The 56,813-nt window shown below is 57.8% G+C and carries 55 protein-coding genes (1 of these 55 running past the window's edge); 23 read left to right on the top strand and 32 right to left on the bottom strand.

Annotated elements, in window-relative coordinates; translation table 11 throughout:
• The 5 genes from BQ7486_RS08775 to BQ7486_RS08795 all read right to left on the bottom strand — a co-directional run.
• Positions 1-366, bottom strand: a 366-nt coding sequence (locus tag BQ7486_RS08775; protein WP_074009745.1) for a single-stranded DNA-binding protein, incomplete at its 3' end; no start/stop codon positions are given.
• Between the two features lie 130 nt (positions 367-496).
• Positions 497-871: an SLC5/6 family protein gene (locus BQ7486_RS08780; RefSeq protein WP_074009746.1), complete on the bottom strand. Its 375-nt coding sequence runs from the start codon at positions 869-871 to the stop codon at positions 497-499.
• Positions 872-942: 71 nt separating this feature from the next.
• Complete coding sequence (locus BQ7486_RS08785) at positions 943-2,274, bottom strand: sodium-dependent transporter (protein ID WP_074009747.1); 1,332 nt, start codon at positions 2,272-2,274, stop codon at positions 943-945.
• 93 nt (positions 2,275-2,367) lie between these two features.
• A complete protein-coding gene (locus tag BQ7486_RS08790; protein ID WP_022372637.1) occupies positions 2,368-2,817 on the bottom strand; it encodes a single-stranded DNA-binding protein in 450 nt (149 codons plus the stop codon).
• Positions 2,818-2,842: 25 nt separating this feature from the next.
• A complete protein-coding gene (locus tag BQ7486_RS08795) occupies positions 2,843-4,063 on the bottom strand; it encodes an MFS transporter (RefSeq protein WP_074009748.1) in 1,221 nt (406 codons plus the stop codon).
• 143 nt (positions 4,064-4,206) lie between these two features.
• Here BQ7486_RS08795 and uvrA point away from each other — a divergent pair, with 143 nt between their 5' ends.
• Complete coding sequence (uvrA, locus tag BQ7486_RS08800; RefSeq protein ID WP_074009749.1) at positions 4,207-7,047, top strand: excinuclease ABC subunit UvrA; 2,841 nt, start codon at positions 4,207-4,209, stop codon at positions 7,045-7,047.
• Complete coding sequence (rfbD, locus tag BQ7486_RS08805) at positions 7,044-7,925, top strand: dTDP-4-dehydrorhamnose reductase (RefSeq protein ID WP_074009750.1); 882 nt, start codon at positions 7,044-7,046, stop codon at positions 7,923-7,925. Before uvrA ends, rfbD begins: the two co-directional genes overlap by 4 nt.
• Positions 7,926-7,970: 45 nt before the next feature.
• On the opposite strand, the gene BQ7486_RS08810 is transcribed toward rfbD, so the two are convergent.
• The 6 genes from BQ7486_RS08810 to BQ7486_RS08835 all read right to left on the bottom strand — a co-directional run bounded on the left by BQ7486_RS08810 (position 7,971) and on the right by BQ7486_RS08835 (position 13,895).
• Entirely contained in the window at positions 7,971-9,518 is a 1,548-nt protein-coding gene (locus tag BQ7486_RS08810) for an SLC13 family permease (RefSeq protein WP_074009751.1), read from the bottom strand.
• A gap of 243 nt (positions 9,519-9,761) precedes the next feature.
• Positions 9,762-10,352, bottom strand: a complete 591-nt coding sequence (locus BQ7486_RS08815) for a TMEM165/GDT1 family protein (protein ID WP_074009752.1) — start codon at positions 10,350-10,352, stop codon at positions 9,762-9,764.
• Positions 10,353-10,711: 359 nt separating this feature from the next.
• Complete coding sequence (locus BQ7486_RS08820) at positions 10,712-11,500, bottom strand: succinate dehydrogenase/fumarate reductase transmembrane subunit (RefSeq protein WP_074009753.1); 789 nt, start codon at positions 11,498-11,500, stop codon at positions 10,712-10,714.
• 243 nt (positions 11,501-11,743) lie between these two features.
• Positions 11,744-12,670: a LysR family transcriptional regulator gene (locus tag BQ7486_RS08825; protein ID WP_022372644.1), complete on the bottom strand. Its 927-nt coding sequence runs from the start codon at positions 12,668-12,670 to the stop codon at positions 11,744-11,746.
• 11 nt (positions 12,671-12,681) lie between these two features.
• Positions 12,682-13,335, bottom strand: coding sequence for a MerR family transcriptional regulator (locus tag BQ7486_RS08830; RefSeq protein WP_162272258.1), 654 nt, complete (start codon positions 13,333-13,335; stop codon positions 12,682-12,684).
• Between the two features lie 122 nt (positions 13,336-13,457).
• Entirely contained in the window at positions 13,458-13,895 is a 438-nt protein-coding gene (locus BQ7486_RS08835; protein WP_084765863.1) for a phosphate-starvation-inducible PsiE family protein, read from the bottom strand.
• Positions 13,896-14,067: 172 nt separating this feature from the next.
• On the opposite strand from BQ7486_RS08835, the gene upp reads away from it, so the two are divergent.
• A complete protein-coding gene (upp, locus tag BQ7486_RS08840; protein ID WP_022372647.1) occupies positions 14,068-14,715 on the top strand; it encodes a uracil phosphoribosyltransferase in 648 nt (215 codons plus the stop codon).
• A 69-nt stretch (positions 14,716-14,784) separates the two neighbouring features.
• Here upp and BQ7486_RS08845 read toward each other — a convergent pair whose 3' ends face one another.
• From BQ7486_RS08845 to BQ7486_RS08865, 5 genes are all read right to left on the bottom strand, one after another.
• Positions 14,785-15,159 (bottom strand): hypothetical protein, encoded by a 375-nt coding sequence (locus tag BQ7486_RS08845; RefSeq protein ID WP_022372648.1) that lies wholly within the window; start codon positions 15,157-15,159, stop codon positions 14,785-14,787.
• Between the two features lie 11 nt (positions 15,160-15,170).
• The gene (locus BQ7486_RS08850) at positions 15,171-16,172 is read right to left on the bottom strand and encodes a class 1 fructose-bisphosphatase (protein ID WP_022373228.1); all 1,002 of its coding nucleotides are present in this window, start codon (positions 16,170-16,172) and stop codon (positions 15,171-15,173) included.
• 23 nt (positions 16,173-16,195) lie between these two features.
• The gene (gene pepN, locus BQ7486_RS08855; protein WP_074009755.1) at positions 16,196-18,868 is read right to left on the bottom strand and encodes an aminopeptidase N; all 2,673 of its coding nucleotides are present in this window, start codon (positions 18,866-18,868) and stop codon (positions 16,196-16,198) included.
• 171 nt (positions 18,869-19,039) lie between these two features.
• A complete protein-coding gene (locus BQ7486_RS08860; RefSeq protein WP_074009756.1) occupies positions 19,040-19,657 on the bottom strand; it encodes a cytochrome c3 family protein in 618 nt (205 codons plus the stop codon).
• Between the two features lie 270 nt (positions 19,658-19,927).
• On the bottom strand, positions 19,928-20,740 hold the full coding sequence (locus tag BQ7486_RS08865) for a TOBE domain-containing protein (protein WP_074009757.1): 813 nt from the start codon (positions 20,738-20,740) through the stop codon (positions 19,928-19,930).
• A 197-nt stretch (positions 20,741-20,937) separates the two neighbouring features.
• On the opposite strand from BQ7486_RS08865, the gene modA reads away from it, so the two are divergent.
• The 6 genes from modA (at position 20,938) to greB (ending at position 25,871) form a co-directional block, all read left to right on the top strand.
• Positions 20,938-21,696 (top strand): molybdate ABC transporter substrate-binding protein, encoded by a 759-nt coding sequence (gene modA, locus BQ7486_RS08870; protein ID WP_022373224.1) that lies wholly within the window; start codon positions 20,938-20,940, stop codon positions 21,694-21,696.
• A 38-nt stretch (positions 21,697-21,734) separates the two neighbouring features.
• Positions 21,735-22,415 (top strand): molybdate ABC transporter permease subunit, encoded by a 681-nt coding sequence (gene modB / locus BQ7486_RS08875; RefSeq protein ID WP_022373223.1) that lies wholly within the window; start codon positions 21,735-21,737, stop codon positions 22,413-22,415.
• Positions 22,412-23,251: a molybdenum ABC transporter ATP-binding protein gene (gene modC / locus BQ7486_RS08880; protein ID WP_074009758.1), complete on the top strand. Its 840-nt coding sequence runs from the start codon at positions 22,412-22,414 to the stop codon at positions 23,249-23,251. The genes modB and modC overlap by 4 nt, the downstream gene beginning before the upstream one ends.
• Positions 23,252-23,390: 139 nt before the next feature.
• Positions 23,391-24,305, top strand: a complete 915-nt coding sequence (gene argF, locus BQ7486_RS08885) for an ornithine carbamoyltransferase (protein ID WP_074009759.1) — start codon at positions 23,391-23,393, stop codon at positions 24,303-24,305.
• A gap of 186 nt (positions 24,306-24,491) precedes the next feature.
• Positions 24,492-25,214, top strand: a complete 723-nt coding sequence (locus BQ7486_RS08890; RefSeq protein WP_084765957.1) for a pseudouridine synthase — start codon at positions 24,492-24,494, stop codon at positions 25,212-25,214.
• 75 nt (positions 25,215-25,289) lie between these two features.
• Entirely contained in the window at positions 25,290-25,871 is a 582-nt protein-coding gene (gene greB / locus BQ7486_RS08895; protein WP_074009760.1) for a transcription elongation factor GreB, read from the top strand.
• Between the two features lie 70 nt (positions 25,872-25,941).
• On the opposite strand, the gene BQ7486_RS08900 is transcribed toward greB, so the two are convergent.
• From BQ7486_RS08900 to BQ7486_RS08915, 4 genes are all read right to left on the bottom strand, one after another.
• Positions 25,942-28,269 (bottom strand): RelA/SpoT family protein, encoded by a 2,328-nt coding sequence (locus tag BQ7486_RS08900; protein ID WP_074009761.1) that lies wholly within the window; start codon positions 28,267-28,269, stop codon positions 25,942-25,944.
• Between the two features lie 129 nt (positions 28,270-28,398).
• Positions 28,399-28,602 carry a DNA-directed RNA polymerase subunit omega gene (gene rpoZ / locus BQ7486_RS08905; protein ID WP_022373217.1) on the bottom strand — a complete coding sequence of 68 codons (204 nt, stop codon included), beginning with the start codon at positions 28,600-28,602 and terminating at the stop codon, positions 28,399-28,401.
• Positions 28,603-28,650: 48 nt separating this feature from the next.
• Positions 28,651-29,295, bottom strand: a complete 645-nt coding sequence (gene gmk / locus BQ7486_RS08910; protein WP_074009762.1) for a guanylate kinase — start codon at positions 29,293-29,295, stop codon at positions 28,651-28,653.
• A gap of 55 nt (positions 29,296-29,350) precedes the next feature.
• Positions 29,351-29,995, bottom strand: a complete 645-nt coding sequence (locus tag BQ7486_RS08915) for a LysE family translocator (protein ID WP_074009763.1) — start codon at positions 29,993-29,995, stop codon at positions 29,351-29,353.
• A gap of 163 nt (positions 29,996-30,158) precedes the next feature.
• Between BQ7486_RS08915 and BQ7486_RS08920 the strand changes: the two genes are divergently transcribed.
• Genes BQ7486_RS08920 through BQ7486_RS08930 form a run of 3 tightly spaced genes read left to right on the top strand, consistent with a single transcriptional unit; the run spans position 30,159 to position 34,757 of the window.
• Positions 30,159-32,402, top strand: a complete 2,244-nt coding sequence (locus BQ7486_RS08920; RefSeq protein WP_022373214.1) for an arginine/lysine/ornithine decarboxylase — start codon at positions 30,159-30,161, stop codon at positions 32,400-32,402.
• Positions 32,403-32,430: 28 nt separating this feature from the next.
• Positions 32,431-33,336, top strand: coding sequence for an aminomethyltransferase family protein (locus BQ7486_RS08925; protein WP_074009764.1), 906 nt, complete (start codon positions 32,431-32,433; stop codon positions 33,334-33,336).
• Between the two features lie 23 nt (positions 33,337-33,359).
• A complete protein-coding gene (locus BQ7486_RS08930) occupies positions 33,360-34,757 on the top strand; it encodes an L-serine ammonia-lyase (RefSeq protein ID WP_022373212.1) in 1,398 nt (465 codons plus the stop codon).
• Between the two features lie 66 nt (positions 34,758-34,823).
• Here the strand turns inward: BQ7486_RS08930 and BQ7486_RS08935 are convergent, their stop codons facing one another.
• Positions 34,824-35,588: a basic amino acid ABC transporter substrate-binding protein gene (locus BQ7486_RS08935; protein ID WP_074009765.1), complete on the bottom strand. Its 765-nt coding sequence runs from the start codon at positions 35,586-35,588 to the stop codon at positions 34,824-34,826.
• Positions 35,589-35,960: 372 nt separating this feature from the next.
• Here BQ7486_RS08935 and BQ7486_RS08940 point away from each other — a divergent pair, with 372 nt between their 5' ends.
• On the top strand, positions 35,961-36,749 hold the full coding sequence (locus BQ7486_RS08940; protein WP_022373210.1) for a MetQ/NlpA family ABC transporter substrate-binding protein: 789 nt from the start codon (positions 35,961-35,963) through the stop codon (positions 36,747-36,749).
• Between the two features lie 175 nt (positions 36,750-36,924).
• Here BQ7486_RS08940 and purB read toward each other — a convergent pair whose 3' ends face one another.
• The gene (gene purB / locus BQ7486_RS08945; RefSeq protein WP_074009766.1) at positions 36,925-38,295 is read right to left on the bottom strand and encodes an adenylosuccinate lyase; all 1,371 of its coding nucleotides are present in this window, start codon (positions 38,293-38,295) and stop codon (positions 36,925-36,927) included.
• A 290-nt stretch (positions 38,296-38,585) separates the two neighbouring features.
• Between purB and BQ7486_RS08950 the strand changes: the two genes are divergently transcribed.
• Positions 38,586-39,185, top strand: a complete 600-nt coding sequence (locus BQ7486_RS08950) for a hypothetical protein (RefSeq protein ID WP_022373208.1) — start codon at positions 38,586-38,588, stop codon at positions 39,183-39,185.
• A 51-nt stretch (positions 39,186-39,236) separates the two neighbouring features.
• Entirely contained in the window at positions 39,237-40,343 is a 1,107-nt protein-coding gene (locus BQ7486_RS08955; protein ID WP_074009767.1) for a DUF72 domain-containing protein, read from the top strand.
• Here BQ7486_RS08955 and BQ7486_RS08960 read toward each other — a convergent pair.
• The 9 genes from BQ7486_RS08960 to fnr form a co-directional block, all read right to left on the bottom strand.
• Positions 40,340-40,921 (bottom strand): nitroreductase family protein, encoded by a 582-nt coding sequence (locus tag BQ7486_RS08960; RefSeq protein ID WP_074009768.1) that lies wholly within the window; start codon positions 40,919-40,921, stop codon positions 40,340-40,342. The genes BQ7486_RS08955 and BQ7486_RS08960 overlap by 4 nt on opposite strands.
• Before the next feature lie 5 nt (positions 40,922-40,926).
• A complete protein-coding gene (locus tag BQ7486_RS08965) occupies positions 40,927-41,541 on the bottom strand; it encodes a glutamate racemase (protein WP_162272259.1) in 615 nt (204 codons plus the stop codon).
• A gap of 228 nt (positions 41,542-41,769) precedes the next feature.
• Positions 41,770-42,777, bottom strand: coding sequence for an L-threonylcarbamoyladenylate synthase (locus BQ7486_RS08970; protein WP_074009769.1), 1,008 nt, complete (start codon positions 42,775-42,777; stop codon positions 41,770-41,772).
• Positions 42,778-42,789: 12 nt separating this feature from the next.
• Entirely contained in the window at positions 42,790-43,965 is a 1,176-nt protein-coding gene (locus BQ7486_RS08975) for a 5-(carboxyamino)imidazole ribonucleotide synthase (RefSeq protein WP_074009770.1), read from the bottom strand.
• 14 nt (positions 43,966-43,979) lie between these two features.
• Positions 43,980-44,483 (bottom strand): 5-(carboxyamino)imidazole ribonucleotide mutase, encoded by a 504-nt coding sequence (gene purE, locus BQ7486_RS08980; RefSeq protein ID WP_074009771.1) that lies wholly within the window; start codon positions 44,481-44,483, stop codon positions 43,980-43,982.
• Between the two features lie 114 nt (positions 44,484-44,597).
• The gene (locus BQ7486_RS08985; protein WP_022373202.1) at positions 44,598-45,488 is read right to left on the bottom strand and encodes a phosphoribosylaminoimidazolesuccinocarboxamide synthase; all 891 of its coding nucleotides are present in this window, start codon (positions 45,486-45,488) and stop codon (positions 44,598-44,600) included.
• Between the two features lie 69 nt (positions 45,489-45,557).
• Positions 45,558-45,950, bottom strand: a complete 393-nt coding sequence (locus BQ7486_RS08990; RefSeq protein ID WP_074009772.1) for a diacylglycerol kinase — start codon at positions 45,948-45,950, stop codon at positions 45,558-45,560.
• Between the two features lie 78 nt (positions 45,951-46,028).
• Positions 46,029-47,093, bottom strand: coding sequence for a class II fructose-bisphosphate aldolase (gene fba / locus BQ7486_RS08995; RefSeq protein ID WP_022373200.1), 1,065 nt, complete (start codon positions 47,091-47,093; stop codon positions 46,029-46,031).
• Positions 47,094-47,321: 228 nt separating this feature from the next.
• Entirely contained in the window at positions 47,322-48,143 is an 822-nt protein-coding gene (gene fnr / locus BQ7486_RS09000) for a fumarate/nitrate reduction transcriptional regulator Fnr (protein ID WP_022373199.1), read from the bottom strand.
• Between the two features lie 316 nt (positions 48,144-48,459).
• Between fnr and hemN the strand changes: the two genes are divergently transcribed.
• The 8 genes from hemN (at position 48,460) to BQ7486_RS09040 (ending at position 56,477) form a co-directional block, all read left to right on the top strand.
• Entirely contained in the window at positions 48,460-49,860 is a 1,401-nt protein-coding gene (hemN, locus tag BQ7486_RS09005) for an oxygen-independent coproporphyrinogen III oxidase (protein ID WP_074009773.1), read from the top strand.
• Between the two features lie 151 nt (positions 49,861-50,011).
• Positions 50,012-51,577, top strand: a complete 1,566-nt coding sequence (gene sbcB / locus BQ7486_RS09010) for an exodeoxyribonuclease I (protein WP_074009774.1) — start codon at positions 50,012-50,014, stop codon at positions 51,575-51,577.
• 11 nt (positions 51,578-51,588) lie between these two features.
• Positions 51,589-52,497, top strand: coding sequence for an NAD(P)-dependent oxidoreductase (locus BQ7486_RS09015; protein WP_074010116.1), 909 nt, complete (start codon positions 51,589-51,591; stop codon positions 52,495-52,497).
• A 238-nt stretch (positions 52,498-52,735) separates the two neighbouring features.
• Positions 52,736-52,978 (top strand): FeoA family protein, encoded by a 243-nt coding sequence (locus tag BQ7486_RS09020; protein WP_074009775.1) that lies wholly within the window; start codon positions 52,736-52,738, stop codon positions 52,976-52,978.
• 9 nt (positions 52,979-52,987) lie between these two features.
• Positions 52,988-53,215, top strand: coding sequence for a FeoA family protein (locus BQ7486_RS09025; protein ID WP_022373194.1), 228 nt, complete (start codon positions 52,988-52,990; stop codon positions 53,213-53,215).
• A 46-nt stretch (positions 53,216-53,261) separates the two neighbouring features.
• Positions 53,262-55,625 (top strand): Fe(2+) transporter permease subunit FeoB, encoded by a 2,364-nt coding sequence (gene feoB, locus BQ7486_RS09030; protein WP_074009776.1) that lies wholly within the window; start codon positions 53,262-53,264, stop codon positions 55,623-55,625.
• 110 nt (positions 55,626-55,735) lie between these two features.
• On the top strand, positions 55,736-55,978 hold the full coding sequence (locus BQ7486_RS09035) for a FeoC-like transcriptional regulator (protein ID WP_022373191.1): 243 nt from the start codon (positions 55,736-55,738) through the stop codon (positions 55,976-55,978).
• Between the two features lie 70 nt (positions 55,979-56,048).
• Positions 56,049-56,477 (top strand): YbaK/EbsC family protein, encoded by a 429-nt coding sequence (locus BQ7486_RS09040; protein ID WP_074009777.1) that lies wholly within the window; start codon positions 56,049-56,051, stop codon positions 56,475-56,477.
• Positions 56,478-56,527: 50 nt separating this feature from the next.
• Here BQ7486_RS09040 and BQ7486_RS09045 read toward each other — a convergent pair whose 3' ends face one another.
• Positions 56,528-56,813, bottom strand: the end of a protein-coding gene (locus BQ7486_RS09045) for an RNA-guided endonuclease InsQ/TnpB family protein (RefSeq protein ID WP_235836729.1). Its footprint extends 782 nt past the window's final position; 286 of the gene's 1,068 nt are visible here — the last part of the coding sequence; its start codon lies beyond the right edge, outside the window; its stop codon occupies positions 56,528-56,530.

Raw genomic sequence — 56,813 nt, forward strand, 5'->3', positions numbered from 1 at the left:
GCCGCCCGGCTGGGACTGGCCGCCTGCGGCGGTGTTGCGGCTGCCTAAAAGCTGCATGGATTCGGCGATGATGCCCGTGCTCCAGCGCTCGATACCGTCCTTGTCGGTGTAGCGGTTCGTGCGGATGCGACCTTCGATGTAGACGGGGTTGCCCTTTTTGAGGTACTGCTGGGCCACTTCAGCCTGGCGCCCGAAAAGCGTCACGCGGTGCCATTCGGTTTCTTCCTGCAGTGCGCCCTGGCTGTCCTTGTAGCGGCGCGTGGTGGCAAGCGCCAGAGAGCAGATGGGACGGCCGTCGGCGGTCATGCGGGTTTCGGGGTCGCGCCCCAGGTTACCGATCAGAATTACTTTATTAACAGAAGCCATAGCGGCAAAAATCTCGAAAAATCAAAAATCAAATGTTCGTTGCGACGACGATGAGAATCATCAGCGGAGCAAGGATACCCATAAAGAAGCGAATTGTACCGAGCTCAAAAGGCGTTAACGTTCTTACGGTCTAAAGCTGTCTGACGGTGTGCTTTTTCCAGGCAACCCACGCGGCGGCAATCAGAAAGCCCATGGCCGACAAGGGCATCCCGACGTTACTCGTGAGCGCCGCAAACACAAGGCACAGATAGAAGGCAACGGCAAAGAACTGGCCCGCCGGGAGCTGCGCAAAAATTGCGGTCATCGTGACGAAGGTAAGGCCCGAACCGGCGTTGGGGTCAAGGCCGAAGGCAAAGACCGTGGGCATCACCATGAGGCCGCCCAGGAGTGCTGAGAAGATCGCGAGCACCGCAACCCACGCGGTGGATGTGACGAGGTTTGATTTTTCCGAGAGGTAGCCCGCATAGGTCACCATGACGCCGGCGCTGAGCGAGAGCAAACCCATGGCGTTACTGACGACCGCAGAAAAACCTAACGGAAGACGTCTTTCTGCGGTCCGGTGTGGTTTCAGCTGCCTCAGATGTTTGTCGCAACCACGATCACGATCATGAGCGGAGCGAGAATGCCCATGAAGAAGCGGATCGTGTTGAGCTGCAGGGCGCTTAAGGGCTTAACGGTCTGCAGCTGATGCGCGGTGTAGTTTTTCCACGCAACCCAGGCGGCAGCGATCAAAAAGCCCAAGGCCGACAAGGGCATTCCCACGTTACTCGTGAGGTAATCGAGCAGATCAAAGACGGTCTTGCCGAAGATCTTGAAGTCAGCGAGGGCGCCGAAACTTAAGTCGCAGAAAAGGCCCACAATCATTGCAACGATCGTGCCGCCCACCACAATGCTGCGGCGGGTAAAGTGCAGTTCGTTGCTCACGGTGCCCACAACGGCCTCAAGCATCGAAACGGAGCTTGTGAGAGCCGCAAACACCAGGCACAGATAGAAGGCAATGGCAAAGAACTGACCCGCCGGAAGCTGCGCAAAAATTGCGGGCATCGTGACGAAGGTGAGACCGGGGCCCGCGTTGGGGTCAAGCCCGAACGCAAAGACCGTGGGCATTACCATGAGGCCGCCCAAGAGTGCTGAGAAGATCGCGAGCACCGCGACCCACGCGGTGGAAGTCACAAGGTTGGATTTTTCCGAGAGGTAGCAGGCGTAGGTCACCATGGTGCCCGCGCCAAGTGACAGCGAAAAGAACGCAAACCCCATGGCGTTAAAGGCCGAGGACGACGTGAACTGATCCCAGCGCGGCAAAAAGAGATATTCAAGCCCCTTGACGGCACCGGGAAGCGTGAGTCCCCTCACGATGAGAATGAGCATCAGGATAAAAAGCAGCGGCATCAGGACCTTGGAGAGTCGCTCAAGCCCGGTGTTGACGCCGCCCAAAACAACGACAGCGTTTAAAATCAGAAAGACCGCCTGGTAGGCAAAACTCACCGGGCCGTTACTCACAAAGGCACCGAAATGGGAATTTAAAAGTGCGGCATCCTTAATGAGGCCGTTACCGAGCACGGCGTCCACAAGATACTTAAGGCACCAGCCGCCCACGGCCGAGTAAAAGCAGAGGATTGTAAAGCCCGTGAGCATCCCGATAAAGCCGAAAATACCCCACCAGCGGCCCGCGACCTTCTTTAAGGACCCGACGGCGCCTGCGCGTCCCGCGCGGCCCACGGCGTATTCGGCCAGAAGCATCGCCACGCCGATAGTGAGCGTAAAGAGAATGTACGGAATCATGAAGGCGGCGCCGCCGTTACTGCCCGACATATACGGGAACTTCCAGATGGCCCCGAGGCCCACGGCGGAGCCGGCGCTGGCGAGAATAAATCCGAGGCGAGACCCCCAGGATGCTGTTGCTGACATAAAAAACCTCTGTTTTCTTCTTGTCTTTGGTACAGGATTAAAGAACCGGACAAAGCTCAGATGAGGGGAGAGCCGTCCGGTCGGTTTTTGCGATTAAAACGGCACGTCGTCTTCAGAGAGCGATTGCGCCGAAGCCGCGGGCTGAGCGCTTTGCGCGGCAGGTGCGGCGTGCGGCTGAGATGCCGTATGCGACGGAGGCGTTGCGGCATTTCTTGCGCCTAAAAACTGCAGGGATTCGGCAACGATTTCGGTGCTGAAGCGCTCCACACCCTGCTTGTCGGTGTATTTGCGGGTTCTCAGACGCCCTTCAATGTAGACGGGATTACCCTTTTTAAGGTAGGTTTGGGCGACTTCGGCCTGGCGCCCGAAAAGAACGACGCGGTGCCATTCGGTTTCTTCCTGCAGGGCACCCTGGGCATCTTTGTAGCGGCGGGATGTGGCGACTGTGATCGAGCAGATCGCAAGTCCCCCTTCGGCGGTGTAGCGGGTCTCGGGATCACGCCCGAGGTTGCCGATCAGAATGACTTTGTTGACTGATGCCATGGTAAATCGTTCCTAAAAAATATCGTCAGATTTTGATTTCCTCACCGGGTTCGCGGGCCTTCGCCGCAGGGGGCGTCATACCTCGGGCGATGAAAAACCAGACAAGCGTCATCACCAGACAAAACGCATAAACACCCGTGCGGCCGAATGTCTGCGACAGCCATCCGCCCAAGGCGCCTCCGACAAAAAGACCGATGCTCTGCGTGGTGTTGTAAACGCCCAGGGCCAGGCCCTTGGCAGACGCATCAGCGGTTCTTGACACAAAGGAGGGCAGTGTTGCCTCCAGAATGTTAAAGCCGCAGAAAAACGCAAACAACAGCACGCCGATGGCGGCAAGACTATCGTCGGCAGCGGCAAAACCCGCGAAAACACACGCGAGCAGCAAAACGGCTGCGAGAAAAAGCGTTTTCATTTTACCTGCCCGCTCAGCCCTTGAGATAGACGGCATCAACACGCCAAAGCTCAGGATCACGGCGGGCAGATACACCTTCCAGTGCTCAGACACCGGAAGGTCCAGGCGGCTCATCTCCACCGGAATCACGACAAAGACGGCCATCATCGCCATGTGAAGGATAAAAATTCCGGCATTTAACCGCAGCAGATCCGGGTTAAAGACGGTAGCTTTCCAGTCAGAGCCAGTGCCGGCTTCTTTTCTTACGAGAGGCGCATCGGGTACCACGCGGTACGTGACCCAGACGGCGGCAAGCGACAAGACGGCCGTAAGCCAGAAAAGGCCGCTCACGCCGATGTAGTGCGCAAGAACCGGAGAGGCTACAAGCGAAAATGCAAAGGTAAGGCCGATCGAAGAGCCCACAATGGCCATGGCCTTGGTGAGCACCCGGTCACGGACCGAGTCGGAAATCATGGCGGTGACGGCGGCTGAGACCGCTCCCATCCCCTGCAGCGCCCGGCCGGCCATCACGGTCCAGATGTCGCTGCCCAGGGCGGCAAGGATGCTACCTGCGGCAAAAATCAGAAGCCCCGCGGCGATCACGGGTTTTCGCCCCCAGCGGTCGCTTGCCGCCCCGAAGGGAATCTGCAGAATCCCCTGAGTGAGCCCGTAAATACCGAGCGTGAGTCCCACGGCAAAGGCGCTTTCCCCGCCGGGCAGGTGCCGTGCATAAACGGCAAAGACCGGAAGAATCAGGAAAAGCCCGAGCATTCTCAGGGCAAAAATTGAGCCCAGCGACAGGGCGGAACGGCGTTCAACGGGGGTAAAGCGACGGGGATCAGCGGGCAAGGTCATCTTAAGACGGTCCTTCTGGCACGTCTGTCTGAATGGCTGACGTGTGTTTTTTCGTTGTGCGGGCTATATTAGTAGGTTCTTTCTTTCTGAGCCTTAAGAGAAAGCTTCTGACCGCTTTTTTCGTTCCGGCACTGTGAAACGCTATGGCAAACGACTGGATCCGTATCCGCGGCGCACGCACGCACAACCTGAAAAATGTGAACGTCGATATTCCCCGCAACAAGCTCACGGTAATCACGGGGCTTTCGGGGTCCGGCAAAAGTTCGCTTGCCTTCGATACCCTTTACGCCGAAGGCCAGAGGCGCTACGCCGAAAGTGTGAGCTCCTACGCACGGCGCTTTATGGACGTTCTGGATAAGCCCGACGTTGATAGCATCGAGGGGCTCTCCCCTTCGATTTCCATTGAACAGCACACGGGAACGCTCGGTTCACGCTCCACGGTCGCAACCGTTACGGAAGCAGCCGACTATCTGAGGCTTTTGTTTGCCCGCGCAGGGCGCCCGTACTGCCCCGAGCACCATGTGCCGTTGTCGCGCTGCGGCATTCATGATATGGTGGACGCCGCGTTAAAGCTTCCCGAAGGGACGAAAGTCATGATTCTGGCGCCCGTTTCCCGCGACACGCGCCTAGTGGTGGGGCAGGCGGCAGCGGAAATGAGCCGCCGGGGCTTTGTGCGCGTAAGGCTTGACGGAGTAGTGACCGCGACCGAAGAGCTTTTAGGCGACAAAACCGACGGCGTTCACACGCTTGAAGCCGTCGTCGACCGCCTCAAAATCAGCGATCAGTCACGCTCGCGCCTTGCCGAAAGCTTTGAGGCGGCGGTGCGGTTAAGTGACGGCCAAGCCCTTCTTGCGCCGATGGAAGGCAACTTCCCGGAGCAAAGCTTTTCCACCCGCTACGGCTGCCCGGTGTGCGGCTACAGTGCCGCAGAACCCACGCCCCCGATGTTTTCCTTTAATAACGCGCTCGGGGCCTGCCCCAAGTGTGAGGGCACCGGGCGCGTGGATCAGTTTGATCCGCACCTTGTGGTCCGCGATCCGGAGCTCTCCTTGGGCGAAGGCGCCGTGTGCGGATGGTCTCCGAAAAGCCGCGCCAACTGGCAGATTCTGGAGCGCCTTGCCGACAAAATGGGCTTTAACCTCGCGGCGCCCTGGAAAAAACTCTCGCCCGAGGTGCAGCACTTCATTTTGTACGGTGACGGCAGGGAAGGCGGTTTTACGGGCGTGATCGGCGCGTTGGACCACGACTGGGAGCGTAAAAGAAGTGAAGCTGCCCGCGTGGGGCTGAAACAAATGCGCACCGTGTCGGTGTGCCCGGAGTGCGGGGGAGCCCGCTACAGGAAAGAAGTGCTGGACGTTTATCTCGGTGAAGGTGACACGCGCGTCAATATTGCCGAACTCACGGCCATGAGTCTAACGGACGCACGCGACACACTCAGAGAGCTCACCTTTTCGCCCGAGCGCAAGGCCGTCGCAGAGGGGCCCGTTGCCGAACTTTTAAAGCGCCTCGCGTTTCTCTGTGACGTGGGCCTGGGGTATCTGACGTTAAACCGTGAGGCTTCCACCCTTTCAGGGGGCGAAATGCAGCGTATCCGTCTTGCCGGTCAGATCGGTTCGGGCCTCACAGGCGTTACGTATGTGCTGGATGAACCCACGATCGGGCTGCATCAGAGAGACAACGAAAAACTGATTGCCATGATGAAGCGGCTCTCTGAAGCCGGCAACACCGTGGTAGCGGTTGAACACGACATCGATGTAATCCGCGCCGCCGACTACATCGTGGATATCGGGCCGGGCGCCGGCGAACACGGCGGCGAAGTGATCGCGCAGGGGACGCCCGCAGAGGTGGCTCAAAACCCCGCCTCCAAAACCGGCGCCTACCTCTCGGGGCGCGCCCGCGTGGAAGACGACGGCAAGGGGCGTCCGAAAGAAATGACTCAGTTTCTGACACTGGAAGGCGCGCGTGGGCACAACCTCAAAAACCTCACCTGTCACTTCCCGGTGGGGGCGGTGACGGTGGTGACCGGGGTGTCGGGCTCAGGGAAGTCAACGCTTGTGAACGACACGCTGGGCGCCGCGCTCAGACGGCACTTTAACCACACGAAAGAGCGGCCGCTTGAATACGACCGCATCGACGGGCTGGATCTCATTGACAAGGTGATCGACGTGGATCAGAGCCCGATCGGAAAGACGCCGCGCTCCAACCCCGCAACCTACACGGGGCTTTTCACGAGTATCCGCGATATCTTTGCGCAGACGCCTGCGGCGATTGAACGCGGCTACGACTCAGGGCGTTTTTCCTTTAATACGCCGGGCGGGCGCTGCGAAGCCTGTGAGGGCGACGGCGTCATCAAAATTGAGATGGGATTTCTGCCGCCCGTTTACGTCACCTGCAGCACCTGTCAGGGACGGCGCTACAACCGCGAAACGCTGGAAGTAAAGTACAAGGGGAAAAACATCTGTGACGTGCTCAATATGACGGCTTCGGAGGCGGCGGACTTTTTCTCGGCCTTTCCGGCGGTTTCAAGAAAATTGAGAACGCTTGAAGAAGTGGGCCTCGGCTACATCCGCCTGGGGCAAAGCGCGGTGACTTTCTCAGGCGGTGAAGCCCAGCGCATCAAGATTGCCGAAGAACTTTCAAGGCGCGATACGGGAAGCACGCTCTACATTTTGGACGAACCCACCACGGGGCTGCACTTTGATGACGTGGCGGCCTTAATGAAGGTGCTTCGCAAACTCACGGCGCTCGGCAACACGGTGATTGTCATTGAACACAATCTGGACGTGATCCGCCTTGCCGACTGGATCGTGGATATCGGCCCGGACGGAGGCGCCAGGGGAGGGGAACTCGTTGTCGAAGGCCCGGCAGACGTGATTGCCGCGTGCCCTGCAAGCCTTACCGGAAAGTATCTGAGGGAAGAACTTGCACGCACCGGTGTAAAGCCCGCCAAAAAGAGTGCGTCCCGCAAAAAGGCGGCGGCATGACGGTCCTGGTCTTGGGCGCGGGAGGCCAGATCGGAAAAAGCCTCATGCAGCGTGTGCCGCCGGGCGTGAAGGCCGTGGGTCTCACGCACGCGGCGCTTGATCTTACGGACGAAAGCGCTCTTTGGTCGGCACTTGAGTCGTACAGTCCTGAAGCAGTCATTAACGCCGCGGCATACACGGCGGTGGATCGGGCGGAAACAGAATCCGCGGCCGCCTTTGCCGTCAATGCCCGGGCGCCGGAGCTCATCGCGCACTGGTGCCGCATGCGGGTCGTGCCCTTCATTCATTTCGGCACCGACTACGTTTTTGATGGCACAAAAAACGGGGCCTATACGGAAGCCGATCCCGTTTCGCCCGTTAACGTCTACGGCCGCAGTAAAGCCGAAGGCGAAGCGGCCGTCATCCGTGAAGGCGGCGCCGTACTGCGCGTGGGCTGGGTGCACGCAAGTACCGTGAGGGGCTTTGTCCCCTGGGTTGTGAAAGGCCTTTTGGCCGGAGGTGACCTGCGTGTCGCCGGTGATCAGAAGGGGGCTCCCACCGCAGCCCGCACGGCAGCGGAAATTGCCTGGCAGGTGCTTTCCGCCGTCGGGCAGAACCGGGCGGCAGGCGGCCTTTATCACGCAGCGTCCTCAGGCGTTACAACGCGCTTTGAGGCAGCCTGCTTTATCCGGGACTGCCTCACGCAGGAAGGCTTGGCCGTGCGGGGAAAACTGACTGAGGTAAAAACAAAGGACATTGCCTTTGCGGCCGCCAGGCCCTTAAATTGTGTCCTCGCAACAGATCGCCTTCACCGCGTCTTCGGCATTGAGGCAGGGCCCTGGCAGACAGGGCTCTCGCAGACCGTGAGAAGAATCCTCTCAGAAATCTCCGTGCGGTAAAAAACGGCCGAACGTAAAGTCCGGCCGTTTGCTCAGGTGCGTGTTTTAGAGCGGTGCCTGGAGGCTACTCAGAATCCCCGGCGCAATGAGGATGCAAAGCAGCGGAATCAGGATGATTGCGACGATGTTAAGCCAGATACCCGCGCGGATCATTTCGCCGATCCGGATTTTGCCTGTGCCGAAGACCATGGCGTTCGGAGGCGTACCCACCGGCATCATGAACGCGCAGGAGGCGCCGAACGTGGTGCAGAGAAGCAGCGTCTCAGGATTGATCTTTAGCGACTCAGAAATCGCGGCCACAAGCGGCATCATCGTGGCGGCGAGCGCCGTGTTGGAGGTAAATTCCGAAGCCATGACGGCAATGGCTGTCACGCCCGTCGTGATCCCCCAGTCCGGAAGGCCCGAAAGCCCCATGGCGGCAGAGCCTACGACCTGTGCGGCACCGGTACTCTGAATGGCTGCAGCCATCGAGAGACCGCCCCCGAAGAGAAGCAGCACGTCCCAGCTGATCGCTTCCGAAGCGCTTGACCAGTCAAGCGCGTGGATGCCTTTTTTGTAGTCAACAGGAATAATGAAGAGGATGATGCCCGCGCCCATGGCAATCACGGCGTCGCTCATGGGCTTAAGAGGCTTCATGCCGCCGATTTCAAGGGCTCTCAGGTAGGGCCCGAACACCCAGAGAAGCGCCGCGCAGACAAAGACCGTGAGGACGATCTTTTCGCCGCGGGAGAGTTTGCCGAGCGAAGCAAGTTCCGCCGACACCCATTGGCGCCCACCTTCGATCGCATCAATCTGCTGACGGAAGAGAAACTTCGTCATGATGATGTACGTGGCGGCCAGAAGCCCGATGCCCACGGGCAGCGAAATCTTGAGCCACTCAAGAAAGCTCACCTGTTCGTTGTAGGTCTGTTCCACAAACCGCACGAAGATGCCGTTCGGAGGCGTACCGATCAGGGTGATCATACCGCCGAGGCTGGCGCCGTAAGCAATGGACAGCAAAAGGCAGACATTAAAGTTGTGTTCCCGCACATCGGGCGCATCGAGCTTACTTTTGCGGCGCACCACACCCATGATGGCAATGGCAATCGGCAGCATCATGGCGGCGGTGGCGGTGTTGCTCACCCAAGCCGACAGAAACGCCGTTGCCAGCATCACGCCTAGAATGATCTGCTGCGGGCGCGTGCCCACGATGCGGATCGTGAGAAGCGCAATGCGGCGGTCAAGACCCCAGCGGGCAATACCTGCGGCAATCAGAAAGCCGCCCATAAAGAGGTAGATCGTGCTGTTGGCGTAGTTCTTCAGCGCTTCAGCGGGCGTGGTGATCCCGAAAAGCGGAAAGATCACGATGGGCAGAAGCGCTGTGACGGCAATCGGCACGGCTTCGGTAAACCACCAGATGCCCATCCAGAGCACGACGGAAGCACAGGCGCGGCCCGCATGGGAAAACTGTGCGGTCTCGCCCGCGGGCGTCGTGTACGTTTCCGGCAGGATGAAGTAAAAGGCGAGCGCCAGTAGCGGGCCCAGAATGAGGGGTATGAGCTTGGTCTTGTTGCTTAACGCACCAATCTCAATGCTCGATTCGTGTTGGGACATTTTATTTGTCTCCCCGTGGTGGAGCAGGCGACGCAAGGGTTTGCCTGCTGCGGTTATCGGTTCAGCCCCGTCCGGTTTTTATTTTTGTAAACGAGACCTCTCACTTTTGATACTAGTCAAGCTTTTAGGGTGAGACAACCCCGGGATATCCGTAGATACCCTTAAAAATAAACCGCCGCTTTTCGTTTGAGAGTCAATCTCAATGAAGTAGCGGCGGATTTCCCGTAGGCAAAACGGGAGGGATCAGACGTCGGGAGCGTCGGCAACGGCCGCCAAAACCGCAAGAAGCACAAAGATGGCGGCAGCGATCCGGCGCATCCACTTCATGGAGAGTTTCTCGGAGAGTTTGCTGCCGATAAAGACCGCGGGGACGTCCGCAAGCAGCATGCCGAGCGTGGTGCCGGTAACGACGGAAATCACGCTCGTGGCGTAGCTTGCACCCAGGGCCACTGTGGCAATCTGCGTTTTATCCCCCATTTCCGCAAGGAAAAAGAGTACGCACGTCGTACCGAACACGCCGAAGCGGTTGTGTGCAAAGACGCAGGAATCTTCTTCCATTTTGTCGGGAATGAGAATCCAGACGGCCATTGCGAGAAAGGCCGCCACCAGGATCCAGTGCAGAACCTCCGGATCGATGAAGGAGGCAACGGAGGCGCCTAAAAGTCCGGCTATGGCATGGTTGGCGACGGTAGCGGCGAGTATGCCCAGACAGATGGGCATCGGCGCACGAAAGCGCGCCGCAAGGAAAAACGCAAGCAGCTGCGTTTTATCCCCGATTTCAGCGGCCGTGACGACAGCCGTGGAGATGCCGATAAGCTGAAGTGATTCAAACATGGGTTCAGGCGAAGTTGACGGGACAAAACACGTACGAAGGACGGACCGGATGTCAACTTCTTCGGGTTAGAGAAGCCGGGCAGTCTTTCGCAGGTCTTGCTGTCGGACGGAGTTTTGTTTCGGGACTCTCCTGTCGTAGTCTGCACCACAAAGGCCGGGCTTTTGTTCGTCCGGTCTCTGAGTCTGTTGATGCAGACGCTGTTTGCTTCGGAACCGCGCCGCAAAACGCGTTCCCGGAAGTTTTCAGCCAACTACTCCCCTGAAAAGGAGGCGGCATCTTATCAAAGGCAGATACAAAAAAGGCGCCGGACTTAACCGACGCCTTTGGGTAACCTTAAGCTGATAGTTTCAGCAAAGGATTACTTGGCAAACCAGTTGTTCTGGGGCACGTAGCGGACAGCGGCCTGGTCGCTTTCAACGAGCTGCTTGCCGTTCATGTAGAAGGTCGTGGCAGTGAAGGCACCGCAGACGATCATGAGAAGGGCAACCACGAGCATCGTCGTACGGAAGCCGTGAGCGCGGCCCTTGATGACGTCCCACTTAACACCGAGACGGTACAGACCGATCATGCCGTGCAGTTCCGTGGCAACGAGGAAGATGAACGTCCAAATGAGACCCATGTGATAGGTGTGAACGGAGGAGAGGTTGGGGTCGATTTCAGACGGAGCCGTGAGCATGCCCATCACGTGCGGGAAGACCGTGGCGGTGAGGATGATGGCGGTCACGAACTGGATGACCCACAGACGCGTATCCGTGTGATGCACAAACTTGTTGTGTGCGAAGATGTCGCGCAGCTGCTTATAAGAGGTCGGGAAGCGGCGCAGGGCGCACAGAGCGTGGATGATGACGAGCACCGTGATCACAGCCACGAAGATGAAGTGAGCCCAAACCTGTTCATGCCCGAAGATCGGGGTAAGGCCGGAGCACTGGATGAGGTTCCAGAAGAGGTCCTTGCCGAATTGAATGGAGCTCGTAAAGGCCATGTGGCAGAAGAGGAACAGACCGAGCAGCAGGCCCGTAACGGACTGAGCCACGTCAAAGTAGGCCGTCCACTTGCTTGCGCGCTTGGCGTCCTTGAGCGTAACACCGGCGATCACTTCGTCCGAAGTCGGCGTATGAGCGAACTTGATTTGTTCAGGAGTCGTCATGACTGATTTCCTTTGTTTGAGATTGGGGTCCCGGACGCACTGAAAACTCACCGCGCACCGGTCGTCTTTCTTGTTGAGCGAATCATGCTCCCTTAAGGAAATTTAAGGATTGATTTTTGTCAATATTCGTTACTGAAAACGAAAGGAAATCGAAGAATTTTTCGAATAAATTACGTGTTAACCCTGAATAACGAATGAAGTATCACTCTTAAATAAAGGGTTAACCCGTAATTTTTGAAAAAATTAACCGTGGCGGAATTCACGTTCGCCGACGGTGTGCATCACATCAATGAGACTTTGGGCGGCTTTGCTGAGATAGGTGTCCTTGCGCCGGGCCGCGACGACCTGACGCGGGGGAACGAGCGGCGCAATTTCAAAAAAGCGCACGGGCTGAGCGGTGGGGCAGCGCCGGGCGAGTGTTTCGGTGACAAAGGTGGCACCGAGTCCGGCGCTTGCGAGCATCAGCGCCGCAATCGGGGATTCACTCTCAAGCACAATGCGCGGGGAAACCGAGCAGCGCGAGGAGAGGTTCCAGAAAAGCCGGTGAAATTTCTGGCCGCGCCGCAAGGTGATGAAGGGTTCCGCATCAAGCCGCGAGAAATCGAGCTTGTCAAATTCGGCCTTGGTTTCAGGGACGGACTTTGCCAGAGCACTGTCCGCTGCCGTGGCGATGAGGATTTTCTCGTCGTAAAGCGCTGTGTAGGTGAGTTCGTTGTTGAGAACCGGCGCAAGCACAATGGAGACGTCGGTTGTGCCGTCGGCGGCACAGGTCTCGAGTGCGTCGTTGGTGGCTTCCACCAGCGTAATGTCAATGGCGGGGAAAAGGCTTCTGAACCGAGGCAGCACCAGCGGCAGAAAGTAGCTTGAGCGGTACTGGGAGACTCCGAGCCTCACGTGCCCGCGGATGCCGGCGCCGATATCGGCGATCTCTTTGGTTCTGAGGTCCCGGAGCTGCTCAATGCGCCGCTCGGTCTGCAGAAAACAGTCCCCGGCGGCCGTAAGCCTTAAAGGGCGGCTCGTGCGGTCAATGAGTTCGGTGCCGGCTTCGGCTTCCAGGCGCTGAATGAACTGTGACAGCGACGGCTGCGAAATATCGAGGTAGCGCGCAGCCTGCGAAAAACTCCCCTGTGACACCAGGGCTGAGAGGTAGCGGTAGGTATGGTCTGCCATCGTCCGGATTCTCAGCGTTGCTGTTCTTGTGCCGGCTCTTTTTCAGCTGTTCCGGTGTTGCCCGGCAACTCTTTTACCGGTGTCTTTTCAACGGCCATGATGGGTTTGGCCGGTTCCTTTTCGCGGTGACCGAGAAAACCGAAGAAGCCGCCCTTAGCCTTTTTCTCAGTGGGAGCCGCGGGTTTAAATTCCACGCCGTTTTTCTCGGCGACCGCGTCGATTTTGACGTCAAGCGCGGCAAGCGTTGACTGCAGCGCTGCAATCTGCGTGAGAAGCTTTTCGCGGAAGGCGTCCCGGTCCTTTATTTTCTGCGCTTCAGTGTCCGCAAACTTCTGTTCCAGTGCGGCAAGTTCTTCGTGAAAGGCTTTCTTACTTTCTTCAAAGCGGGACTTTTCGGCGCTGTCGGCAAGCCCGCGGCTTGAATCGGCTTCTTTGTAGGCCTTGCGGATTTCAAGCAGGGTGGCTGCCTGCTGCAGCAGCGCCCAGATGATGCCCGCAATCCAAAGCACGCCCAAAACCAGCAGGAGAATGAGGCCGAGCGGCGCTTCCGTGTCGGTGTACAGGAGATTCACCGGGACCGGCGCCGTGATGCCCGGCCAGTTGAGAATCAGAAAGACCGCGGCAACAATGCAGAGAAAAACAAGAACAACGGTTCGAATCGGCATGACGGCAAACCTCCGCGCCAGTAAGGTTGGTTTGCCTTTCATTATAGGTGGCGGGCTATGGAAAAATGTCTTGCCGCAGGAAATCGTTACAGACTCCGGCAGTTTTCCGGAGTCTGTGCCTCTTAACCTTCAGTGGTCATGGAGTTCGAGGTTTTCTTCACGATCCAGAGCGCTGCGACGAGAATCAGAATCGCCAGGGCTGTAAAGAGCATGTATTCGGGCGAAATGTGCTTATAGTCCACCACGAGGTAGCGCGACACCGCAACGATTGCCAGAGCAATCGGCGTGTGAATCGGAATTTCGCGGGTGCCGAAGCAGGCCCCTTTAACCATCGAAATCACGGCGATGTAAAGAAAGAGCATCAAGAGGTCGCCCAGACTGATGTTGCGCGAGAGACTCATCTCCCAGATGGACTGCGCGATGCCGGCGACGGCCGCAAGTGCGATCGCAACAAGCGCCACAGCCTGCGCATAGGTGAGCCACTTATTGAAAATGATGCCCGGACCCTCAAGAAAGTGAGGCGAGTTGGGGTTTTCGGGCGTTTTGTCGGATTCAGACATGTTTGAATAAAACCGTGGGACTTAACGGAAAAAGTCGTGCGATCTTAGGGGAAAACGGCGTGAAACACATGTCTTTTTTGCAAGCGGTTGCAAGATTTCATGAGGCTTAAGAATTTGCCTGACACGAGTATCATTACCAGCAGTCTGCAACCGATCTTGGGAATAAATTTATATGAAAACCGACGCCCGTTTCCCGCGACTTCATATCGTTGATCATCCGCTGATTCAGCACAAACTCACCATCATGCGTCAGAAAGAGACGAGTACCAACGTGTTTCGTCAGCTGCTGCATGAAATCACCGTGCTGATGGGCTACGAACTCACGCGTGATCTGCCGCTTTCGCACCGTCATATTGAAACCCCGATCGGACCGATGCAGGCGCCGACTCTTGCCGGCAAAAAGCAGGTGATCGTGCCGGTGCTGCGTGCCGGGCTCGGAATGAGTGACGGCCTTCTGCAGCTCATGCCTTCGGCGCGTGTGGGGCATATCGGCATGTACCGCGATGAAAACCACCGGCCGGTGGAGTACCTCGTGCGGCTTCCTGACGTCACCGACCGCCTCTTTATCATCTGTGATCCGATGATGGCGACCGGCTACTCGGCCGTGCATGCCGCAGATGTTCTGAAAAAACGCGGTGTGGCGGGAAATTCCATCCGCTTCCTTGCGCTTGTGGCAGCTCCCGAAGGCGTTGAGGTGTTCCAGAAGAACCACCCCGATATTGATGTGTATGTCGCTTCGCTTGATGAAAAACTCAATGAAAAGGCCTACATCGTGCCGGGCCTGGGCGACGCCGGTGACCGGCTCTTCGGCACCAAATAAACGGTAATGACGCCAAAACGGGCTGCCTTTTTGAAGCAGCCCGTCTTTTTTAATCCTTGGGGTAAACCGTTACTCAGCCAGCCAGTTTCTGAGTTTCTCTTTGCCGGCCTTGTAGCCTTCCTTCGTTTTTTCCTTGGCGGCGGCCCACCCTTCGGCAGACAACTCTTTGGTTTTATCCCAGCTGTCGGAAGTGATGTCCTTGGCCTTGTCCCAGCCTTCAGACGCGGACTTTTTTGCGTCAGACCACGCGTCAGAGGCTTTGTCAGCGGACTTCTCCCGTGTTTCAGCGGTGGCGTCCTTGGCCTTTTCCCAGGTGTCTGCAGCCGCTTCTTTGGTGGCCTGCCAGCTCTTTTTCAGATCATCGGTAAACGACGACTGGGCGCTCACGGAGCTGACGGCCAAAAGGGCCGTTACGGCGGTAAGAACGGCTGCAGTTTTTTTCATGAGAAGATGCCTTAATTTTTGTGGTAGGACGTGACGAGTTCCACCTCGTTTTTCGCTCCGAGAAATACTGCCACACGCTGGTGTAATTTTTCCGGGGCAATTGAAAGAATGCGTTGCCGTCCGTCAGTCGAGGCGCCGCCCGACTGCTCAATGAGCCAGCTCATGGGATTGGCTTCGTACATAAGGCGCAGTTTCCCGGGCTTGGCCGGATCGCGGTCGTCCCTCGGATACATAAAGATACCGCCGCGGGAAAGAATGCGGTGCACTTCGGCGACCATCGCCGCCACCCAGCGCATGTTGAAGTCCTTGCCGCGCACGCCCGTTGTGCCCTGCAGCAGTTCAGCGACATAGCGCTTCACCGGTTCCTGCCAGTGGCGCATGTTGGACATGTTGATGGCAAATTCCTTGGTGTCGGCAGCGAGCGTCACAACCGGGGTCGTGAGGATAAAGTCGCCGCTGTCGGGATCAAGCGTAAACATCGCCACGCCCCGGCCAACGGTAAAGACAAGCTGCGTCTGCGGGCCGTAGATCACGTAGCCGGCGGCCAGCTGATTGTCGCCTGACTGCAGAAAATCATCATCGGTGATGTCGCGGGAAGCGCCCTTCGGACTCGGCAGCACCGAGAAAATCGTGCCGATCGAGACATTGATGTCGATGTTGCTTGAGCCGTCCAGGGGGTCAAAGCAGATGAGGTAGGGACCAACGGGCTTATCGGCCGGAACCAAGAGGGCGTGATCCATTTCTTCGCTAGCCATGGCGCTCACGGCTCCCGTGGCAATGCAGCCTTCCACCATCAGGCGGTTACTGATGACGTCAAGCTTTTTCTGATCCTCACCCTGAATGTTTTCGGTACCGGCCATGCCGAGAACGCCGGCAAGCGCGCCGCGGCTTACTTCGTAACTGATTTCCTTACTCGTTTCAGCCACTCCGGTGATAAGGTCGGCAAGTTTCTGCGGCAGGCCGTTTTTTGTGACTTCCGCTTCAAGGTAATGCTTCAGTGTTGTGTGCGTCATAACTAAAAATTCCTGATAAACGGTTAACGGCAGTTCAACGCCTTGTCGACGACTTCACGCACGCCCGAAGAAAGCGTGGTGTTTTGGGCGACCTCAGTAAGCGCCGCATGCATGAGTTTGGCGCGTGCCGGGTCAAACCGGCGCCAGTTGTCAAGAGCTCTTGCAAGGCGCGCGGCCACATGGGTATTAATTTTGTCCACGGCCTGCACGGTCTCCGCCCAGAAGCGGTAGCCCGAGCCGTCGGCACGGTGAAATTCGCCCGGATTGCGGGTAAAGAAGGCGTTTACAAGGGCGTAGACGTTGTTCGGATTTTTAATGGAAAAGACCTTGCTTGCCATCAGAGCCCGCACGCGGTCCACGACCGGGCATTCGTTGGCGCGCGCAACGGCCGTTGCCTGCACCGTAAACCACTTGTTCATCAGCAGCGGTTCGCTTACCCAGAGGCGTGCGGCGGCATCGAGCACGTCGACCTTTGCGGGGCTTTGGCTGTTGACAACCATCTGCAGCGCTGCGAGCCGGTCGGTGAGGTTGTCGCTGTTGTCAAACTGATCGCGTGCGGTTAAAAGCGCCTTGGCGCTGCCGCCCGCAAGCCAATAGTCAAGCGCCGTGTTTTTAAGTGCCCGCTTTCCGGCCTCAACCGCGTCGGGCGAATAGTCCGCCGCGGAGAAGTTCTTCAAAACGGTGGAAGAGAAGTCCTGGCTTAAGTGGCGTCCGAAAAAGGCCTGCGCGGAAAGCCAGGCCGTGCGCACGGCGTCCGGGTTAATCATGGCGCGCGTCATCGCAACCGTCATTTCGTCGGGCAGCTGCAGTGCTGCTGCCCTGAAGGCGGGCGAGAGACCATCGTCGTTAAGCACTGAGCGGAAGGTCGTTGACCAGGCGTCGTTCACTTCAGGCTCTTCGCCTGCCTCCACCATGTCGATCATGGTGTTTAAGCCGTCAACAGCCAGGCGCTGCATCGCTTCATAGCGGTTGAAGGGATCGCTGTCGTGGCAGGCCAGAAACGCGAGTTCTTCGCGGCTGTAGGGGTAGTCAAAGATCACAGGCGCGGAAAAGCCGCGGCCCAGAGAAAGCACGGGATTACATTCCACGTTTTTAAAGACCCACTCGTCGCTTTCGTCTTCAAGTATCAGGGTGCGCGTGGTCTGCGGTACGGCTGCTTCGTTGTCATCGGCGAGCTTCAGCGTCATGTCGCGGCCTTCGGTGTCGAGCAGCCCCACGGAAATCGGAATGACGAGCGGCGCCTTTTCCTTCTGGTCTGCCGTCGCCGGCGTTGCCTGCGAGGCTCTGAGCGTTAAGGTCTGATGAACTTCGTCGTAGCTTGTTTCCACCGACACGCGGGGGGTGCCTGACTGCGACCACCAGAGCGCAAAGTGTCCGAGATCGCGGTTGTTGGCTTCCGCCATCGCGGCAATGAAGTCATCGCACGTCACGGCGTTGCCGTCATGCAGCATGATGTAGCGGTCAAGCCCCTTGCGGAAACCGTCTTTACCGAGCATGGTCTGCAGCATGCGGATTACTTCCGCGCCCTTTTCATACACGGTCATCGTGTAGAAATTGTTGATCTCGCGGTAGCTGTCCGGACGGATCGGATGCGACATGGGGCCCGCGTCTTCCGGGAACTGCGCGGTTCTTAAGGCCTTCACGTCTTTGATGCGCTTGATGGCACGGGACGTGCTGTCCGGGGCCATGTCCATCGAGAACTCCTGGTCACGGAATACCGTGAGGCCTTCCTTTAAGGTGAGCTGGAACCAGTCTCTGAGCGTGACGCGGTCACCGGTCCAGTTATGGAAATACTCGTGCCCCACCACGGACTCAACGGCGGCGTAGTCGGCGTCCGTTGCAATGTCGGGCGTTGCCATCACGTAGCGGGAATTAAAGATGTTGAGGCCCTTATTTTCCATGGCGCCGAAGTTAAAGTCATCGGTTGCCACGATCATGAAGCGGTCAAGATCAAGTTCCAGACCCCAGCGCTCCTCATCCCAGAAAATGGCCTTTTTCAGACACTGCAGCGCCCAGGCGCTCTTGTCGAAATTCTTCTCTTCGGTCCAGACCTGCAGCAGGCACTCGTGCCCGTTTTTAAGCGTGATTTTGTCGCCGCGCACGGAAAAGCGGCCGGCCACCAGGGCAAAGAGGTAGCAGGGCTTTTTAAAGGGATCTTCCCAGCGCGCCCAGTGGCGCCCTTCGCTTTCATCGCCGCTAGCCACAAGGTTGCCGTTGGAAAGAAGCACCGGGTAGGCGGACTTGTCCGCGTGCATTGTCACCGTAAAGCGGCTCATCACGTCGGGGCGGTCGGGCCAGTAGGTGATCGCCCGGAACCCCTCGGCCTCGCACTGGCTCATAAAGGACCCCGCCGACATGTAGATGCCCGAGAGATCCGTGTTTTCGGCCGGGCTGAAGCGGGTTACGATCGTGATGTCGGTCTGGTGGCTTACGCCGTAGACCGTGAGCGAGTCTTCGGTGAGGCTGTATTCGTTGTCCTTGGCCTCACGGTCATTGATTCTGAGGCTTTCAAACGTGAGGTTGTGCCCGTTTAAGACGAGGTCATCGGTTTCGGCATCGCGCTTGGGTGTGACCTTCATGCGGCTTGTGACAAGCGTGCTCTGCGGGTCGAGAACAAAGTCAAGCTCCACCGAGTCAATCGAGTGGGTGTAGGGCTTGTAGTCCTTTCGGAAAATGGTACGGGGGGAATCAGTCACTTTGAAAAATTCCGAAGCTCAAAGTCTGAGCGTTAAAAAACAAAGGTTGCCGGGCATTCTAGCGCCGGCATCGGGGTTTTCGGCGCAGTGTGCGGACACAATTTTCAGACAAAGAAAAAGCCCGGGAAATTCTCTCCGGGCTTTATGCCTGATCAGCTGATTACAGACCGATTAATTGGCGCTTTCCTTGGCGGCAGCTGCGGGTTTGGCCTCAGCCTTGTCGATCGCCTCGTAGTCGTGGCCGGCGGTCTTGTGGCATTCGATGCAGTCGGCTTCCGGCGTATCGGCCATCATCTTGTGCATCGGAGCAACCATGGGCTTGGCGGGGTTGACCTTAAAGTTATTGAGGTCATGGCAGCCGCGGCAGTTCTGGAAGCCCGTGGAGCGGGCCCACTTCAGATACTTCTCGGAAAGTTCATTCTGCATGGCCTTCTGCTTTTCCGGCGTGCTCATCGTGCCGCGGATTTCACCCCAAAGGGAAGAAGAACCGCTCATTGCCTTGTGCCAGAGCAGACCAACGACCTGAGCCTGAGAGATGGACTTTTCGGATTCATACTTCAGATGGCAGTCAACGCAACCCACTTCAACGCCGACGTTGGTCTTGCCGTGCAGACCGTGCTGGTAAGCGGCATAGACGCGGTCCATGGAGTGGCAGAACGTGCCGCAGAACTGCGTGGAACCGGACCAGTGAACAACAGCCGTACCGGCGGAAACAAGGGCAACGCCCACAACGATACCGACCAGGACGAGGCCGCTGGCGAACCATTTGCTGTTTTTGTTAAAGCTCATTTTTCAACTCCTGAGCCATCCGCGGTACAAGACCGGAGGGGCTTATTTTTGTTTTTTCAGTGTGTGCGGCACGCCGTCTCTGAGGGGCGGGACGCAAAATTTTACGCGGCGCTGGTTCCGAGGACTGCGCCCGAATTTGTCTGCGGTGCACCCGGGCATCCACGGGGCAAATATTAAGTGGATCTGAAAATGAAGGGCCGTTCAGGGTTTTGACATTGATCAACGGCTTGAATCTTTGTATCCGAAGTTTACAGATCTGATAGAAGCGCCTTAAGTGAAAAGCCCGATCACAACACTCTGCGGTGAGATATAGGCCTCAGCGGTATCCCCGACACGTAAGCCGTGACGGGGGCGAGAAAACCCCACAAGGGCCATACCGCCCGCAAGTCTCAGGGTCACTTCGCCGCCTCGGTCGGCGCGCGACGTTCTCACAACAGTCCCCCTGAGAATGTTGCCGTAATCCTGCTGCACGGCCTGCTGCGCGATTTCAACGGCCGTGGCTTTCGTCAGAGCGAGCACTTTTGTGCCGACGTCAAGCCCCATTAACTGGGCGCTTTCCTGCGTAAGCGTTGCCTTGAGGCTGTTTTCCTCGTCAATTTTCAGATGCACGCGCACCTGCGCGGCCCCGCGCGAAATCCGGGTGATGACGGCGGGAAGGTGGTTGCGCATCGAGGTGCGCAGCGTGGAAGCCGAGAGGTTGGCAAGTTCCGGGACAAACTCGGACTCAAACTGCGCAAGCACCGCGGCGCGTGCTTCCGCAAGGCGCGAGGCGAGTTTGAGAACCTGTTCTCCGACGGGGGTGAGCCGTGTGCCGCCGCCTTTGCTGCCGCCCACCACTTTTTCCACAAGCGGGCTGCCCGCGAGGTTTGAGAGCGTTTCAATGGCCTGCCAGGCGGCTTTATAGGAGACCCCGGCCGTGCGGGCGGCCTCTGAAATTGAGCCCGTCTCCCCGATGCGTCTGAGGATGTCGTAGCGCTTATCGACCATGCTGCTTAACTGGCGCGTGAGCGCAATGGGGTCGGCAAGCCGCGTCTTGAGCGGAGTCTGAGCCGCGCTTTCCTGAACCGTTTTTTCCTCAGCCATGAATCGCCCCGGGTAAAAGTGTCTGCCGAATGTCCGGCAAGTATTGCACGGGATAAAACGTTTTGCGACATCAGAAGAGGTATTCGTGATTCATTTTATGAATAACGTGCTATTCTCCCGAAACCGGCGGACGCGGCGCCTTGTTTTTGTGCCGGAGGCGGCCCGAGAACAGATTTTTTTCCAAGGGGAATAAAAAAATGACGAACCGTTTTGTGAAGGCAGCCGTTGCCGCTGTCTTTTGTGCCGCAGCTGCGGCGTCTTTTGCCGATGAAATTCACGTGGCGGTGGCCGCCAACTTCACGGCGCCGGCCAAAGAACTCGCGCCTGTTTTTGAAGCGAAGACCGGCCACAAGGTCATTCTGAGTTTTGGTTCGACCGGCATGTTCTACGGCCAGATCAAAAACGGTGCGACCTATGACGTTTTGCTGGCTGCTGACGCCAAGACGCCGAAAAAGGCCGTGACCGAAGGCTACGGTGTCGCAAGTTCCGTCTTTACCTACGCCGTGGGTAAGCTCGTCTTTTGGTCTTCGGACGCGGGCAAAATCAAGGACGGTGCGAAGCTTTTGGAAACGGCTGACTTCAATAAGTGTGCCGTGGCCCACCCAAAGCTCGCTCCGTACGGCCTCGCTGCTTATGAGACTTTGAAGCACATGAAGGTTTTTGAGAAGGTGCAGCCTAAGTTTGTCGAGGGCGACAACATCGGCAAGACCTTCCAGTTTGTGAAGACCGGCAACGCCGATGTGGGCTTTGTGGCCTTAAGTCAGGTCTATAAGAACGGCAAGATGACTTCCGGCTCGGGCTGGGTGATTCCGGCTGACTACTACGGTAAGATCCGCCAGGATGCGGTGCTTCTTAAAAACGGCAAGTCTCTGAAGGCTGCGGCAGAGTTTCTGCAGTTCTTAAAGGGCGGGGAAGCCGCCAAGGTGAAGACTGCCTACGGTTACGGCACAAACTGATTCATTAATGGCGGTGAGCAACAGACAGGAGACGGGAAGTGCCGGACGATATCTCTCTGGAACCTGTGTGGTTAAGCCTTGAGCTTGCCGCCGTCACGACTGTTGTCCTTCTGATCCTCGCTGCGCCCCTGGCGTGGTGGCTGGCACGCACCAAAAGCGCGTGGCGGGCGCCGGTGGGGGCGGTGGTCACGCTTCCGCTGGTGCTGCCGCCTTCGGTGCTCGGGTTTTATATCCTGGTGGCGCTTGGCCCGCACGGCCCCCTGGGGCAGCTTACGCAGTCAATGGGGCTGGGGCTTCTTACCTTTACCTTTCCGGGCCTGGTGATCGGGTCACTCATTTACTCGCTGCCTTTTGCGGTGCAGCCCCTGCAGGCAGCGTTTGAAGCGCTCGGTGAGCGCCCCGCGGAAGTGGCCGCAACGCTTGGAGCCAAACCGATTGACGCCTTTTTTTCCGTGGTGCTTCCGCTGGTGCGCCCCGGCATATTCACGGCTCTGGTGCTCACCTTTGCCCATACGATCGGTGAGTTCGGTGTGGTGCTCATGATCGGCGGCAATATCCCCGGCAAAACCCAGGTTGTTTCCACCGAGATCTACACCTTTGTCGAAGCGATGGAATACGATAAGGCCCACTGGCTTGCGGGCGGCATGCTCGTCTTTTCCTTTGCGGTGCTTCTGGCACTTTCATTTCTTAACCGGCGTGCCAAGGCGGTGAGCGTATGACGGGACACGCGCAACTGAAACTCACCCGCACGGCCGGGTTTTCGCTTGACGTTGCCTTTGACATTCCGGAGGACGGCGTCACCGCCCTTTTCGGACCCTCGGGCTGCGGCAAGACGACGGTGCTGCGCTGCATCGCGGGCCTTGAGAAAGCCCGGGGGCGCGTCGTTGTGGCAGGCCGCGTCTGGCAGGACGATGCGGCCGGTATTTTTGTGCCGACCTATGCGCGGCGGCTCGGGTACGTCTTTCAGGAAGCCAGCCTTTTTGATCACTTAAACGTCCGGCAGAACCTTGAGTACGGGATGAAGCGCATCCGTGATGCGGACGCGGCCGAGCGCCTGGCGCATGCCGTGGAGCTTTTGGGAATCGGACATCTGCTTGAGCGCCGGACCAACGAACTTTCGGGCGGCGAGCGTCAGCGCTGCGCCATTGCCCGAAGTCTTGCCGTCAAACCCACGATTCTTCTGATGGATGAGCCTCTGGCGAGTCTTGACAACGCCAGGCGCCGCGAAATTCTCCCGTGGCTTGAAAAGCTCAGAAAGGAGCTCAGCATTCCGATTCTTTACGTGACGCACTCCGAAGAGGAGGTTGAGCGTCTGGCCGACCGTGTGGTGATGCTGAGTCAGGGCAGAAAAACGACCGAAGGACCGGTAAAGGACGTCTTTGCCTCGCGCCGTACCGTCGGAACGCTTTCGGCCGTTGTCGTTGAAGTTGATCCGGATTCTTCACGCATGAAGATAAGGCTTCCTGAAATGGGTGAGAAGGAGATCTGGATAGCGGCCACCGGAGCAAAACCGGGCGACGTGCTGAGTCTGGATCTCTCCGCCGCCGGAGGTTAGGACCACAGTCTTTTCCTCAGGCCGGCCCGCGCATTAAAATCAACAGGATTATCTGAGTTTTTTCACCTCGGAAAAAACGCGCCGGCACCGGCCTTACGGCCGGGCGCCGACGTCAGAAATTTTTTAAACGACAGCAGCCATGACGATCCGACACTTTCTCAAGCTTTCCGACTTTACCGCTGACGAACTCAACCACATGCTTGACCGCGCGCTTGCGATCAAGGCACTGCAGAAAGCGGGCATCCCCTACGAACCTTTCCGCGGCAAAGTGCTCGCGATGATCTTTGAAAAGGCAAGCACCCGCACGCGTGTTTCCTTTGAAGCGGGTTTTTATCAGTTCGGCGGCAACGTCATCAATCTGACGTCTCAGGGCTCGCAGCTCGGGCGCTCGGAATCCATCGAAGACACGGCGCGCGTCATCAGCCGCATGGTCGATCTGGTGATGATCCGCACCTTCGGGCAGGACCGCCTGGAAGCGTTTGCAAAAAACAGCAAGGTGCCGGTGATTAACGGCCTTACCAATGAATATCACCCTGTGCAGATCATGACCGACATCATGACCTTCATGGAGCACCGCGGTTCGATTCAGGGTAAAAAGGTTGCCTGGATCGGGGACGCGAACAACATGAGCTACTCCTGGCTTGAAGCGGCAAAAATCCTGGGATTTCATATGACGCTTGCGATCCCCGAGGGCTATCCGATTGACACCAAACTCATCCCCGCGGGGACCGATTACTACACGGTGACGCGTGATCCGGTTGAAGCCGCCAAGGGCGCCGATCTTGTCACCACGGACGTCTGGACCTCGATGGGCTTTGAAGAAGAAAACGCCAAGCGCCGCAAGGACTTTGCTGACTTCCAGGTCAACGACCGTGTGATGAAGGCCGCCAACCCCGGCGCGCTTTTCATGCACTGCCTGCCCGCGCACCGCGGTGAAGAAGTCACGGCTGACGTGATCGACGGACCCCAGTCCGTGGTGTGGGATGAGGCCGAAAACCGTCTGCACGCGCAAAAAGGCATCATGGAATACTGCCTTCTGGGCCGCGTCGGCTAAACAGCTGTGGCAGAACGCAGTTTTCCCAAGACAAGCCGCAGGCCGCGGCCGGTGAACCGGGGCTTCGTGAAAAGCCACGGTAAGCCCGCTTTCGGAGGAGCGCCCTTTGCCGGGCGCCGCCCCGAAAAGGCGCCGACAGCGGCCGCGCCGGCTGATCCCGACGCACCGCAGCGGCTCAGTAAGCGCATGAGTGAACTCGGCCTTTCAAGCCGTCGGGAGGCCGATGCCTGGATTGCCGCGGGCTGGGTGAAGGTTAACGGCGTTACCGCTGAGCTCGGTCAAAAGGTGACGCGTGAGGACGTGATCACCATTGACCGCCGGGCAAGTGCCGAGCAGGGTGAGCGCGTCACGATTCTCATCAATAAACCCGTGGGATACGTGAGCGGCCAGGCTGAAGACGGCTATGAGCCCGCAAAAGTTCTCGTGACGCCGGAAAATCACTGGGCCAAAGACACGAGTCCGAGGCGCTGGTCGCGCGCGCAGCTCGCGCATCTGGTGCCAGCAGGGCGCCTCGATATCGACTCCATGGGGCTGTTGGTCCTCACGCAGGACGGGCGCGTTGCCAAAACCATCATCGGTGAAACGAGTGACGTCGACAAAGAGTACATCGTGCGTGTGGGTAACGCCGACGGCACGGTGCCGCTGCGGCTTTCGGACAAAAACCTTGCGCTTTTAAATCACGGCCTGTCGCTTGACGGCGTGGCGCTTTTGCCCGCAAAGGTGACGCGGCTTAACGCCGATGAGCTGCAGTTTGTGCTCCGTGAAGGCAAAAAGCGTCAGATTCGCCGTATGTGTGAGGCTGTGGGGCTTAAAGTGCTGCGGCTTAAACGCGTGCGTATCGGCCGCGTGCGGTTGGGAGACCTTCCTTTGGGTGCGTGGCGCTACTTAGGCGAAAACGAGGCCTTTTAGGCGGCCGCTGCCGGCTTAAAATCCTCCGGCTTTTCGGGCGGGCAATTGAGTGCCGCCCGTTGTGGAACATGAGCTATGACTGAGCAGACAATGCAGAGCGCGCAGGACGGCGACGAAGAGGAAGTAAAGCTTCCCGGGCTGCCTGCAAACACCAAAAACTACATGACGCCCGCCTGCTACCGCAGGCTTTTGGACGAGCGTGAACACCTTGTGAACGTCGAACGTCCTCAGGTTGTGAGCGTTGTGAGCTGGGCCGCCAGTAACGGTGACCGCAGTGAAAACGGCGACTATCAGTACGGTAAGCGCCGTCTGCGCGAAATTGACCGCCGCATCCGCTTTTTAAATAAGCGCGTGGAGTCTGCTGAAGTCGTGGCTCCGGAAACGCGTCCCGCGACCGATCAGGTCTTTTTCGGTGCTACGGTCACGTATGAAAACCTCACGACCGGAGAAGAGCACACGATCCGCATTGTGGGGATTGATGAAGCTGATCCCGATCACGGGGACGTGAGCTGGATCAGTCCGATTGCCCGCGTGTTTCTCAAAAAGCGTGAGGGTGATGAAGTGCGGCTTCCGACGCCTGCGACAATCGATCATCCGGCGCGTGTTGAAGAGCTTGAGATCGTTGAGGTGCGCTATACGGCCGAGCAGCCGTACTGATTCACGCAATACGCTTCAAAAAAGAGGCCGGTTTCTTTGCGGAGACCGGCCTTTTTAATTGGGTTTTGCGTCAGATGCGGATCACCTTGTCGCCGTCGAGGCACCGGGCCGCAGACGTGACGGTGGGCAGCTGCCGCACCATCCTGAGCACATGCAGCAGGTGCACGCGGTCCTTAACCTGAATCATGAGTCTGAGCTCGTTGTCCGTTTTGCCGTTGTCGTTCATGTTGACGCCCACAATGGCGGAGCCCGCTTTGGCAAGTTCGGCGGCCACACCCGCAAGCGCGGAGCGCTCGTCGGTGACTTCCAGTTCAACGGGCACCGGAAAGCGCGCATCAGAGGCAATGTCTTCCTTCCAGTCCGCGGCCATCCAGCGCTCAGAGTCAACCTTGCGGCCGCGGACGGTGTGCTCACAGTCGGCGCGGTGTACAGAGAGACCGTGGCCTTTGCGCATAAAGCCCCAGATCGTGTCGCCCGGAATCGGGTGGCAGCACGTTGCAAGCTGCACGGCCATGCCTTCGGTGCCGCGGATACTGACGGCGGCGGTGGACTGCGCAGTCTTTTCGCGCGCCCGCATGAAGTTCACGAGGCGCGTCACGACGGCTGCGGCAAAGAGTTTGCCCTGTCCCACATCGGCAAAAAGCGCCGTGCGGTTTTTGGTTTCGTTTTCGGTCACAACCGTCTTCCAGGCTTCTTCCGGAATCATCTCAAAGTTGATGCCGGCTTCAGCAGCGGCCTTACGCAGGAAGGTTTCCCCGAGGGCCACGCTGTCCTTGAAGTCGCGGGTTCTCAGGTACTGACGGATTTCGGCGCGGGCACGGCCCGAGCGGACGTAATTGAGCCAGTTCGGATCGGGCTGTGCTTTGTCCGCGGTGAGAATTTCCACCATGTCGCCGTTTTTGAGTTCCGTGGTGAGCGGTTTTTCCTCGCCGTTAATGCGGCAGCCGCTCGTTTTGTTGCCGATATCGGTGTGGATCTGATAGGCAAAGTCCACCGGGCAGGAGCCCCGCGGAAGACTGATGATCTTGGATTTCGGCGTAAAGACGTAGACGCGGTCCGGAAAGAGGTCGATCTTGATGTTTTCGATGAATTCGGAGCTGTCGGCGCTGGTGCGCTGAATCTCAAGAAGGCTCTGAAGCCACGCAGCCACCATCTTCTGCAGTTCGCTCGTATCGAGCCCGTCGTTATAGAGCCAGTGCGAGAGAATGCCCATCTCGTCGATGCGGTGCATCTGCTCGGTGCGGATCTGGTACTCAATGGGCGTGCCGCTCGGACCGATCACGGTGGTGTGCAGGCTCTGGTAGCCGTTGGCTTTGGGAATGGCGATGAAGTCCTTGAAGCGCCGGTGCACGGGTTTGTAGAGTTCATGCAGGGCGCAGAGCGCGAGGTAGCACTCCTCCCGGGTACGCACGATCACGCGAAAGCCGTAGATGTCCAAAACGTCCGAAAACGACGCATGCGTGTCACGCATGCGGTTGTAGATACCGTAGATTGTTTTGTCGCGTCCCTGAACCTGCGCAACGATATGGTGCTTGGGAAGCACTTCGCGCGTTTCCCGCAGAATCCGCTCAAGCACCGCACGGCGTTTGCCGCGGGAGGCGATGAGGTTTTTTCTGAGTACTTCGTAGCGCAACGGATGCTGGTTGAAAAAGGAGAGCTCCTGCAGTTCACGGAAAACCGTGTTTAAACCTAGACGGTGCGCGATGGGAACGTAGATTTCCAAGGTTTCCGTGGCGATGCGGCGCCGCTTTTCCGGGCGCATCACGCCGAGCGTTCTGAGGTTATGCAGCCGGTCGGCAAGCTTGACGAGAATCACGCGCACGTCGCGGCTCATCGCCAGAAGCATCTTTCGAAAGCTTTCGGCCTGGGCAATTTCGTTGGAGGAAAAACGGAGTTTATCGAGTTTGCTCACTCCGTCGACGATTTCCGTCACTTCGATGCCGAACTGCTCGGCCATCTCGATTTTGGCCACGCCCGTGTCTTCGAGCACGTCGTGCATGAGGCCCGCGCAGATTGTGGCGGCATCCAGATGCCACTCCGCGAGAATCGTTGCAACCGCCAAAGGGTGCGTGATGTAAGGTTCGCCCGACTTTCTGAATTGCCCGAGGTGCGCATCATCGGCGTAGCGGAAGGCCGCCTGAATGCGGCTCACATCGCTTTCAGAGAGGTACTGACGGCAGCGCGCCAGAAGCTGTGCGCTCGTTGCAATCGCTGTGGCTTTGCCCACCGGGGTGTAAAGCGGCAGGTCCGCATCATCGGAGACGATCTCATCGGCCCGGCGGTCCAGATACGCTTCGTCGTAATCACCCTCATGGCGCACGTTTTGCGTCGGAATCTCCGGCCGGGGAGGTACCTGCCGCAAAATGGCGTCGGATTGTCTGGCGGCTGTCTGGGGCATCACGTTCTTCCCTGAAAAACAAAGCCGCGCAGTCCCGAGGTTTATGGGGTTGCGCGGCGAGGTATTTTTTCTTCGTTACGGTGCTTTTCTTTTTTCTGTTGAGCACCGTCTGACTGTCAGCAGGAAAGACTAGACGACGCGCTCGAGCATTTCATCGCGGCCGACGTCGCCGTTGGCGATTTCGCGCAGCGCGACCACGGCGGGCTTATCCTTGGCGTCCACATGGGGCTGATGGCCTTGGGCAATCAGGCGGGCACGGTAAGCAGCCGCGAGCACGAGCTCAAAGCGGTTCGGAATCTTTTTCAGGCAGTCTTCAACAGTAATACGGGCCATGGAAGTATCGGTTCAAAAGTAACGGTAATTTCGGGTTTCCGGCGTTTTTCAGACGGGTACGCCCAGAGACACAAACTGATCGCGGTGACGCACGGCCTGGTGCCGGTAGGTCAGACGCGACGCAGTCACAATGGCTTTAAGCTGACTTAAAGCCGTTTCAAAGCTGTCGTTGATTATAACGAACTCAAACTCCGGAGCATGCGCAATTTCCGCGCCCGCGCCCATCAGACGGCGTGTGATGACGGCTTCGCTGTCGGTGCCGCGCTTGTGCAGACGGGCGTTTAAAGATTCAATGGAAGGCGGCAGAATGAAGATGCCGACTATATCGGCGATTTTTTCTCTCACCTGGCGTGCGCCCTGCCAGTCGATTTCAAGGAGCACGTCGCGCCCCGCGGCCATCTGTTCTTCAATCCAGACGCGGCTTGTGCCGTAGTAGTTGCCGTGCACAAGGGCCGACTCAAGAAATTCACCGTGTGCCTTACGCTCTTCAAATTCGGCGACTGACACAAAGTGGTATTCGCGCCCGTTGACTTCCCCCGGACGCGGATCACGCGTCGTGAGGGAAATGGAAAGCATGATGGCGGGGTCGGCCGCTAAAAGCGCGTTAACAAGCGAACTTTTTCCCGCGCCCGAGGGGGCGGTCACCATAAAAAGGCGTCCGGCGTGCTGCGTTTTGTGTTTTTCGTCAGTCATCTCAAGCCTGAAAAAGAAGAAGTCAATCTGTTAATTTTAAAAGGAAGTGCGGTCCTTAAGGCGTCTCAGCCGTCACAAGTTTCAGACCGAAAATCAGAAAAATGCCGCCCGCAACGCGGTTAAGCCACTGCTGGAAACGCAGGGACTGAAAAATCGCGCGGATACGCCCGAGAATGACCGCTAGAAGCGAAAACCACACGAGGCTGATTCCCATGAGAATGAGCCCCAGGATAATGAACTGGGGCGTGAGCAGCGCATGCGGATCCATGAACTGCGGCAGAAAGGTGAGGAAAAAGATCACGGCCTTCGGGTTTAAGACATTACAGAAAAACCCCTGAAACCAGCTTTTCGCGAGTCCCCGGCCGCGTGCGGGCTCGAGATCAAGGTTTTCACAGGCAAGCGCGTTTTTTCCGGAAAAAGACGCGCGGATTGCCTGAATGCCGAGCCAGAAAAGATAGGCGGCGCCTACCCACTTAAGCACTGTAAAAAGCGTCACGGAATGTGCAACGACCGCAGAAATCCCGAGCGCGGCAAGCGTTGTGTGGACGAGCAACCCGCAGGCAACACCTGCCGAGCAGATGACGCCCGCGGTGCGGCCGCGCACCAGGGCCGTTTTTGTAATCACGGCAAAATCCGGGCCGGGCATCAGCACAATGAGAACGGCAGCCGGAATGTAAAGAAGCACGTTTTCGAGCGTCATGAGAAAATTACGCAACGGGCAGAGAAGGGGGCGAGGATTTTAGTCGCCCTGCAGACCCCCGTCTAAGTACAATTGCGTGCTTTCCCGTGTGTGCCGGTCATCAGGGATTGACCGGGGCCGTGCGCACGCCGTTTCCGTTTCTTGCCCAAGAAAGAGGTAACCCATGCAATACCACTTTCCCGTTGTCATCATCGATGAGGACTATCACTCTGAAAACGTCTCGGGGCTCGGTATCCGGGACCTCGCGCAGGCGATTGAAGCGCAGGGGATTGAAGTGAGAGCCGTCACGGCTTTTTCCGACCTCACGGGTCTTGCCAAGCAGGCAAGCCGCACCTCAGCCTTTCTCGTGAGTCTCGATGACGATGACTTTTCCGAGACGGGTGAAGAAAACGAAGCGATTCACGAACTGCGTGAATTTGTGCGCCAGATCCGCCGCTCCAACCCGGATGTGCCGATTTTCCTTTACGGGGAAAATAAGACCGCCACATCAATTCCCAACGATGTGCTGCGGGAACTGCACGGCTTTATTCACATGTTTGAAGATACCCCGGACTTTGTGGCGCGCTACATCGCGCGTGAGGCCCGTGAGTATTTAAAGAGTCTGCCGCCCCCGTTTTTTAAGGCTCTGACGCACTACGCCGCGGATTCTTCCTACTCCTGGCACTGCCCGGGGCACTCCGGCGGCGTTGCCTTCCTAAAGAGCCCCGTGGGACAGATGTTTCACCAGTTTTTCGGTGAAAACATGCTCCGCGCCGACGTCTGCAACGCCGTGGAAGAGCTCGGACAGTTACTGGACCATACCGGGCCGGTGGCAAAGTCAGAGCAAAACGCCGCGCGCATCTTCGGCTGTGACAATCTCTTTTTCGTCACCAACGGCACGTCAACCTCCAACAAGATCGTCTGGAACTACACCGTGGCTCCGGGCGACATCGTGATCGTGGACCGCAACTGTCATAAGTCGATCCTGCACGCCATTACGCTCACCGGTGCGATCCCCGTCTTTCTGATGCCCACGCGCAACCATTACGGCATCATCGGACCGATTCCGCTTTCCGAATTTGACTGGGAGTCGATTGAAAAGAAGATTGCGGCCAATCCCCTTATCAAGGACAAGAAGGCCAAGCCCCGGATCATGACGATCACGCAGTCGACCTATGACGGCATTGTCTATAACGACGAAGTGATCAAGGCGAAGCTCGACGGCAAGGTCGACATTCTGCACTTTGATGAAGCATGGCTGCCGCATGCGGCTTTTCACAGCTTCTACGACAATATGCACGCGATTGACCGCAATAAACCGCGCACGAAAAAGAGCATGGTTTTTGCGACGCACTCAACGCATAAGCTGCTTGCGGGTATTTCGCAGGCAAGCCAGATCTGTATCCAGGACTCTGAAACCGAGAAGCTTGACCGCGCCGGATTTAATGAATCCTTCATGATGCACACGTCCACTTCGCCGCAGTACGCGATCATCGCAAGCTGCGACGTCGCTGCGGCCATGATGGAAGGACGGGCCGGTACGGCGCTCGTGGAGGAATCCATTCAGGAAGCCGTGGATTTCAGGCGTGCCATGCGCGAAGTCGGTACGAGCTACTCCGACTGGTGGTTTACGGTCTGGGGGCCGGAGAAACTGCCGCAGGCCGGACGCGGCACGCAGGCCGACTGGATGCTTAACGCCAATGATGCCTGGCACGGCTTCGGGGATGTGGCACCGGGCTTTAACATGCTTGACCCCATCAAGGGGACGGTGGTGACGCCGGGGTTGTCGCTTACTGGTGAATTTGCCGAAACCGGGATCCCTGCGGCCGTCGTCACGAAGTATCTTTCTGAGCACGGCATCATCGTTGAGAAAACGGGCCTTTACTCCTTCTTCATCATGTTTACGATCGGCATCACCAAGGGCCGCTGGAACACGATGGTGACCGAACTGCAGCAGTTTAAGGATGCCTACGACGCCAACGCCGAACTCTGGCGCGTGATGCCCAAATTCATTGCGGCGTTTCCGGCCTATGAAAATCTGGGGCTCAAAGACCTCTGCCAGAGCATTCACAGTGTGTACCGGGAGTATGACGTTGCACGTCTTACCACTCAGATGTACATCTCGGAGATGGTGCCCGCGATGCGTCCGACGGATGCCTACGCAAAGTTCGTGCACAGCGAAGTCGACCGCGTTCCGATTGATGAGCTTGAGGGCCGGGTCTCCGCGGTGCTTCTCACGCCGTACCCGCCGGGAATTCCGCTTTTGGTGCCCGGGGAACGCGTCAACAGCAAGATCGTCGAGTACCTGCGGTTTGCCCGTGATTTCACGAAGCGCTTCCCGGGGTTTGAAAGCGATGTGCACGGTTTGGTGAAGGTAAAACAGCCTGACGGCACTGTGAAGTACATGCTCGACTGCGTGCGTGAGTAAGAATTTTTTCGAAAAAAGAAGAAACGAAATGGCTTTGAATTTAGTGCTTTTTCAACCGCAGCCCGTGACGGTTCTCACCGTTAAGAAGGCGCCGAAGTTTCTGGCGCGCCTTACGGCAAGCGACTTATCCAAACTCGCCGTCGGAAGCCTTGAGCGGACGGTGATGTTAAACGCCTCAGGCGGCATCATCGGAACGGTGATCGCGGTGCGCACGGAAACGGACACCTATGAGCTTTTCCTTTACGGAGATAAGGCCGACGTACGTGAGGCGTGGATCCGTCAGGTAAGCGCCGCCTTTGACGCGGAGATTGAAGGGCGGCACCTCTGCGGATTTCTTTACGCGGGCGAGATGCCCGTGGATGCGGCTAAAACCACGCCCAACACGGCTAAGGAAGAAAGCGAGATTTCGTTTCTGAACCTGCGCTGGATTCAGCTTGTCACGGGACCGGAAGCGAACATTAAGGCGCTGCACGAAAACCTCACCGCAGCGGGCGCGCAGGCCGGAGCGCAGGAGGGGCTTGATGCCCTGAGAATTCTTGCTAAGGAACCGGCCGAGGGGCTCGAGTTTGACGAAAACACGAGTCCCCTGGAGTGCGGTTTTGAGGATGTGCTCGACTTTTCCGATCCGGAACGCATCTTTATCGGGCGGGCACTGACGGAAGCGCGTTTTAAGGCGGGCGGTTACGACCGTATGCATCTCGTGGCTTTTGAAACGGCTTTTGATCCGGCGCTTCTGGTGGACGTGCCGATGATTGTGATGGGAGACACGGGTTATCAGCTCACATCCATTGCGCGCATCCCGGAAATTCCTCTGACGGCAGGGCTTGTGCGTCTGCCCTATACCGTCAATGTCGGTGAGCACGTTGCCGCGGATGTGAAAACCGATCCGCGAAGCTACTGCGAAAAGGCCCTTGTGGTTGACGCGCAGGTCTGAGTTTTTTTGAAAAAAGGCAGAGCATGCCCATCAGTATTTTTGAAATGTTTCGGGTCGGTATCGGCCCGAGTTCAAGTCATACCGTGGGTCCGATGCGGGCGGCAGCCCTGTTTGTGAAGGAAGCGGCAGATGAAGGTGTGCTCTCCAAAACCGAACACCTCACCGCAGATCTGATGGGCAGCCTCGGCGCCACCGGAAAGGGCCACGCCACGGACACGGCCGTGATGCTGGGGCTGATGGGGTTATCTCCCGAGACAGTGGACACGTCCGCCGTCGCAGAGATGATGGCCTCGGTGAGAGACTCCAGGCGCCTTCCGTTGGCGGGCGGCCACACGATTGTGTTTGATCCGGCCCTTGACATCACGTTTTCGCCCGACAAGGCGGCGGCCTTTCACACCAACGGGCTGCAGATTGCGGGGTTTGACGCCTCAGGCAAAAAGATCATTGAGCGGCGTTATTACTCCGTGGGTGGGGGCTTTGTGGTGCCGGCGGACAACACGGACTTTGATAAGCCCCGCACGCAAAGCCGGGACGCTTTTCCGGGCCGTGCGGAAGTCACGGTGCCCTTTAATTACACCAATGCCTCGGAGCTTGTGGCGATGGCGCGCGCAAGCGGCAAAACGATTGCTGAAGTCGTCCGCGACAATGAACGCACCCGCCGCAGCGACGCAGAAATCGATGCGGCGCTTGACCATGTCTGGGACGTGATGTGTGAGTGCATTCAAAGGGGCCTTAAAACGGAAGGGGTGCTTCCGGGGCCCTTACGCGTAAAGCGCCGTGCACCGCAGCTGCTTGCGCGGCTTAAAGCCTCTGACGGAAACGATCCTTTGGCTGCCATTGACTGGGTGAACGCCTGGGGCTTTGCCACGGGCGAAGAAAATGCCGCGGGCGGCCGCATTGTCACCTGTCCCACAAACGGCGCGGCAGGCGTTTTGCCTGCGGTGCTTCAGTACTACGTGAAGTTTGTGCCGGGCGCGGATCAGACGGGCGTGAGAAACTTTCTGCTCACCGCGGGGGCCGTGGGCATGCTCTACAAGGAAAACGCGTCGATTTCGGGCGCTGAAGTGGGCTGCCAGGGCGAAGTGGGGGTGGCAACTTCGATGGCCGCGGCGGGCCTTGCCGCTGCCAAGGGCGCAACGCTCGATCAGGTGGAAAACGCCGCGGAAATCGGCATGGAGCACCAGTTGGGGCTCACCTGTGATCCGGTGGCGGGGCAGGTGCAGATTCCCTGCATTGAACGTAATGCCGTGGGCGCCGTAAAAGCCATTGAGGCGGTCCGCATTTCGATGGCAGGCGACGGGCGTCATGTTGTGAGCCTTGACAAGGTCATGCGCACCATGTTTGAAACGGGTCGGGACATGAAGGCCAAATACAAGGAAACGAGCCGCGGGGGGCTTGCCGTGACCATCGTTGAGTGCTGAGGCTTATGGCCTGACCCGAAAAAAATTTCCCGGCGTGTGCCGGGAAATTTTTTTCGACGGAAAACGTTACTCCTTGGGCGGCTCTTCGCCGAACCACTTCTTGTACATCCTGCCGTAGCTGCCGTCGGCGCGCATCGCCTTCATGGCGGCATTCATCTCCTCGACCAGTGCTTTGTTGCTCTTTTTGGCGGCAATGCCGAAAAGCTCTGTGTTAAGCATCACGGGCATGTGGTAGAAGTCTTTTGCGGTCTGCGGGCGGCTCATCAGAAAGTAGCTGTTTACCGGCCGGTCGCCGATCACGGCATCACACCCCTTGTTGCTTAATTCAAGGAAGGTTTCCGAGACGTTGTTAAAAGCCTTCACTTTGGCGCCGGGAACCTGCTGGGCACGCATGTGGCCGGAGGTGCCGATCTGAGCACAGATCGTGCGGTTGTTGAGATCCTCAACTTTGGTAATGGTTGCTTTGTCCGCGGCACGGATCAGAACCGAGAGGCCTGAGACATAGTAGGGATCGGTAAAGGCGAGGCGCTTTTGGCGTTCCGGCGTAATGGTGATCGCTGCCATGCCGACATCGGCCGTGTTTGTGAGAAGCGCCGGAATGATGGCGTCAAACCCCATTGGCACGATTTCGAGTTTGCGGCCGATGCGTTCGGCAATGCCCCGCAGGAGGTCAATTTCAAAGCCCACGGTTTCGCCCGTCTTGGTTTCCACAAATTCAAAGGGCGGGTAGGAGCTTTCGGTGGCCATGCGCAGGACCTTCTGGTCCGCGGCCTGAGCACTGATAAACGCGGCGGCGGCCAAAGCGCCGACGAGAAGTTTCTTCGCAAACATGTGTGTGCGTCTCCGCAAAGAAAGAAAAGTAGAGAGGGGCGTCAGCCTCGTCACTTGCAGCGGGCGGCATTTCTGTGCCGCTTCTCTTTGCAAACAGCGCGTGTAAGACTGACCGTCACTGCCTGAGTCAAAGCCCAAACGGAATGCAATATAGTCGCCTGTCTTCGGAATTTCTAAGAATTGCCGGTCAGGAAAACCTGCAGGAGATTTTGCTTAGACGTCCGGTTTTTTAAGGCGCCGGGCCGGTAATACCTTAACCGAACCGCAGAAAAGACACCTCTGATGACGGACTTGGAGCCGGTTTTGCGTATAGTGCCTTCACCCGGGGACGCGCTGTCCCTTCAGAACACAAAGAACACCGGAGTATTGCAAATGACAGTCAGAACCTTTTTTGCCGCAGCCGCGGCGGTGATCGTCGGTTTGAGTGCCGCAGCCGCGGGCGCTGAAGAACTTCGCGTGGCGGCAACCCCGGTGCCTCACGCCGATATTCTGAAGCTCATCGAGCCTGATCTGAAAAAGGACGGCTACGACCTCAAAATTGTTGAGTTTTCCGACTACGTGAGCCCGAACCTCGCGCTTGATGCAGGCGAAGTGGACGCCAACTACTACCAGCACAAGCCCTTTTTGGATGCCGCTGTCGAGCACCGCCGTCTGAAAATCGCTTCCGTCGCGCCGATTCACATTCTTCCGATGGCGGCCTACTCCAAGAAGGTGAAGAAAATCACGGATCTTGCCGACGGCGCTTCCGTGACGATTCCCAATGACCCCGCCAACGGCGGTCGTGCGCTGCTTCTGCTCGAAGATGCAGGGCTTTTAAAGTTAAAGCCCGGGATCGGCGTCAAAGCCACGGTGCTTGATATCGTCAGTAACCCCAAACACCTCAGAATCCGTGAGGTGGAAGCCGCGCAGGTGCCGCGTACTTTGGACGATGTCGATCTCGCGGTCGTTAACTCCAACTACGCTATCGGCGTGGGTTTAAACCCTGTGACGGACTCGATCTATCTTGAGAGTAAGACGAGCCCCTATGCCGTGGTGGTGGCCGCCCGTCAGGGACATGAAAAGGACGCGAAGGTTCAGGCGCTTGTGAAGGCTCTGACGACCGAAAAGGTCCGCAAGTTCATGACGGATAAATATAAGGGCGGCGTGGTCCCGGTGTTCTGATCCGGTCCCGACTTCTGAATCTGACAAAAGGACGGCGTGTTGCCGTCCTTTTTTCGCTGGAGGCTCAAAGCAACGCGCAGACAAAGAAGCTGAAGCAGCTGATCCGGGGCCTGTAAAAAAGCGGCTGAACAGACGTGTTCAGCCGCTTCAGAAGCACTTCCCGGTGAGCCGGAAATCAGGCGCGGCGCGCGAGTTCGACGGCCTTACCGATGTAGGTCGCGGGCGTGAGCTTCTGCAGACGTTCCTTTGCGTCGGCAGGCAGCTCAAGTGTCTCGATAAACTCGTGGATTACCTCGGGCGTCATATGGCCCTTGCCGCGGGTGAGCGCCTTGAGCTTTTCATAGGGCTTGGGAATGCCGTAACGACGCATGACGGTCTGGATGGCTTCAGCAAGCACTTCCCAGGCGGCATCGAGGTCTTCAGCAACGCGTGCGGCGTTAAGTTCAAGTTTTCCGAGGCCTCGGCCGAGCGCCGCATAGCCCACGAAGCAGTAGCCGAAGGCCACGCCGAGGTTGCGGAGCACCGTGGAGTCGGTGAGGTCACGCTGCCAGCGCGAGATCGGGAGTTTCCCAGCGAGGTGGTTTAAAAGCGCGTTGGCAACCCCGAGGTTGCCTTCGGAGTTTTCGAAGTCAATGGGATTCACTTTATGCGGCATCGTGGAGGAGCCGACTTCGCCTTCCTTGAGTTTCTGCTTGAAGAACCCGAGGGAGATGTAGCCCCAGACGTCACGGTCAAAGTCAATGAGAACCGTGTTGGCGCGCGCAATTTCGTGAAAGAGCTCGGCCATGTAGTCATGCGGCTCGATCTGAATGGTGTGCGTGTTGAAGGTAAGTCCCAGGCGCTCCTCAACGACGCGCTTACTGTGCGCTTCCCAGTCGTAGTCGGGGTAGGCGATGAGGTGCGCGTTGAAGTTGCCGACGGCGCCGTTCATTTTGGCGTAGAACTTCACGGCGCTGATCGCTTCAATGATGCGTCCGAGGCGCACGGCAACGTTGGCCATTTCCTTGCCGACCGTTGTGGGAGACGCGGTCTGACCGTGTGTGCGGCTTAACATCGGAACATCGGCCCACTGATGCGCATACTTCGCAATCGTTTCGCGGATCTCGGTAAGACGCGCAATCAGCGCCTTGCGGCCGGCGGTGAGCATCAGCGCGTGGCTCGTGTTGTTGATGTCTTCGCTTGTGCAGGCAAAGTGAACGAATTCGCTTGCCTTGGCGAGTTCCGCATCATGCGCGACCTGGCCCTTGATCCAGTATTCCACGGCCTTGACGTCGTGGTTGGTGGTGGCTTCAATCGCTTTGATCTCCGCGCAGTTTTCAACCGTAAAGTTCTCCGCCAGACCGCGCAGGAAGGCTTTGCCGTGCTCGCTGATGGGCTTGAGCTCTTCAAAGCCCGCCTCGGAAAGAGCGATGAGCCATTCCACTTCCACGCGCACGCGGGCGTTCATGAAGGCCGATTCAGAGAAGATGTCGCGCAGTTCATTGCACTGACGGGCATAACGGCCGTCCAGGGGACTTAAAGCCGTCAAAACAGAAAGTTCCTGCATGGGGAGATTTTCCGATGGTTAATATTTGAAAAGACAGGTGCCGCAATTGTAATGCACACGAACCTTGCTCAAAGCCGTTGTGCCGGCGGGCGGAGCCGATTTTGCGGGTGTTGGACTTTTGTTTGTTACATTTTGAAATACGTCCTTCCCGGCCCTTTACCGAGTGGTTTTCAGAAGGCTTTAACCTGCGCTTCATCAGTCAGGGGAAAAAGAAATTCCCGCCGGTAACGCCCGAAACCGTATGACACAGTCAGCACCGGGGCGCGGACCGTTTTCATAAGGAGTCAAAAATGATGAAACGCTGGATTATCGCTGCCGCTCTTGCCGCCACCGCCGCGGGCGCTTATGCCTGGTGCGGAGACGGCGCCGGTTACGGCCCGCGCGGTCACTGGACGGGTCCCGATGTGCAGCAGTCTCTGGCAAACCGCAATGCCGCACTTGAGTCGATTCTCACGCTCAGGGACAATCAGAAGCAGGCTTTTAAAGACTACACGGCTGCCCAGGAAAAGGCTTATGCCGCGATGCGCGACTTCCGCGCCAAAAACCGCGGTCAGGCCTATGACCGGCAAAGTCGCCTCGAACTGAGTGCCGAACGCGAAAAGCTCCTCGGTCAGGTGCACTCCGATGTGGCCGCCAAGCGCGCCGCACTCTGGAAACTGCTTGACCCCCAGCAGAAGATGGCGCTTGAAGACTATGAAAGCCGCGCTTTTGCCGGTCACGGGCGCTTTCACCAGGGGCCGCGTCACGGCTGGAACTGCCCGGGTAACGCCGGCACACCCTGCCCGATGGCGGAGCAGTCTCCCCGTCAGTGTCCGGGCTACAACGGAGCTCCCGCACCGCGCGGGCCGGCTGCCGGGATGCATCATCCGGAAATGCCGCATCGCTATTAATTTCGGCTAAAGTAGAAGGCAGAGTTCGTTTTGAGGCTCTGCCTTTTTTGTATGCGCGACACCCGAACAGAAGCACTCTTTGATGATGAACCGCCGGTGAACGCTCCGATCGCGCCGATGGCCCCCGAACGGGACCTGAGGCTTTTGGGCGAGCGGCTTCCTGCCGGCATTTATCTCGGAAGTTCAAGCTGGAACTTTCCGGGCTGGCGGGGTGTTGTCTGGTCGCAGATGAGTTCGGTGAAGGGACTCGCGGAAAAGGGGCTGACCGCCTACAGCGCCTATCCCGTTTTCCGTACCGCAGGGATTGACCGCTCCTACTATAAGCCGCTCACCGAGGAGACCTACCGGCATTTCGCTGAGCAGGTGCCGGAAAATTTCCGGTTTCTTGTGAAGGCCCCTCAGGCTGTTACCGACAGCCTTGTGCGCGACGTCAGAGGCCGTGGGGCCGGCGTCAACACACATTACCTTGATGTGAATGAAACCCTTGAAACCTTTATCGACCCGGTTGTTAAGGGACTCGGACGAAAGCTCGGAGTGCTTGTCTTTGAACTTGCGGCGCTTCCCCGTGAGCGGATTCTGAACCTGAGAAATGCGCATGCCGCGATTGATGAAATCGTCTCGTTCTTTGCAAGGCTTCCCCGGGAAACGGACGGCATGCCCTTGAGTTACGGCGTGGAGATGCGCACGGCGCAGCTTCTGACGCGCCGCTATATCCGTCTGTTGCGGCCGACGCACGCCAGGCCCGTTGTCGGCATTCATCCGTCACTGCCTCCGGTGATGCGGCAGATCAACGCATTGAGATACCTTGATGACCCGGAGAATAATTCCGGCAACTGGCGGCTTAAAGGCGATACGGTTGTCCGTTGGTCGGTGGCGCAGGGCGGCACCTATGCGGAACTTAAGCGCGAGTGGGCGCCCTTTGACCGGATTCAGAGTCCCGATATCGTGACGCGGGAAGCCGTGGCCGGGCTCATGCAGCGCGCGCACGCAAGCGGCGTAAGGGGCTTTACGGTCGCCAACAACAAGGCCGAAGGCTGTGCGCCGCTTACGATGCGGGCCGTGGCCGAAAGTATCTGTGCGATGGAAAAAACGGCGCGGGACGCAGCGATTGAAGCCGCATCCGTGCGCCGTCTCACAGGACAAGGCCCCAAAAATTAAGAAGCCGCCGGAGTCCACACCGTAAAGGGAGCTTCTCGGGTTTCCGCGTCCTGGGGTTTGGCTTCAGGGGTGGGTGTGCCGCAGATCACCCAGGCAATGAGTTTTTCGCCGGCCTTGCGGCGGAAAAAGGCCTGCACGCCGTCGTCAGCGAGAACCGAACCCGAAAGCACGATGCCGCCGAAACCGAGCGCATTTAAGGCGAGCATGAACTGATCAAGAGCGGCGCCTGCGGTGAGAAACTGCTCATCAAGTGAAATGCCGCATTCGGTATCAGGGGAAAACACAAAACCCACGAGCGAGGGACCTTTGAGAGCCTTGGAGCGGGAGCGTGCCTGTTTGTCCGCGTCAGCTCCCTGACGTTTGGCGGCTGCTTCGAAAACATCGGCAAGACGTCCGCGGTCTTCGCTTTCCACCCGCACAAAACGGTAGGGAACGAGCGAGCCGTGATCGGGTGCACGCATCGCCGCCTGTGCGGCACGCGCAAACTGCTCGTCCGTCGGCGAGGGTTCAGTAAGAAGCTTGGGTTTGAGGCTGCGCCTTGAGGCAATGAATTCAAAAACAGCGGTATTTTCGGACATGGTTTTTAAACAGTAAGTTCTGTGACGGTTTCACTTGCCGCCTGCGGCCACAGTTTATTGAGAACGCCGGCCACGGAATTTACATCATTGATAAAAAATATGTCGCTTCCGGCCTCACCGGTATCGGCATTTTTAAGGAGTTCCCGTTCGGTAAGTCTCGTACGGGCGACGGCCGCAACCGCCGGACCGGGCTCAATGATTTTCACGGCCTCACCGACAATAGTCCGGATAGCAGCGGTTAAAAACGGGTAGTGCGTGCAGCCCAAAACGAGGATGTCGGCATTCGCCTCGGTGATCGGGGTGAGGTATTTGGTGAGAAGCGCTCTCGTGCGCGGCGTGTCGAATTCACCTTTTTCCACGCATTCCATAAGGCCCGGCGCAGGCGTACTGATGACGCGGGCGCCCGCGGAAAAACGCGACAGAAGCCGCGAATAGCGTTCACTGCGGATGGTGCCCGCAGTCGCAAGCACGCCCACCACATGCGTGCGGCTCATTTTCACCGCCGGTTTCACCGCCGGTTCAATGCCCACGACCGGTACGGGAGCCCATTCTCTTAAATGATCGGCTGCGGCGGCCGTGGCGGGGGTGCAGGCAAGAACCCGCAACTTGGCGGGGAGCACGTCAAGGAAACAGGGGGCAAACGGGGCGCACCGGGTTNAGAAACCAGTGTGCAATCGTGTCGCACCGGTTTCTCACCCACTGACCGGTTTTATCGCCCCAGGGGGCGTTGCCGCTGTCGGCGCAGTAGATGAAGTTTTCGGCCGGGAGTTCCTGGCGCAGGGCTCTCAGCACCGAAAGGCCTCCGAGCCCGGAATCAAGAACCCCGACCGGACACTGCGCGGAAAGCATTAAGCGTCCTTGGCGGCTGCGGCGCGCCCGAGCCGGTCGTTGACGGCGGCCCATTCAGGCGTCTGCGGAGGCTGTTCAATCAAAAGTCTGGCGGCGCCGGATTTGTCGAGCCTGTGAAGGTTCTCGTACAGACTGTGCTGCCAGTCGGCTTCTTCACGGCTCATCACGAGTTCGAGCACAATGCGGTTGCCGAAGGCCTTTTTGCAGGCATCAAGAACGTCTGCGGTTGCCATGACGGCGACCTTATCGTTGCCTGCGGCAAGCGCGGCAATGTCCTTTGCGCTGAAAAGTGTGACGGGCGTGCCGGGCGCATAGTGGCTCTTTAGGCGCCCCGAGGCCCGCGGTGCATCACTTCCGGCATCAGGTACCGGGCGGCCGAGGACGGCTTCGAGCATGGCGCGCGTCACCGCACCGTGCCGCAGAATTTCAGGGCGCTCGCCCGAGAGATTGATGATCGTGGACTCAACGCCCACTTCGCAGCGCCCGCCGTCCAGAATCATGTCAAGCGATCCCTCGGGTTTGACGCCGAGGTCTTCGGCAACGTGTGCGGCGCAGGTCGGGGAGATTTTCCCGAAGGTGTTTGCGCTCGGCGCCGTCAGGCCCTTGAAGGTTGACCCCGCAAAGCGCTTTAAAAGCGCCTGAATCCAGGGGTGAGAGGGGCAGCGCAGGGCGACACTCGCCTGCCCGCCCGTGACAAAACCGCCGCAGCGCTCACTCTTGGGAAGAACCATCGTAAGGGGCCCGGGCCAAAAGGCCTTGGCAAGCAGCCTGGCTTCCTCGGGTACGACGCACGCCCAGGCAGAAAGGGCTTCAGGGCCCGCTATATGCACAATGAGCGGATGGTTGGTGGGGCGGCCTTTGACGGCAAAGGTTTTAAGCACTGCGTCACGGTTATCGGCGTCAGCGGCAAGCCCGTAAACCGTTTCCGTCGGAATCGCAACGAGGCCGCCCTCGGAAAGAATCCGGGCGGCACGTTCGACGGCGGCTGTATTAATCGGGGGATACATGGATTTTGTCCGTCAGACGGGGGCGGGCAGGCCCAGAATCGCGGCTACACGCTTGGCACAGACAAGAGCCTCATCAAGCGTTTTTCCGACGCACGTGACGTGCCCCATCTTGCGGGCGTGACGGGCGTCTTTTTTACCGTAAAGATGCAGTTTGGCGCCGGGCACGGCAAGCACGCTCTTCCAGTCGGGTTCGCGCTTTTTATCGTCGGCATCAAACCAGACGTCGCCGAGAATATTGAGCATGACGGCGGGTTGCACAAGATCGGTGGGACCTAAGGGCATCCCGGTCATCGCGCGCACCTGTTCCTCAAACTGGCTGGTCACACACGCTTCAATCGTGGCGTGGCCGGAATTGTGCGGACGCGGTGCCATTTCGTTGGCAACAAGCGTGTCGTCGGCGAGCACAAAAAATTCAATGCAGAGGACACCGCGGTATTCCAGGGCGTGTGCGATTTTTTCAGCATACGCACGGGCCTTGTCGGCAACGGCCTGCGGCACGCGTGCCGGCACGACGGTTTCGGCCAAAATGCCGTTTTTATGATGGTTTTCAAAAACGGGGAAGGTGACCGCGGAGCCGTCAAGACCGCGGGCCACAATAACGGAAACCTCGGTCTTTAAAGGCAGACGCTTTTCCAGAATGCAGAATTTGCCGCCCATTTCGGCAAACGCGCGTTTGACGTCGTCACGGTTAAAGACCGTGCGCTGGCCCTTGCCGTCGTAACCCAGACGGGTGGTTTTAAGAATCCCCGGAAAAAGCGATTCATCAAGGAGATCGGCGTCTTCTGCGGAGAGAACCGGGGCGTGCGGTGCCACGGGGACACCGGCCACCATCTCAAGAAACGTCTTTTCATCCAGCCGGTCCTGGGCAACCGAGACGGCCTGCGCCGAAGGCGCGGTCACGCAGCCGTCAGGACCGTCGGCCAGGGCCGAAAGAGCTTCGGCCGGCACGTTTTCAAATTCGGTTGTCACCGCAGCCGTTGTGCGGCGCATGGCGTCCAAAGCCCCCGGATCGGTGTAGGGCGCGTCAATATGGCAGGCGCACACTTCACTTGCCGGGCAACTGCCCTTTTCGAGCACTTCGACTTCGTAGCCCAGCGTTGCCGCGGCCTGCGCAAACATGCGGCCCAACTGACCGCCGCCCATAAGCCCGAGCGTCGTACCGGGATTGAGAGGAAAAGAAGCTTTCATGAGTTGACTATTCTTTAAAGAGACGGCAGTTCCATGGCGCGGGCCTTGGCATTTTGTTCCTTGCGGAAGTCCTGCAGCTTGGCGTAAAGCGCCTTATCGGTAACGGCGAGAATGGTGACGGCGTAAAGCGCCGCGTTGGCGGCACCGGCTTCTCCGATGGCGAAGGTGGCAACCGGAACGCCCTTGGGCATCTGTACGATCGAGTAGAGGCTGTCTTCGCCGCGGAGGTACTTTGACGGCACGGGAACCCCCAAAACCGGCACCACGCATTTGGCGGCGAGCATACCGGGCAGGTGTGCGGCGCCGCCCGCACCCGCGATGATGCAGGCAAGACCCCGGTCACGCGCGGTGGCGGCGTACTCAAACATCTCATCGGGCATACGGTGCGCGCTTACCACACGGGCTTCGTAGGGCACGCCGAAGGCCTTGAGAATTTCGGCGGCTTTCTGCATCACGGGCCAGTCGGAATTTGAACCCATCACAATGCCGACAACGGGCTTCTGTTCGCACTGAGTCATAGTTTTTTCTCTTAATAAAGCAAAGGCGCGCCGCGGCTCATTCTGACAAACGGATGAGACCGGACGGCGCGCGCTGCCGGGAGTCGCTCCCGGCATATCTCGGGCGGCAGAGACTTACTGCACGTCTTTACCTGTGAGTTTAACAAGTGCCTCGCGGTACTTCATCGAGGTTTTCTCGATGATGTCCTCGGGCGGCACCGGAGCGGGCGGCACCTTGTTCCAGCCCGTGGATTCGAGCCAGTCACGCAGAAACTGCTTGTCGTAGCTCGGGGGCGAAATGCCGAGGGTGTACTGGTCAGCCGGCCAAAAGCGCGAGCTGTCGGGCGTGAGCATTTCATCCATGATGCAGACGTTGCCGTTTTCATCAAGGCCGAACTCAAACTTCGTGTCGGCGATGATGATGCCGCGGGTGGCCGCGTATTCGGCGGCACGGGTGTACAGGTCGAGCGTGTAGTCGCGGATTTTCTGCGCAACGTCGCTGCCGTACATTTCCACGACCTTTTCAAAGGAAATGTTTTCGTCGTGGGTGCCGATTTCGGCTTTGGCTGCGGGCGTAAAGATCGGTTCCGGAAGCTTCTGGGCCATTTTGAGCCCCTCGGGGAGCTTAATGCCGCAGACACTGCCCGTGGCCTGGTAGTCCTTCCAGCCGCCGCCGATGATGTAGCCGCGGGCAACGCACTCAATCAGAATCGGGGTGAGGCGCTTGACAACCATGGCGCGGCCCGTGACCTGGTCGACTTCGTCGGGCGCAACAACCGTTGCGGGATCAATGCCCGTTAACTGATTGGGCATGCCCTGCGTGAGCTTGTCGAACCAGAACTGGGTGATCTGCGTGAGAACCTTGCCCTTATTGGGAATCGGAACGCTCAGAATGCTGTCAAACGCACTGATGCGGTCGCTCGCGATCATCAGAAGCTTGTCCTGACCGACGGCGTAGCACTCACGGACCTTGCCGCGGTAAACGAGCGGCAGGCTCTTGAGATTTGTCTGCATTAAACCGGACATTGGATTGTCTCTCCCCGTAACAGAGAATTGTTGATGCTTGGAATTCTAAACGCACTGCCACTAGGCATTTCAACCAAAGATAATTGTAAAAAGTACAACAAGCCACACAATCAGCGCAAAGATCAGTGCAAAAAGTACGGCGGCGCTGCCGCAGTCTTTGGCAAAACCGGAAAGGGGATGAAGTTCCGGACCGATTCTGTCGACGACGGCTTCAATACCGGAATTGAGTAATTCCGTCACCAAAAGGAAGATCAGCGAAAAGATGCACCAGAGTTTCAGAGACCAGGCCGCCGGCAGAAAGAAGGCAACCGGAATCAAAATGACGGCAAGGATGAGCTCCTGCCGGAAGGCTTCTTCCTTACCGAAAGCCGTACGGATGCCCTGCCAGGAGTAGCGCGTTGCGTTGATGAGCCGGCGGATGCCGGTTTTGCCTTTGAGGTCGGCTGCGGTTTTTTCAGTCATAACACGGAAAAAATCAAAAAAGCCTGCCGCGGCGCTCGGTGCTCTCGGCAGGCTTTGTCTGTGTCTTGTGCTGCTTTCTTAACGGACGTTTTGAGCGAGCGTGCCGTCAGCGTAGCGCGAGGCCATCACGGAAAGGGGCGTAGCGTGAATCTTGCTGCCCTGACCTTCGCAGCCGAAGGCGATGTAGCGGCTCTTACAGAGTTCGTAGGCAGCCTGGCGGGCCTTCTTGAGGTAGGCGCGCGGATCAAAGCCGTCGGGATTTTCAACGAGATAGCGGCGGATTGCAGCGGTCATCGCAAGACGGATATCCGTGTCGATGTTCACCTTACGCACACCGTGCTTGATCGCTTCCTGAATTTCCTCGACCGGCACGCCGTAGGTTTCGCGCATCTGTCCGCCGAACTCGCGGATTTCAGCGAGGTACTCCTGCGGCACGGAGCTCGAACCGTGCATCACGAGGTGAGTGTTCGGCAGGCGCGCGTGAATTTCCTTGACGCGCTCAATGGAAAGAATGTCGCCGGAGGGTTTGCGGGTGAACTTGTAGGCGCCGTGGCTCGTGCCGATTGCGATCGCAAGGGCATCAAGCTGCGTTTCGCGGACAAATTCGGCGGCCTGATCCGGGTCGGTGAGAAGCTGATCGCGCGTCATCGTGGCGTCGGTGCCGTGGCCGTCTTCCTTGTCGCCCTTCATGGTTTCCAGGGAGCCGAGGCAGCCGAGTTCGCCTTCAACGGAAACGCCGATGCAGTGGGCGTTTTCCACCACGCGCTTGGTGACGGCGAGGTTGTAGTCATAGGGGGCGATCGTTTTGCCGTCGCTCATCAGCGACCCGTCCATCATGACCGAGGTAAAGCCCATGCGCATGGCGATCTGGCAGACCGCCGGGCTCTGACCGTGGTCCTGGTGCATACAGACCGGCACATCGGGCCAGGTTTCGACCGCGGCTTCGATCATGTTTTTGAGGAAGGCTTCACCGGCGTACTTACGGGCGCCCGCAGAAGCCTGCATGATGACCGGGGCGTCGACTTCTGCGGCGGCGGTCATGATGGCCTGAACCTGCTCAATGTTGTTGACGTTGAAGGCCGGTACGCCGTAACCGTTTTCGGCTGCATGATCCAGCAGCTCACGCATGCTCACAAGTGCCATTTGCGCAATGCTCCAATAGTGATGAAGGAGAATGCTCCCTGAAACCTCCGCTGCTTGAGATTTAGGCGCGGAAGCGGGCGCTGCGCAACACGCGGAAGACAACGCGCAAACGCCCCCTCTTCAGAGACTCTCCGAAAAAAATGATGCCGCTATTTTAGCGGCACAGGGCCCGGCTGCGCGGCAACTTTTGCACGCAGCAACAGTCGGGCGGAAAAAGGCGGGGCGGGCTTATTCCGAAGGTGCCACCAAGTCATCAATGCCTCTTGCGGTCTTGTGAGTCTTCATGTCGTTTTTGACTTGGGCACTGTGGTTGTCAAAGAACGTCTGGCCGCTTACGATCGCGCGAAGTCCATCAAAGTCGAGAATCTGCACGTGCTTTTGGTTGACGATGATGAGGTTGTCGTGCGAAAAGCGTGAGAGCACGCGGCTCACGGTCTCAAGTTTCAGCCCCAGGTAAGAGCCGATTTCGGCGCGCGTCATGCGGAGCACAAATTCGCTGCGGGAGTAGCCGCGCTGTTCAAAGCGCTGGGAAAGATTGAGAATGAAGGCGGCAAGCCGCTCTTCGGCGTGCATGGAACCCAAAAGCAGCATCACGCCGTTCTGACGCACGATTTCGCGCGCCAAAAGCCTTTGAAAGTGCGAGCTCCAAGTGGGCATTTCTTCGGAAAGTTCTTCAAGCCGCGCAAAGGGCAGAATGCAGACTTCCGTGTCTTCCAGGGCGATGAGGTCACTGGAGTAGACCATGCTTGCCAGGCCGTCAAGGCCCACGATGTCGCCCGACATATGAAAGCTTGTGACCTGCTCACGACCGTCACTGGACATCACCGCGCTTTTAAGAAAGCCCAGGCGGATTGCGTAAAGCGCTTCAAACTTGTCGCCTGCACGGTAAAGCGCATCGCCGCGCTTGACGCGGCGTCGGGTGCTCACAATTTCTTCGAGCTGCTCGATTTCCTTGAGGTTCAACCCGACGGGCAGGCACAGTTCGCGCAGATTGCAGTTGGAACAGGCGACTCTGAGCGTGGCCATGTTGATGTTGGGGTTGTTGAGCATCTTTTTTCAGTGAGTCCGCTGGTTATCGGGCCGGCCGCAGATGAATTGCATCACAGTGACGCAAAAAACGGCGCCGGGTAATAAAAAAATAATCTGTTGCGCCTAGACTTAGCGACATTCCCGTCGGGAGAATGTCTGCATACAATGCGCAGTTCCGGATTGTTGCGGTCCGGAAGTGCCCGCAGAAAGCGCTTTTGCCTTACACCACAGAAAGTACCAATACTATTAACAGTGTTGACGTCTGTCAATGAAGGCATGAATAGCGCGCTGTCTTCGGCGAACTTTTGTTTTTGGTCATACTTTTTGAGGTGCCCCGATGTCTGACCCTGTAATGCGCGGTGTGGAACTGCCTGATTCCGAACTGCTGAAGAAATTTGATGTGCCGGCGCCGCGCTACACATCGTATCCGACCGCTGACCGTTTCAACGACGGGTTCACCGCAAAAGACTATGAAGCCGAACTCGCGGGCCGCAAGGACGCGAAAAAGCCCGCGGGACTTTCGCTCTACGCCCATATTCCCTTCTGCCACGACGTCTGCTTTTACTGCGGCTGCAACAAGATCGTGACGCGCGACCACAGCCGCGCCAAGGACTATCTTGAGGTGCTTCTCAAGGAAGCTGATCTTGTGAAGGGCTTTATCACGGGTTCAACGGAACTTGAGCAGCTCCATTGGGGCGGCGGCACGCCGACCTTTCTCGATAACGACGAGATCGAGTACCTGATGAGCGAAATCGCCAAGCGCTTTCCTTTCGCAAAGGACGGCGAGTTTTCGATCGAAGTGGATCCGAGAACGTGCCCGGCCGATAAGGTACAGGCGTTAAAGCGTGCGGGCTTTAACCGCATGAGTCTCGGTGTTCAGGACTTTAATCCGGACGTGCAGAAGGCGGTTAACCGCATCCAGCCCTTTGAGATGACGCGCGATCTGATGCAGGAGGCCCGCGCCAACGGCTTTCACTCGATCAACATGGATCTTATCTACGGGTTGCCCAAGCAGACCCGGGAGACCTTTAAAAAGACGATTGATCAGGTGATTGAACTCTCGCCCGACCGTATCGCGCTTTACCACTATGCGCACCTGCCCAATCACTTTAAGGCGCAGCGCCGGATTCTGCCCGCGGACCTGCCCTCCACGGTGGAAAAGGTCAACATCATGTTTGATGCGATCCGCCGCCTGACCGCCAACGGCTACCGCTACATCGGGATGGATCACTTCGCCAAGGAAACCGATGAGCTTTCCATTGCCCAGATTAACGGCACCATTCAGCGTAACTTCCAAGGCTATTCCACTCGAGCCGAATGCGATATGGTCGCTTTGGGCGCAAGCTCCATTTCCTTTGTGGGCGGCGGCTACGCCTGCAATCCCCGCGACGTGGAGCCGTACGCTGAGGCAATCCGCGCCGGACGTCTTGCGACCTGCCGCGGCTTTAGGCTCTCGGAAGAAGACAAGCTGCGCCGTGCGGTCATCATGACGGTGATGTGCCGTTTTGAAATCGACAAGCGCGCGATTGAGGCTGAATTCGGCATCAACTTCGATGAAACCTTCGCGTATGAATTAAAGAAGCTGCAGGCCTACGCCAAGCACGAACTCGTGGTTCTTACGCCGGAAAAGATCATCGTGAGCCCCAAGGGCAAGATCTTCGTGCGCGCCGTTGCGATGCAGTTTGACCGCTATCTGCGTGAATCCGACCGCGCGGGCGGCTACTCCAAGATCGCTTAAGCGGGCACACTGCCCAGCATTAGAAAACCTGCAGGCCGGGCGCCCGTCACAAGCGCCTGCTGCAGGTTTTTTGTTTCCGCCGCGGCAAGCCAAACGCCGGGCGGCGTGCTAGAGTCAAAAGATCAAGCCTTTAATTTAGAAAGTTCAACCTATGCCGGAACTCCCTGAAACAGAAAAAGCCGTCGGGCCCACGATTTACTGGCATGACTATGAAACCTTCGGCCTGGACAGAAAACTCGACAGGCCGGCACAGTTTGCCGGTATCCGTACCGACATGAACTTTAACCGTCTGGGTGAGCCCGACATCTGGTACTGCAAACCTTCGCAGGACTATCTGCCGGAGCCCACGGCATGCCTGGTGACCGGAATCACGCCGCAGCTCACCGAAGCGAAGGGGTGCTGCGAACACGACTTTGCGGAAAAAATCCGGGCTGCGATGATCGAGCCCGAGACACTCTCCGTGGGCTACAACTCCATGCGCTTTGACGATGAGGTGACCCGAAACCTCTTCTGGCGCAACCTTTACGATGCCTATGAGCGGGAGTGGGCGAACGGCTGCTCGCGCTGGGATCTCTTTCCCTTTGTTCTTGCGGTGTGGGCCCTCAGGCCCGAAGGCATTGAATGGCCTCTGACGGGGGGCGTTGATCCGGCCCGCGCAGACCTCGTGACCTTCCGGCTTGAAAAACTCACTCAGGCCAACGGCATCTCCCACACCCACGCACACGACGCCGCAAGCGACGTTGAAGCAACGATTGATCTTGCAAAGTTAATTGCCGGCAAGCAGCCCAAGCTCTGGCAGTGGGCTCTTGCCAACCGCAGCAAGAAATCGGTTGTGGCGGCTTTGGAAAGCGGAAAACCCTGTGTGTGGGTGGATCCGAGAGCGGGGCAGAAGCGCGGCTACATCCGTGTGGTGCTGCCGATTACGATTGCGCCCGTCAACAAAAACGAATACCTCGTCTGGGACTGCCGCGAGGATCCGCGGGTTTTGGTTGGTATGCCCCCGGAAGAAATCCGCCGCCGCGCCTTCGGTACGCGCGAGGAACTTAACGGCGAAGAGCGCCTCTCGCTTGCCTCCCTCAAGGTCAATCAGTCGCCTTTTGTTTGTAATGACCTGCGGGTTCTGACGGATGCTGTCTGTGCGCGTTTCGGTATTGATAAAGCGCGCTGCCTGGAAAACATGCAGCATCTTGCGGAAATTCAGAAGGAACTTGTGAGCCCAGTCTATTCAAGCCGGATGCCGGAAGAAAAGCCCGAAGAGGCGGCGCAGCCCGATCTGGATGCCGCGCTTTACGGCGGACTTATATCCACCAATGACCGCACGCTCATGATCCGGGCCCAGAGCTATTCGCCCGCTGATCTCACGCAGGCCGTGGCTGAAGGCAGGCTTTCGTTTGAAGATCCGCGCCTTAAGGAAATGCTCTGGCGCATGCGGCTTCGCAACTGGCCTGAGACACTCACTCCGGAAGAAAAGAAAGCGCGCCGCGCGTTTTGTGCCCAAAGACTTTCCGGTGAAATTCCGGGGGTGCGCGGCTTTGAAGACTACTTTAACGAAATCGACCGTCAGGCCGAGATTAACGATACGCTCGTTGCGGAAGGCACGATCGATGAAGCCAAGTACGAGGCGCGTCAGGCGGTTTTAGATGCGCTTTACGCCTGGGGTGAAGCCCTGGGAGAGTACTGTGAAGGCGGCGATGAGACCGAAGACACACCTCAGTGAGGACGCAGATCATGTTTGAAAAGAAAGCAGCTTATCCGGTGACCGAACCCAGGCGTGTTGCCTTTATCGGTCTGGGTGTTATGGGTTATCCGATGGCAGGCCACCTTCTCGCAGCCGGTCACAGCGTGACCGTTTATAACCGGACCACGGCCAAGGCTGACAAGTGGGTGAAGGAATTCGGGGGCAGCCGTGCCCTCACGCCCAAGGAGGCAGCCTCCGGTGCTGACGTTGTTTTTGCCTGTGTCGGAAACGACGATGATTTAAGAAGCGTGATTCTCGGCGAAAACGGGGCGCTTGCCGGAATGAAGGCGGGCGCCGTTTTCGTGGACAACACGACGGATTCGGCCGGTGTTGCCCGCGAGGCGGCTACGCTTTTCAAGTCAAACGGCCGGCACTTTATCGATGCGCCCGTCTCCGGAGGTCAGGCCGGTGCCGAAAAAGGGATTCTCACCGTGATGTGCGGGGCCGACACGTCGGATTTTGAGCGCGTTAAGGACGTGATTGCCGCCTACGCCTGCGCCGTCACGCGTATCGGGGAGGCAGGCAGCGGACAGCTTGCAAAGATGTGCAATCAGATCTGTATCGCAGGGCTTGTTCAGGCGCTTTCCGAAGCCATCCGGTTCGGCGAAAACGCGGGGCTTGACATGAAGACGGTGCTCAAGGTCATTGAAAAGGGAGCGGCAGGCTCCTGGCAGATGTCTGCGCGCGGCACAACCATGCTTGAAGACCGCTTTGATTTCGGTTTTGCCGTTGACTGGATGAGAAAAGATCTGGGTATTGCGCTTGCCGAAGCCCGCCGCAACGGTTCAAGCCTTCCGGTTACGGCCTTGGTTGACAGTTTCTATGGAGATGTCCAGGCGCTGGGCGGTAACCGTTTTGACACGTCTTCACTCATTAAGCGCCTGCCGAAGAAAAAATAACCTTGTAATTTGCAGGCTATTAGTTGCAAACAACCAATAGCTGCTGAAAAAACGCCACAGATCCCGGCACAGCCCGTGCTTACTGGTCCGGGGCGTTTTTTTTATGGTTTTCGGAAAGTATGAACAGTTGTAAAAATTTGCAAATGAGAATAACTCTCATTAGTATCCCGTTTTGTGAAGGTCGGCCCGTATTTAAGGCTGGCTTTAAGTAGTTGTTTTATGGAAGGCAGTAAACAAAATGTCAGTCAGTGGTGTGTCGCAGCTCAAAAAATTATCTGAACTGCCGCAGGGAGTTGAAGCAGTGGTCGTGAAGATGAAGCTTGAGCAGGGGGAGGCTGACCGTCTCTCTGACCTCGGCATGCGCCACGGGAGCACTGTCCGCATCTTGTGCGGCGGCGAAAATCAGACCATTTTGGTCGCTGTCGGTGACGGCCGTATCGGCGTTAACTACGCCACGGCAGAAAAGATTTACGTTCACTAAGGAAGAATCATGTTGCTGAAAGATCTCAAGCCCGGTGACAAGGGCCGTATCGTCAGTTACAGCAAGGACGCAGTGGAATACCGCCGTCGTCTGCTGATGCTCGGCGCCACGCCCGGTACCTCTTTTGAGGTTGTGCGTATCGCCCCCCTGGGCGATCCGATTGAAATTCGGGTAAGAGGTAGCTTCATCAGCGTCCGTAAGGACGAGGCCGCCATCATGGAGGTTGCCCTCTCATAAAGAGGGTTTTCCGGCAAAGAACATTCCAACTGAGGAATCACACAACATGTCCAAGCAGACAATCTGCGTTGTCGGTAACCCGAACTGCGGCAAGACAACGCTTTTTAACGCCCTCACCGGTGCGCATCAGGAAGTCGGCAACTGGCCGGGCGTCACCGTTGAAAAGAAGGTCGGTCACTACAGCTACAACGGCGAAGACATCGAAATCGTCGACCTTCCCGGCATTTATTCCATTACGCCTGCGAGCACAGCCGGTGAAGACGAACGCGTCGCGCGCGACTACATTCTCACGAATGAATCGTCCTGCGTCGTGAACATCGTTGACGCATCCAACCTCGAGCGTAACCTCTACCTCACCTCGCAGTTAATCGAAATGCGTGTTCCGATGATTGTCGTTGTGAACATGCTCGATATTGCCGAAGCCCACCACCTTAAGATCAATCTGGAAGCGCTTCAGGAGTTTCTGAAGTGCCCGGTGATCGGTATGGTCGCCGCCCGCAATAGGGGTGTTGAGGAACTCAAGGGCGCCATCAGCGACTTCCTGAAGAAGCCCTTCGTGCCGCCGATGACCGTTAAGTTTGACGAAAAGATTACCCACTGCGCTCACGCCGTTGAAGATCAGCTTGCCAAGCTCGGTGTTGAACGCCCCAACTGGTTTGCCGTGCAGCTCATGGAAAACGCCCCCGGGATTGCCGATAAGCTCCCTTCGGGCGCTGTGGATGCCGTCAAGCCCATCGTCGAACCTCTGAACAAGGAATTTGACGGTGACCTTGATATCGCCATTGCCGATGCCCGTTACCAGTTTGTGGCCGGCATCGCTGAAAAGGCGATTAAGCGCGAAGGCGAAGTTTCCGCAACCGTCACCGATAAGATCGACCGCGTGGTTCTGAACCGCTGGCTCGGTCTGCCGATCTTCCTGCTCGTGATGTACGTGATGTTCCTCTTCACGCAGAATTTCGGCGCAGCCTTCATTGACTTCTTCGATATCTTCGTGGGCGGCGTAGCCGTTGACGGGTTCGGTCAGCTGCTTGAAAGCATCGGCTGCCCCGAATGGCTCAAGGTGATCCTCGCTGACGGTATCGGCGGCGGTATTCAGACCGTCTCCACCTTCATCCCGGTGATCTTTTTCCTGTACTTCTTCCTGGCCATCCTCGAAGACTCCGGCTACATGGCCCGTGCGGCCTTCGTGATGGACCGCCTGATGCGCGGTCTGGGTCTGCCCGGCAAGGCCTTCGTGCCCCTCATTGTCGGTTTCGGCTGCAACGTTCCCGCCATTATGGCAACGCGCACCATTGACCGTCCGGCTGACCGTATCACCACGATCATGATGGCTCCGTTTATGAGCTGCGGCGCCCGTCTGCCGGTGTACGTTCTGTTTGCAACAGCCTTTTTCCCCACCAACGGCCAGAACCTCGTGTTCGCTCTTTACCTCATCGGTATTGTGGCTGCCGTCTTTACGGGCTTTATCCTCAAAAAGTTCGTTCTCACGGGTGAAACTTCTGCCTTTGTGATGGAAATTCCGCCGTACCATATGCCGACCTTCAAGGGCGTCATGATCCGTACGTGGGACCGCCTCAAGGGCTTTGTGATGCGTGCCGGTAAGGTGATCGTTGTGATCGTTGCCTGCCTGCAGTTCTTAAACAGCTGGGGTGTCGACGGTTCCTTCGGTAACGCCGATAGCGATAAGTCCGTTCTCTCCAAGATCGGTCAGACGATTGTTCCTGTCTTCCAGCCGATGGGCGTTCAGGAAGAAAACTGGCCGGCTGCCGTGGGTATCTTCACCGGTATTCTCGCAAAGGAAGCCGTCGTCGGTACGATGAACTCCCTCTATGAAACGATGGCGGCTGAAGCCAACAAGAAGGCGGCTGCCGCCGACGGTGCTGCTCCGGCTGAAGAAGCTGAAGAAGACGCGGGCTGGAGCCTTGTCGACATCACTAAGGAAGCCGTGGGCGTGGTGGGTGAAAACCTCGCGGGCCTGGGCGGCGCACTGCTCGATCCGCTCGGTATCGAAGTCGGTGACTTAAGCGATACGGCAGCTGCGGCTGAAGAGCAGGAAGTCTCGGTTGACTCCGTGAGCATCATGCATCAGCTCTTCGGTACCGGTTTTGCCGCCTTCTGCTACCTCCTGATGGTTCTGCTTTACATGCCCTGCGGCGCGGCGGTGGCTGCGGTCTTCCGTGAAGCCGGCGCAGTCTGGACGGTGTTCCTCGCCTGCTGGACCACGATCATGGGCTTTTCGACTTCCACGATCGTCTACCGTCTGGGGACCTTCAGTCAGGATCCGATGTACGCCATTCTCTCCATCGTGATCGCTGCGGTGCTTCTCGTCGGTATGGTCTTCTGGATGAGAAGTTATGTAAAGCGCGCCCGTCTGAATGCCCCCAAGGTGATTCCGATCGCTGCGCAGTAATATGTCAGACATTGCTTAAATCAAGCGTCTGAGTGAGAACATACCCGGCTGTGCAATCAATACACTGCCGGGTATGTTCGTTTTGATACCCGACAAAGGACAAAACGGATATGGTTTCTACGGCTGAACTCAAGGCTTTTATTAAGGAACAGGGAACAATCGGTGAAGAGCAGATTGCGCGGCGTTTTCTGACAACGGCTCCCGTTATCGCCATGATGTGCGAGCGGCTTGCCGCCAAGGGTGACGTGCGCCTGATCGCTACGGGCGAACACTGCTGCGGCAAGGATCAGTGCACGGGCTGCACCGACGTGATGCCTGCGCAGCGCGCCTGGCGCTGGATCCGTAAGGACTGATGCGTCTTTTTCCGGTTGTCTGCCCGCCCTGGTCCGAAACCTCGGCGGGATTTTTTTTCAGGAAGACAGAGTGGCATTTGAAGAAGTAAAAGCGTTTATGACGGCGCGCGGCTTTGCTGACCGCCTGCGGATTTTGGACGGCTCAAGCGCAACGGTGGAGCTGGCGGCAAAAACCCTGGGCTGCGCGCCTGAGCGCATTGCCAAGACGGTTTCTCTGCGGCTTAAGACCGGTCCGATAGTGATTGTTACCGCCGGCGACGCCAAGATTGACAACCGTACCTACAAGCACCGTTTCGGTGAGAAGGCGCATCTCATTGCCTTTGATGAGGTGGAGGCACTCACCGGGCACGCGCCGGGCGGCGTCTGCCCCTTTGCCTTAAAGCCGGGCGTTCGGGTGTTTTTGGATGAGTCACTGAAGCGTTTTGACTCGGTGTGGCCTGCGGCCGGAGCCGACCATACGGCGGTCTTTCTTAAACTTAGTAAACAATCCCCCGTCTGAAGACGGGGGATTTATTGTAACCGCATCACACGGCCCAACATAAGGCTGGTTTACATCAGCCCCTGTGCTGACAGCTGTCGGCACAGACCCTGCAGGTTGCGGCTCGCATTCAAGTCGCTGTGCGCAAGGTGACCACATTGGCTGCATCGGAACCCGTGCTTATGGCGTTTGCCCGGTGCCCCGCACTGTGAGCATGTCTGGCTTGTATAGCGCGGATCCAGGAAAACACACCGGATTCCAGCGGCTGCCGCTTTGTAAACAATCATCTCCTGCAACTCACGGAAAGACCAGCGGTGCAGTCGGCTTCTGATGCGTTTCCCGGCCTTGATGTGATCC

Source organism: Duodenibacillus massiliensis (assembly GCF_900128485.1).
In the GTDB taxonomy this organism is placed as follows: Bacteria; Pseudomonadota; Gammaproteobacteria; order Burkholderiales; family Burkholderiaceae_F; genus Duodenibacillus; species Duodenibacillus massiliensis.

Coding starts and splice junctions, on each gene's coding strand:
- rpoZ (WP_022373217.1), bottom strand. CDS start 28,602: ATGGCCCGTATTACTGTTGAAGACTGCCTGAAAAAGATTCCGAACCGC.
- BQ7486_RS08985 (WP_022373202.1), bottom strand. CDS start 45,488: ATGTCCGGTTTAATGCAGACAAATCTCAAGAGCCTGCCGCTCGTTTAC.
- BQ7486_RS08990 (WP_074009772.1), bottom strand. CDS start 45,950: ATGACTGAAAAAACCGCAGCCGACCTCAAAGGCAAAACCGGCATCCGC.
- BQ7486_RS08940 (WP_022373210.1), top strand. CDS start 35,961: ATGACAGTCAGAACCTTTTTTGCCGCAGCCGCGGCGGTGATCGTCGGT.
- uvrA (WP_074009749.1), top strand. CDS start 4,207: ATGGCAAACGACTGGATCCGTATCCGCGGCGCACGCACGCACAACCTG.
- BQ7486_RS09035 (WP_022373191.1), top strand. CDS start 55,736: ATGGTTTCTACGGCTGAACTCAAGGCTTTTATTAAGGAACAGGGAACA.
- rfbD (WP_074009750.1), top strand. CDS start 7,044: ATGACGGTCCTGGTCTTGGGCGCGGGAGGCCAGATCGGAAAAAGCCTC.
- BQ7486_RS08930 (WP_022373212.1), top strand. CDS start 33,360: ATGCCCATCAGTATTTTTGAAATGTTTCGGGTCGGTATCGGCCCGAGT.
- BQ7486_RS08850 (WP_022373228.1), bottom strand. CDS start 16,172: ATGACGCACACAACACTGAAGCATTACCTTGAAGCGGAAGTCACAAAA.
- BQ7486_RS08815 (WP_074009752.1), bottom strand. CDS start 10,352: ATGTTTGAATCACTTCAGCTTATCGGCATCTCCACGGCTGTCGTCACG.
- BQ7486_RS08780 (WP_074009746.1), bottom strand. CDS start 871: ATGGGTTTGCTCTCGCTCAGCGCCGGCGTCATGGTGACCTATGCGGGC.
- BQ7486_RS08890 (WP_084765957.1), top strand. CDS start 24,492: ATGAGTGAACTCGGCCTTTCAAGCCGTCGGGAGGCCGATGCCTGGATT.
- BQ7486_RS09025 (WP_022373194.1), top strand. CDS start 52,988: ATGTTGCTGAAAGATCTCAAGCCCGGTGACAAGGGCCGTATCGTCAGT.
- feoB (WP_074009776.1), top strand. CDS start 53,262: ATGTCCAAGCAGACAATCTGCGTTGTCGGTAACCCGAACTGCGGCAAG.
- BQ7486_RS08935 (WP_074009765.1), bottom strand. CDS start 35,588: ATGTTTGCGAAGAAACTTCTCGTCGGCGCTTTGGCCGCCGCCGCGTTT.
- BQ7486_RS08790 (WP_022372637.1), bottom strand. CDS start 2,817: ATGGCATCAGTCAACAAAGTCATTCTGATCGGCAACCTCGGGCGTGAT.
- gmk (WP_074009762.1), bottom strand. CDS start 29,295: ATGACTGACGAAAAACACAAAACGCAGCACGCCGGACGCCTTTTTATG.
- upp (WP_022372647.1), top strand. CDS start 14,068: ATGAAAACCGACGCCCGTTTCCCGCGACTTCATATCGTTGATCATCCG.
- BQ7486_RS08810 (WP_074009751.1), bottom strand. CDS start 9,518: ATGTCCCAACACGAATCGAGCATTGAGATTGGTGCGTTAAGCAACAAG.
- BQ7486_RS08975 (WP_074009770.1), bottom strand. CDS start 43,965: ATGAAAGCTTCTTTTCCTCTCAATCCCGGTACGACGCTCGGGCTTATG.
- fba (WP_022373200.1), bottom strand. CDS start 47,093: ATGGCACTTGTGAGCATGCGTGAGCTGCTGGATCATGCAGCCGAAAAC.
- purB (WP_074009766.1), bottom strand. CDS start 38,295: ATGCAGGAACTTTCTGTTTTGACGGCTTTAAGTCCCCTGGACGGCCGT.
- BQ7486_RS08865 (WP_074009757.1), bottom strand. CDS start 20,740: ATGGCTGAGGAAAAAACGGTTCAGGAAAGCGCGGCTCAGACTCCGCTC.
- BQ7486_RS08820 (WP_074009753.1), bottom strand. CDS start 11,500: ATGACGACTCCTGAACAAATCAAGTTCGCTCATACGCCGACTTCGGAC.
- BQ7486_RS08950 (WP_022373208.1), top strand. CDS start 38,586: ATGATGAAACGCTGGATTATCGCTGCCGCTCTTGCCGCCACCGCCGCG.
- BQ7486_RS08825 (WP_022372644.1), bottom strand. CDS start 12,670: ATGGCAGACCATACCTACCGCTACCTCTCAGCCCTGGTGTCACAGGGG.
- BQ7486_RS08960 (WP_074009768.1), bottom strand. CDS start 40,921: ATGTCCGAAAATACCGCTGTTTTTGAATTCATTGCCTCAAGGCGCAGC.
- purE (WP_074009771.1), bottom strand. CDS start 44,483: ATGACTCAGTGCGAACAGAAGCCCGTTGTCGGCATTGTGATGGGTTCA.
- argF (WP_074009759.1), top strand. CDS start 23,391: ATGACGATCCGACACTTTCTCAAGCTTTCCGACTTTACCGCTGACGAA.
- BQ7486_RS08830 (WP_162272258.1), bottom strand. CDS start 13,335: ATGCCGATTCGAACCGTTGTTCTTGTTTTTCTCTGCATTGTTGCCGCG.
- sbcB (WP_074009774.1), top strand. CDS start 50,012: ATGCCGGAACTCCCTGAAACAGAAAAAGCCGTCGGGCCCACGATTTAC.
- BQ7486_RS08925 (WP_074009764.1), top strand. CDS start 32,431: ATGGCTTTGAATTTAGTGCTTTTTCAACCGCAGCCCGTGACGGTTCTC.
- fnr (WP_022373199.1), bottom strand. CDS start 48,143: ATGCTCAACAACCCCAACATCAACATGGCCACGCTCAGAGTCGCCTGT.
- BQ7486_RS08970 (WP_074009769.1), bottom strand. CDS start 42,777: ATGTATCCCCCGATTAATACAGCCGCCGTCGAACGTGCCGCCCGGATT.
- BQ7486_RS08835 (WP_084765863.1), bottom strand. CDS start 13,895: ATGTCTGAATCCGACAAAACGCCCGAAAACCCCAACTCGCCTCACTTT.
- modA (WP_022373224.1), top strand. CDS start 20,938: ATGACGAACCGTTTTGTGAAGGCAGCCGTTGCCGCTGTCTTTTGTGCC.
- BQ7486_RS08845 (WP_022372648.1), bottom strand. CDS start 15,159: ATGAAAAAAACTGCAGCCGTTCTTACCGCCGTAACGGCCCTTTTGGCC.
- BQ7486_RS09020 (WP_074009775.1), top strand. CDS start 52,736: ATGTCAGTCAGTGGTGTGTCGCAGCTCAAAAAATTATCTGAACTGCCG.
- modC (WP_074009758.1), top strand. CDS start 22,412: ATGACGGGACACGCGCAACTGAAACTCACCCGCACGGCCGGGTTTTCG.
- greB (WP_074009760.1), top strand. CDS start 25,290: ATGACTGAGCAGACAATGCAGAGCGCGCAGGACGGCGACGAAGAGGAA.
- hemN (WP_074009773.1), top strand. CDS start 48,460: ATGTCTGACCCTGTAATGCGCGGTGTGGAACTGCCTGATTCCGAACTG.
- BQ7486_RS08920 (WP_022373214.1), top strand. CDS start 30,159: ATGCAATACCACTTTCCCGTTGTCATCATCGATGAGGACTATCACTCT.
- BQ7486_RS08900 (WP_074009761.1), bottom strand. CDS start 28,269: ATGCCCCAGACAGCCGCCAGACAATCCGACGCCATTTTGCGGCAGGTA.
- BQ7486_RS08955 (WP_074009767.1), top strand. CDS start 39,237: ATGCGCGACACCCGAACAGAAGCACTCTTTGATGATGAACCGCCGGTG.
- BQ7486_RS08860 (WP_074009756.1), bottom strand. CDS start 19,657: ATGAGCTTTAACAAAAACAGCAAATGGTTCGCCAGCGGCCTCGTCCTG.
- BQ7486_RS09015 (WP_074010116.1), top strand. CDS start 51,589: ATGTTTGAAAAGAAAGCAGCTTATCCGGTGACCGAACCCAGGCGTGTT.
- BQ7486_RS08915 (WP_074009763.1), bottom strand. CDS start 29,995: ATGACGCTCGAAAACGTGCTTCTTTACATTCCGGCTGCCGTTCTCATT.
- BQ7486_RS08785 (WP_074009747.1), bottom strand. CDS start 2,274: ATGTCAGCAACAGCATCCTGGGGGTCTCGCCTCGGATTTATTCTCGCC.
- BQ7486_RS08795 (WP_074009748.1), bottom strand. CDS start 4,063: ATGACCTTGCCCGCTGATCCCCGTCGCTTTACCCCCGTTGAACGCCGT.